Here is a 56,443-nt window from a genome sequence, read left to right on the forward strand (position 1 = left end):
CTTTCTCCCCACAGCACCAGCGCCACCGCGCAGGCGGTCAGTACCAGTGGCGCGATCGCCAGCGCCGCTTTTACCGAACGCTTGAGAAGCACCGAGGAGAGCGAGGTGCCGATAAAGCTGGCGATACCAAAGCTCAGCAGCACCAGCGTCAGGCCGTCGACATCAAACCCGGCGAGGGTCATGTACACCGGACGTATATAGGTAAAGAAGGCGAACTGCCCGGCAAAGGCCATGAAAATGGCGCACATCCCGGCCATCACCCCCGGACGCTTCAGCAGACCAAACATATTTTGCTGCTGAGAAGCCGATTCACCGGGCAGCGACGGCAGCGCTTTCAGCACCCAGAGCGTACACAGCACGCCCATCACCGCCGCGCCGTTAAAGACGTTGCGCCAGCCGATAAGCCCGCCAAGGAAACTGCCCAATGGGGCGGCGATCACCAGCGCGATTGATACCGCGCCGAAGATAATCGATAGCGCTTTCGGCACCACGCGCATCGGCACCAGCCGCATGGTCAGCGAGGCCGACATCGCCCAGAAACCGCCGAGCGCCAGGCCCAGACAGGCGCGTCCCAGCAGCAGCAGGGTGAAGCTATCGGCAAACGATACCAGCAGGCAGGAAAGGGTCAGCAGCAGCGAAAACAGGATCACCACGTAGCGGCGATCGGTTTTGCCAATGATGGAGGTGATAAACAGGCTGGAGAACATCGCTACGAATGCCGTCGTCGTCACCGACTGCCCGGCCATCCCTTCGGAGATGCCTAAATCCAGCGCCATCGGCGTCAGCAGGCTGACCGGTAGAAATTCGACGGTAATCAGGCAGGCAACGCAGAAAGCAACCGCGAAAACCGCCGACCAGTTTGGTCGCGCCAGCTCGCGTGCATGGGGTTTGGCTTCATTTGAATGACTCATGAGTGACCTGCGAAGAAAGTGGCTGAAAGCCGCGCAGTGTAACATTTTGTTTGTGACGAATTTAACGTTTTCGCAACTCTTCTCGCTTTTCATAAGAGGATGCGTAGCTGTTCGCATGTTTAAAAAAACGATGCTTGCTATCGCTTTTACAAATCTCAGGAGAATTTAATATAGCACCATGTGCTATACTTTTAACGACAGGATGTCAGCAATGCGTATCTTTAAAACCAAATGGTTTGCCAGAGAGGCTAGTTCTCATGGCATTTCCGACAACGAGCTCTATCAGGCAATTCAATCTGCGCTTCAGGGCAAGGTGGTTGATTTAGGAGGGGGGGTTTATAAAAAGCGACTCAACAAGAATCGCGATCGCGCAATCATCCTTACCAAAAGCGCAGGGTATTGGTTTTATACCTTTCTATATGCCAAACAGGATATGGCCAATATCAACCATCGCGAATTAATGGGGTTTCGTGAGTTAGCAAAACACTATGCCAATCTCTCTGAAGAGAAAACGACGGCCTTAGTTAAAAGTAAAGAACTGGTGGAGATTTGCGATGACAGCAAAAAATAAATACAAAAGCCCGGCTTTCGAAGCGATCCATAGCGCTGCGTCGGGGCTATTCAGCGTTGGCGCAATCCCACAGGAAACAATGCGCCATTTTGATGAATCATGTCTCGGTAGCGTAGCCGCACTTCAACCCATTGAAATTAAAGCGCTACGTGAACAACTCAATGTTAGCCAACCCGTGTTCGCTCGTTATCTGAATACCAGTGTGTCTACCGTGCAAAAATGGGAGACTGGCGCTAAACGACCGAGCGGAATGTCATTAAAATTGCTTAGCGTCGTACAAAAACACGGCCTGAAAATCCTACTGTAGTTATTCTGCCGGATGGCGCTTACGCTTATCCGGCCTACAAGGAACGTAAGGGAGATATGGTTTTGAACCACAGGCCGGATAACAATGAGATCAGTGCAGCCAGTGCACGCCGTCTTCCGGCAGAAACAGCGCGTTATAACGCTGCTGTAGGTTATGCAAATCGCTTGCATCCGGATCCAGCTCGCGCAGAAACCCTTGCGCAAGACGAATTTGCGCGTCGGTAATCGGCGCCGCTAAACGCGCTTTTTGCATCAGGCGATACCAGTAATGCAGGTTTTTTTCGCTGGCATCGACAATCGCGACCTGCCAGATGAGCAGCACCTGCGCGGCGTTCTGCAGATGCGCTTCATTCGGCCGCTCCAGGTAGCGCAAATACTCATTACCGGCGGTTTTTCCCAGCTGATCGATCATTGATTCCAGCGGAACAGGCGTAATGCCCAGGCGTTCGCTCAGGCGGCGGATCGCGCGGCGTGAATCAGAGGTAAGCACCCGAAATCCCACAACAAATACCACTACCAGGGTGGCCAGTCCTATCCAGATCATGCATCCTCTCATCCAATCGCGGCCTGACTATCATAATGGGAATTTGCCTGCTGTCGACTGTCGGACCTGGCATATTACGCAAGAAATAAAAAAGCCCGGCGCAATGGCCGGGCAAGGTTACCAAATACCTGGTGAATCAGGCAGTCTGCAAAATACGGTTCTTTTTCTCGCGGCGAATTTTACGCTCTTCAAAGATAGCCACGATGGCCATCAGGCAGATACAGCCGATGGCGGCGGCGTCCAGCGCTGCAAAGGTGCCGGCCCAGCCGGTCAGGCCGAAGACCGGCGTGCCGTCGGCGATCATCCCAAGACCCAGCTTGGCGAAGCTATCGCCAATCAGATAGGCGAAAGTGCCCTTGATCCCATCGGCGGCGCCGATCGCTTTTTTCGGCACAAAGCCGACGGCGGCGACGCCGATCAACAACTGCGGACCAAACACCAGGAAGCCCAGCGCAAATAACGAGGCCAGATAGACGTACTGGTTGCTGGCGTGTTGGTAAACCCCGAGGGTGGCGATAATCAGCGCCAGCGCGATGCAGGCCACCAGCGCGCGGCGGCCGTTGGCCAGATCCGACAACCAGCCCCACAGCAGCGTGCCGACCAGCGCGCCGACCTCAAACAGGGTAAAGCCCTGAATCGCCACCTCTTTCGTCAGCTTCAGCTCCTGGAAGGCGTACACGGTGGACCACTGATCGATACCGATACGCACCACGTAGAGGAAGATGTTGGAGAAGCACAGCAGCCAGATCACTTTGTTTTTCAGCACGTACTCAACAAAGATCTGCCACTTGGTCATCGCATTTTCTTCGGTCTCTTTGTCCTCTTCGCTGATCGCTTCGCCAAACAGCTCTTCCGCCGTGCCGAGGCCATAGGATTCCGGCGAGTCGCTACCGTAGCGCAGGCCAATAAAGCCGACGATCAGCGCAATAATCGACGGGAAGATAAACATGCCGATCACATGGCCGTCGAACAGATAGTTGGCGCCAAACAACGCCACGCCCGCCGCGCCCGCGCCGCCGAGGTTGTGGGAGATATTCCAGAAGCCGAGGAAGGTGCCGCGTTTGCGTCTGGGCGTCCACTTGGTGATGGTGGAATAGCTGCACGAGCCGCCGGTGCTCTGGAAGAAGCCGCTCAGCGCATAGAAGGCGATCATCAGGAACAAGCTGGTGGAGCCCGCGCCCATGCTGGCGCTAAAGCCCAGCATACAGATGGCGGAGAGGATCAGCATAAACGGCAGGAACTGCTTGGTGTTTTTACCGTCGGCATAATAAGACACGAGCGTCTTGCCCACGCCGTAGGTGATGGAGAAGCCCAGGCCAATCATCCCCAGCTGCGTCATGCTCAACCCGTAGGTGGAGATCATGTCGTTCTGCGCGATGTTAAAGTTCTTGCGGATCAGGTACATGGTCAGGTAGCCGATGAAGACCACCAGATAGGACTGCATGAAAGGTTTGAACCACATTTTGCGCCGCACATCGAGCGGCAGATCCAGGGTCGGCTTGCGCACCTGATTCAGAAAGGCCAGCATGGGTATCTCCTGAGCTGATTTTTTATGCCTGCGTCATAACCAGGCATTGTAAAAACCAGCGCGCCGTCTGGCCTGAGACGGCGTCCAGGTGAAACCGGGAAAATTTCTTAGTTTTGCTCCGTTCGCGGCCAAAGGGTGAGCTACATCACGCTTCGCTGGCGGTACGCGGCGCCTGCGCGTTTAAAAACGGCAGCAGCAGCAGCGCGGAAATGCCGGCGGCAATCGCAATCACCACGAAGAATCCGGTCCAGTGCCAGATATCCATCACCTGCGCCAGCGGCCAGCCGGAAAGCGAGGCGCCAAGATAAGCGAACAGGCCGACAAACCCGGTTGCCGCCCCGGCGGCTTCTTTATGCGAACATTCCGCCGCCGCCATGCCGATCAGCATCTGCGGGCCGAAGACGAAGAACCCGGTGGTGAAGAAGCAAGCCGCCTGCATGACGTAGCTGGCAAACGGCATCAGCCACAGCCCGCCAACCGACAACAAAATTCCGGCGGCGAAAATCAGATTCATCGGCCCACGGTTGCCGTTAAACAGCTTATCCGAGCCCCAGCCCGCCACCAGCGCGCCGATAAAACCGCCCAGCTCAAACATGGTCACCGCCGAGTTAGCGGTCACCAGATCGACGCCGAGCGTCTCCGACATATACAGATTACCCCAGTCGTTAATCGCCGCCCGCACCACGTACACCAGCACATAGCACAGCGACAGCAGCCAGATATAGGGATTGGCCAGCACGTAGCGGGTCAGGATCGCTTTGCGCGTCAGCCCGGCCCCCTCCTGCTGCTGGGCGATTTCCAGCGCATCGTGACGCCAGTCGCCCACGGCGGGTAACCCCACCGCCTGCGGGCGATCGCGCAGCCGCCAGCACAGATACAGCCCGGCGAGGATCGCCAGACAGCCGGCAATCGTCATCCCTGCACGCCAGCCGTAGTGCAGCGCCGCCGCCCCCACCACCATCGGGATCAGCGCGCCGCCGACGTTATGCGCGGTATTCCATAGCGCCCACCAGCCGCCGCGTTCGGTCCGCGAATACCAGGCCGTCAGCAGCCGGGCGCAGACCGGCGAGCCCCAGCCCTGGAAGAAGGCATTCAGCGCCCACAGCAGCGCGAAAGCCCACAGCGAGGTGGAAAAACCGAACAGAATATTCACCACCCCGGTAGCGATAAGCCCCAGCCCCATAAAATAGCGGGCGTCGGAGCGGTCGCTGACGATACCGGAGAAAAATTTCGACAGCCCGTAAGTGATGTAAAACAGCGTGGCCAGCAGGCCGATATCGCTGCGGGTCAGGACGTTGCTGGCGAGAATTTCAGGCACCGCGGCATTAAAGCTTTTGCGGGTGAAATAAAACAGCGCGTAGCCAAGCCAGATAGTGAGCAGAATATGTCGACGCCAGTAACGATAACGCTCGTCCAGCTCGCGTTTATCGCTAACTGGCGCGGCGTCCGGCGGCGCTTTTAAAAAGGCAAACATCGGCGCTCCTCTCAGGCGTAACGCAGCGGTAGATTGACGCACACGCGGGTACCGTGTGTGCAGGAGATAGTTAACGTACCGCCCAGCGCGGTCACACGTTCGCGCATGCCGGTCAGGCCGAACCCCTGCAGATTCGACCCCGGCGGCAGGCCGCAACCGTCATCTTCCAGCACCAGCATTAGTCGCTCATCCTGCTGCCAGCCCTGCAGGGTAACAGCGCTGGCGCTGGCGTGCTTGACGATATTATTCAGCCCCTCCTGGCAAACGCGAAACAGCGTCACACGCTGGTTCTCGCTCAGTCCCGCCTCGTTAATCCGCCAGTCGAGATGGCTGACAATGCCGCGGTCCTCCAGCTCCATCTCGCGCATCAACGAACGTACTGCCTGCTCCAGCGGCAGGTCGTCGAGCTGACGCGGACGCAGACGGCCTAGCAGTCTACGCACCGAGTCGTAAACTCCCAGCGACAGCTGTTCTATCAGCTGGCCGCTCTGGCGCACGCTGGCGTTATTCGGCGCCAGCCGTTGCACGATCCCCGCCTGGGTGCGAATTGCCGTGATAGTCTGGCCAATATCATCATGGAGCTCGCGCGCCACGTCGCGCCGCACGCTCTCTTCGGTCTCCAGCAGACGTTCCGCCAGCCGCCGATTTCGCGCCAGCTCGTTCTGTAGCGACAGGTTAAGCTCGCGCAATCGCTGGATCCCCGCCCCCAGCAGCAGCCCGGTGAGGCTCTGCGCCAGCAGCGAAAGCAATAGATCGACCGGGTGATCGTGCCAGGTCTGGCTGGCAATCAGCGCAATCGCGTTCATCAGGGTGGCGATCAGCGCCCCCTGCCAGCCGTAGTGCCAGGCGAGGGCAATAATCGGCAGCGCGAGGCAAAATGGGGTAAAGCGGGAGAGCTCGGCGGGCAGCCCAAGCTGCAGCCACAGGCTAATGGTGAATAACAGCAGGTACCAGATCAGATGCCGACCGCGCCAGTTAATCGGCTGGGAGACCAGCGCGGGCCCCAGTGGCCTCCAGACGGTACTGGTAAGATAGTGCCAGATAACCAGGCAGGTCGGCGCCAGCGTCAGACCGCCGGTCAACGTCAACAACAGCGCGGTCAGTCCCTCACTGCCTTCTTGCGCCAGCCACGGCAGCGATTGCAGCAGCGAGGCGGCGATCAGCGCCCCGCCCTGGCGCAGCAGCGTCAGCCAGTCGCGCTGATGGCGATAGCGAGAGATCAACGCCACCGGCAGCAGGGTCAGTAGACTTCCGGTCATCAATATTATCGGATGCGCCAGCGCCACCTCCTGCGCCAGCCAGAAGATAAGCAGCCACTCGGCGCCCAGCAGCACCGGCCAGTAGCCACGCGGGCATTGCAGCATCAGCCCTAAACGCAGGCCAAAGGGAAACAGCAACACCGCTAAATCCGCGCGTTCCACCAGATGCAGACTGATGCTCCACAGGCAGAACCAGGCGGCCGCGAAGATAAAGGCGCAGCCGATGACCGACAGCAATCGTGAGACGACAGCCTTCATTGCCAGCTATCGAACATGCGGCGCGCCAGCTCAACGTCGTTGCTGACGCCCAGTTTTTCCAGCAGGTTGGCGCGGTGAACGTGAACGGTTTTCGGCGACAGGCCGAGCTCGGCGGCAATCTCTTTCACCGCCATGCCCTGCGCCAGCTTTTCCGCCACCTGGCGTTCGCGTTTGGTGAGCGGATCCTGGCGCCCGGCGGCCAGCTTCATGGCGATATCCGGCGTGAGATAGCAACCACCCGCCGCCACCGTGCGGACCGCGGCGATAAGTTCATCCGGACTGCAGCGTTTCGACAGGAAGCCGCGCGCGCCGGCGTTCAGCGCCTGCTCGATCAGCGCCGGGCTGTCGTGTACCGACAGCATGATGGTCGCCATCCCCTTCGGCAACTGGCTGAGCAGCTCCAGCCCGGAAATATCCGGCATGGAGATATCGCAGATACAGACCTGCACGCCGCGCCCCGGTAGCCCCGCCAGCGCTTCGCGGCCGCTACCAAATTCGGCGACAACCTGAAAATCAGCTTCCAGCCCCAGCAGCTGAGCAAAGCCGGAGCGGACAATCAAATGATCGTCAATAAGGGCGATGGTAGTCATGGTGTTTCCTGGTGCCTGAAAGCGCCGGATGGCGGCGTAAACGCCTTATCCGGCAAAGGCGCTTACCTTAACCATAAGCACCTTACCGTTCAAGCCTTGCGCGATTTACTCGAAGAACACCGCAATTTTGTTAAACATGGTGGGATCGGACTGGTTGCGCGCCACTTTGGTGACATCTTCCAGCTTTTCAATCTGGCTAATCATCTGCCCCAATCGCTGGTCATCATTCACCAGAAGCCAGATACGGCTGTGTTCGCTGCCCTGAATTGGCAGACAGAGAATGCCTTCGACGTTAAACGCCCGACGGGCAAATAGCCCGCAAACGTGGGTCATGACGCCGGGATGGTTGCGGACGGTGAGTTCCAGAATGACGTTATCACATTGTTTTTGCATGGCTTATTCCCCCACCATTTCAGTATTGGCCGCACCCGGCGGTACCATCGGATACACTTTCTGCTGCGCGTCGATACGCACGTGGATCAACGCCGGCCCCGGACGGTCGATAATCGCCTGCAGCGCCGCCTGCGGATCGGCTTCGTTATTTAAATCACAGGTTTGCAGGCCAAAACCGGCGGCAATCTGCATAAAGTTAATCATCCCCGGATAGGTGGCGGCGAACACGCCCTGCTGATAGAACAGGCTCTGCTGCTGGTGCACCAGCCCCAGCGCTTCGTTGTTCAGCAGGATAATTTTGACATCCAGCTGATTTTCGGCGGCGGTGGCCATCTCCTGAATATTCATCATCAGGCTGCCGTCGCCGGAGAAGCAGATAACCTTGCGCTGCGGATTCGCCAGCGCCGCGCCGATGGCCGCCGGCAGGCCGAAGCCCATGGTGCCGAGGCCGCCGGAAGTCAGCCACTGGCGCGGACGGTTGAGCGGGTAGGCCTGCGCTGTCCACATCTGATGCTGACCCACATCGGTGGTGATGATCGCCTCATCGTCAACGCAGGCGGCCACGGCGTTAATCAGGCCGTAATGGGAGAGCGGGTCGCTTTCCTGCGGGATGGCGCAAGGGAATTCACGCTGCAAATCGGCCACCAGCTGGCGCCACTCATCGCGCGGCTGCGCCTCAATCTGCGGGATCAGCTGGGCTAAGACTTCCGCCACATCGCCCTGAATCGCGACGTGCGGTTGCTTAATTTTGCCAAGCTCAGAGCGGTCGATATCGACGTGAATAATCTTCGCGTTCGGGCAGAACTGCTCGGTCTTGCCAATCGCCCGGTCATCAAAACGGGCGCCTAAAACAATCAGTAAATCCGCTTCCTGCAAAATGAAGTTGGTGCTGCGCGCACCATGCATGCCCAGCATCCCCAGCGACAACGGATGCGCCTTCGGCAGCATCCCCAGCGCCATCAAGGTCATGGTGGTCGGCAGGTTGGCTTTTTCCGCCAGGTCCCGAATCGGCTGCGGCGCGTTAATCACCCCGCCGCCCAGATAGAGCACCGGCCGTTTCGCCGCGTTAATCATTGCCGCCGCCTCACGCACGCTTTCAGGCGTGAAGGCCGGTGCCGGGGCGCGCTCGCCCGGCTCTGGCAACGTTTCCAGCTCAATGGTCGCCGCCTGTACGTCCTTAGGAATGTCTATCCACACCGGCCCGGGACGCCCGGACTGGGCAATACGGAAGGCGTCGCTGATCACCTGCGGCAGCTCGGCGATGTCGCGCACCAGGTAGTTATGCTTGGTGATGGGGATAGAGATGCCGTAGGTGTCCACTTCCTGGAAAGCGTCGGTGCCGATCATGGAGGCCGGCACCTGGCCGGTGATGCAGACCAGCGGGATTGAATCGAGGCGGGCATCGGCGATCGCCGTAATCAGGTTGGTGGCGCCAGGGCCGCTACAGGCCATACAGACTGCGGGTTTGCCTTCGGTTCGCGCCATCCCCTGAGCGATAAAACCCGCGCCCTGCTCGTGGCGCGCCAGGATGTGGCGGATCTGCGTGCTTTGGCTTAAGGCATCGTAGATGGGCAGGATAGAACCGCCCGGGATGCCGCTGACCATAGTGATGCCCTGGCGTTCCAGTAAATGAACAACCAGCTGCGCGCCGGTAAAGCGCATTGTGTTTGATGTGGTGCCCGAACTTGCCATGCTCCAGTCCTTTTATTCTGGGCCGACTTTACCGGGGGGCTCGCCAACAAAAAACCCCGCTCGGTTTGCGCCGGCGGGGTTTGGAATTCGTGTTGTTCCGGACCCTACGGCGCGTTGCCGACGACGACCACCACAGACACGACGACCACCGCGGCTGGCGCGGTTTTTAGTAGGGTCGAAGCGATCAGGGTTGCGTTCATTAGGGACCTGTTGTGTCGAAAAATAAGCTGAATTTATACAAACACAGGTTTTGCGATTTCACAATGGATTTATTTTCATCCACGATAATTTGCGCGAAAGATCACAATTCGGCGCAAAAGGGCAGAAAACAAAAAACCCCGCCGGAGCGAGGTTTTTATCAGCATGGTTACAGGTGGTAGCCGCAAGCACACTGTATTACGTCAACGCCAAAAGTATACGCGATCGCTGCAGTTCGCGCAATTTAAGGTCGGTTTTTCTCTGTCATAGAGTATGGATGAGAGGGGCGTATTTGTCCAAAAAATACTGTTCATCCATACAGTATTTATCTATACTGGGTGTGTTCACTTTGTGCCATTCGGGGGCCGCAAGTTTGACCGGCGCAACGAAGTCCTGGCTGAAACGGGTGGTGCCGTCAGTGCCTTAACCCCGAGAGAGCACACTGTGTTACGTCAACAACGTGCAGTCACTGGCCCGCGCGGCAACGCGTGGCTCAGCGCTGCGCACCCCTGTCGTTGCAGGCGGCGGGCCGGGAAGCCGTTCATGGAAATGACGAACTATCGGCCAGGGCAGACGCCGCCGGCGACAGGCAGGGATAAGCTGGCAACGGGCAGCGGAAAGGTACGTCAGCTTATTGTGCTCCTTAACCACAGGAGACGCGCGTATGGGCGGAATGGATATTATTATTTTAATCCTGAAACTCATGGTTGCTGTGTTGCAACTACTTGATGCAGTCCTGAAACAGTTCCGCTGATTCAGGTTCAAGTCGCACCTGAGGGGGGCGGGAAACCGCCCCCCTGCAGGCGCCCGCCGGGCGTCCCGGGATGACTTGATGGAGGAAACTATGCCACCCCTGTTAATTGCCGCCACAACGCCGGACGATCCGGGGTTCGTTGCGCTGCGCACCGAAAGCCTTGAACAGCATTTCAACATGCTGCGCCGCCTGGCGGAAAACTGGCAGAGCGGCAAAAACCGCTTTAACGCGCCGGGCGAAACGCTGCTGGGCGCCTTCGTCAACCACCAGCTGGTAGGGGTATGCGGCATCAATAGCGATCCTTTCAGTCCGCAGCCGCGGGTCGGGCGCATTCGCCATCTCTACATTAGCGAACGTTACCGTCGCCGGGGCATCGGCCAGCAGCTGCTGGTCTCGGTCATTACCCACTCCAGCGCCTGGTTCGATTTTCTTAACACCCATGCCCCGGCGCAGGCCTGGCCCTTTTATGAAAGGCTTGGTTTTCGCCCGGTGTACGATGAACCGCGGGTGACACATCGCCTGTTTTGTTCGCTTTAACCCCCCCGCTGGCAGGCAGCGCGGGCGCGTGTTACATTCCGGTGACCTTCACTGTTGAACCTGTCTGCGATGACCCTCACCGTATTCTGCATTTTGCTGTTCGCCGCCCTGCTGCACGCCAGCTGGAACGCTATCGTCAAAGCCAGCGGCGATAAAATGTACGCGGCGATCGGCGTCAGCGGCTCGGCCGCGCTGATCGCCCTGGTGATGCTGCCCTTTGCCCCGCAGCCCGCGCTTGCCAGCGCCCCCTATCTGCTGGCGTCGTGCGCGTTACAGGTGGTGTATACGGTGCTGGTGGCGAAGACCTATCAGGTGTCGGATATGAGCCAGACCTACCCGCTGATGCGCGGCACCGCGCCGCTGCTGGTCGCGGCGATAAGCGTGCTGTTCCTAGGCGATCGTCTGTCGCCGCTGGCCTGGCTGGGCATCGGCGTTATCTGCCTGGCGATTCTGGCGATGGCCTTTCACGGCAGCGTTAGCTCCCGCAAAGGCATCGTGCTGGCGCTCATCAACGCCTGCTTTATCGCGGGATATACACTGGTGGACGGCACCGGCGTCCGGCTGGCGGGCTCGGCGCTAGGCTACACCCTGTGGACCTTTTTTATGAACGGTTTCTGCCTGCTGTGCTGGGCCATGGTGGCGCGACGGCGAGAGGCCAGTCGTTATTTACGTCAGCACTGGAAAAAGGGCATCCTCGGCGGTGTCGGCACCATGGGCTCCTACGGCCTGGCACTATGGGCGATGACCCAGGCCCCGCTGGCGGTGGTCGCCGCGCTACGTGAAACCTCCATTCTGTTCGGCGCGCTGATCGCCTTTATCGTTCTGAAAGAACAACTGATGCCGCTGCGCATCGTGGCCGCCTGCGGGATTGCCGCCGGGGCGATCCTCCTGCGCCTGGCGTAGCCTGAAATGGCAACATTAGTTGCCGTTCCTGTTTACATAATCTGCCTGGAATTCCCTCAAAAATGGGCACTTTGTAGTTGTTCTGTCATTTTATTATGGTAGATTCCTCCATCGTTTACGGTATGTGCCAGTCACATATTCTTCATTTCTCTTTACTCGCAAAGTATTCATCGACATGAAACGGCATAAGAACTTCAATTTGTTGTTGATGCTGGTACTGCTGGTGGCCGTCGGCCAGATGGCGCAGACCATTTATATTCCGGCTATTGCCGACATGGCGGTCGCGCTGAACGTCCGCGAAGGGGCGGTACAAAGCGTGATGGCGGCCTATCTGCTGACCTATGGTATTTCACAGCTGTTCTACGGCCCGCTCTCGGACCGCGTCGGTCGCCGTCCGGTGATCCTCGTCGGGATGTCGATTTTTATGCTGGCGACGCTGGTAGCTATTACCACCCATAGCCTGCCGGTGCTGATCGCCGCCAGCGCCATGCAGGGGATGGGCACCGGGGTCGGCGGCGTAATGGCGCGCACCCTGCCCCGCGACCTGTACGAAGGCGCGCAGCTGCGTCATGCCAATAGCCTGTTAAATATGGGTATTCTGGTCAGCCCGCTGATTGCGCCGCTGCTCGGCGGCATCCTCGACACCCTGTGGAGCTGGCGCGCCTGCTACGCCTTCTTGCTGGTGCTGTGCGCGGGCGTGACCTTCAGCATGGCGAAGTGGATGCCGGAAACGCGCCCGGAAGGGGCGCCACGCACCAAACTCCTGACCAGCTACAAAACGCTGTTCGGTACCGGGGCGTTTAACTGCTATCTGCTGATGCTGATCGGCGGCCTGGCCGGGATTGCGGTGTTCGAAGCCTGTTCCGGGGTGCTGATGGGCGCGGTGCTCGGCCTGAGCAGCATGGCGGTGAGTATTCTGTTTATTCTGCCGATCCCGGCGGCGTTCTTCGGCGCGTGGTTTGCCGGCCGGCCGAACAAGCGTTTCCCGACGCTGATGTGGCAGTCGGTGATCTGCTGCCTGCTGGCAGGTTTGATGATGTGGATCCCTGGACTGCTGGGCATCATGACCGTCTGGACCCTGCTGGTGCCGGCGGCGCTGTTCTTCTTCGGCGCCGGGATGTTATTCCCGCTGGCCACCAGCGGCGCGATGGAGCCGTTCCCGTTTCTCGCCGGAACCGCCGGGGCCCTGGTGGGCGGCTTGCAGAATATCGGCTCCGGCGTGCTGGCCTGGTTGTCGGCGATGATGCCGCAAACTGGTCAGGGCAGCCTCGGCCTGCTGATGATGCTGATGGGCCTGTTGATTCTGCTGTGCTGGCTGCCGCTGGCCTCGCGCTTCACCCACCATCAGCAGCCGGTATAAGCGCGGCGGTCGTTCCCCGGATGGCGGCTCACGCCTTACCCGCCCTGGACAACAACACAGAGGGATAGCCCTGCTTTTTTTCAGGTCAGGCTGTGCAGCCATTCGATAAAAGCGTCGATTTTCGGCCACTGACGGCCCGGCAGGGTCGTCACGTAATAATGCTGATGGCATTTCAGCGTCATGTCGCCAAAAGGCGCAATCAGCTCGCCGCTCTCCAGCCGCTTCTGCACCAGCCGTTTACGTCCCATCGCCACCCCTACATGGTTCATCGCCGCAATAACCGCTAAATCGGATCGATCGAAGCCGATGCCCGACGATGGCGGCAGTTCCACCGCAAATTTCTGCGCCCAGCTATACCACTCATCGGTCCCCGAGTCGTTGCTCCATGCCTGGCGATCGTGGAGCAGCGTACAGTGGCGCAGACTGGCAGGATTTGACGTTAACTGCAGCTGGCGGGCGTAATTCGGCGTACATACCGGCACGATCGCCTCATCCATCAGAAAATGATGGCTCAGCTGCGACGACGGCGCATCATCAAAATAGATTGCCAGATCGATACCCGCCCGCTGCAGGTTGACGTTATCGTTGCCGGTCAGCACAGTCAGCGAGATGGCCGGGTAGCGGTGAGTGAAATCCCCCAGCGCCGGCACCAGCCAGCATTGGGCTATCGACGGGCGCGAATAGACCGTCAGGCTGCCAGAGAGCTCCTGGTTTTTGATGTCCAGAATCTCCTGATTGAGGCCATCCAGCGACGACTTCAGCGCCCAGTAAACGCGCTTCCCTTCTCGCGTCAGCTCCACTTTGCGGTGCGAGCGGACAAAGAGCTGGATCCCCAGCTCCTCTTCCAGCTGATTAATCCGGTGACTGACGGCGCTTGGGGTGAGCGCCAGCTCGTCTGCGGCCAGGGCGAACGACTCGTGCCGCGCCGCCACCTCAAACGTCGACAGCCTGGAGAGTTGCCAGCCGTTGAGCAACCGGGTACCTAAGGTTTTGAGTACATCCATTATGCGCTCCTGGCAAAAAAGGGGATCTGGATGATAAAAAAATAATGCAAGAACTTCCGCTCAAGGATGAATTAATTTGACCCATAGCATATTCATAGGTCGCTTTTAGAGCTAAATCACCTTTTTGATTCAATTTGGCTCACCTGAAAGGCCATTTATATCGTTTGTCAGCCCATGCCGAGTTTCTGTTCAATAACCACACGTTACTTACGGCGAGGTGGGGTATGGAATCGCAAATCTGGGTTGTGAGCACGCTGCTGATTAGCATCGTGTTAATCGTCTTAACGATCGTCAAACTGAAGTTTCATCCGTTTCTGGCGCTGCTGCTGGCGAGCTTTTTCGTCGGGGCGATGATGGGGATGGGTCCGCTGGAGATGGTCAACGCCATTGAGAGCGGCATCGGCGGCACGCTGGGCTTCCTGGCGGCGGTGATCGGTCTCGGTACTATCCTCGGCAAGATGATGGAAGTCTCCGGCGCGGCGGAGCGCATCGGCCTGACGCTGCAGCGCTGCCGCTGGCTGTCGGCGGACGTGATTATGGTGCTGGTCGGCCTGATCTGCGGTATTACCCTGTTTGTCGAAGTCGGCGTGGTGCTGCTGATCCCGCTGGCGTTCTCCATCGCTAAAAAAACCAATACCTCGCTGCTGAAGCTGGCTATTCCGCTGTGTACGGCCCTGATGGCGGTGCATTGCGTGGTGCCGCCGCATCCGGCTGCGCTGTTCGTGGCGAATAAACTGGGCGCCGATATCGGGACGGTTATCGTCTATGGCCTGCTGGTCGGTCTGATCGCCTCGCTGGTCGGCGGCCCGCTGTTCCTCAGGCTGCTCGGCAACCGCCTGCCGTTTAAATCGGTGCCAGCCGAGTTTTCCAACCTCGACGTTCGCGAAGAATCGACGCTGCCCTCGCTCGGCGCTACGCTATTTACCGTGTTGTTACCGATTGGGCTGATGCTGGTGAAAACCGTCGCTGAACTGAATATGGCGCAAGGCGGCACGCTGTATACAGTGCTGGAATTTATCGGCAACCCCATCACCGCGATGTTTATTGCCGTTTTTGTCGCCTATTACATTCTCGGCATTCGTCGGCAGATGGGGATGGGCGTCCTGCTGACTCATACTGAAAACGGCTTCGGATCGATCGCCAACATCCTGCTGATTATTGGCGCTGGCGGCGCGTTCAACGCGATTTTGAAATCCAGCGGCCTGGCCGATAGCCTGGCGGTGATCCTCTCGAATCTGCATATGCATCCGATTCTGCTGGCCTGGCTGGTGGCGCTTATCCTGCACGCCGCCGTCGGCTCCGCTACCGTGGCGATGATGGGCGCTACCGCCATCGTTGCGCCGATGCTGCCGCTTTATCCTGGCGTAAGCCCGGAGATCATCGCCATTGCCATCGGTTCCGGCGCCATTGGCTGCACGATCGTCACCGATTCCCTGTTCTGGCTGGTAAAACAGTACTGCGGCGCCAGCCTCAGCGAAACGTTCAAGTACTACACGACAGCGACATTTATCGCGTCACTACTTGCACTGGCCGCCACCTTCCTGCTTTCTTTCATTATCTGAGCGCAAAGAGACGTATGATGAAACACGCTGACCTGACCACCTTAACCGCGACCTTCCCGCTTGTGCAGGATCTGATCGCCCTGAAAGAAACCACCTGGTTTAACCCGGCCACCACCACCCTGGCGCAAGGGTTACCTTACGTCGGTCTGACCGCCGACGATGTGCAAGACGCCCATGCCCGCCTTCAGCGCTTCGCGCCCTATCTGGCGGAAGCTTTCCCGGAAACGGCCGCCAGCGGCGGGATTATCGAATCGGAAGTGGTTGCCATTCCGGCAATGAAACGCAGCCTTGAGCAAAAGTTCGGCCAGCCGATTAGCGGCGATCTGCTGCTGAAAAAAGACAGCCACCTGCCGATTTCGGGTTCCATTAAGGCGCGTGGCGGGATTTATGAAGTGCTGACCCATGCGGAAAAGCTGGCGCTGGAGGCCGGACTGCTCACCACCGCAGATGATTATCGCAAATTGCTGACACCGGAATTTAAACAGTTCTTCAGCCAGTACAGCATCGCTGTCGGCTCCACCGGCAACCTCGGGATGTCGATCGGCATCATGAGCGCGCGCATCGGCTTTAAGGTTACGGTACATATGTCGGCGGATGCCCGGGCGTGGAAAAAAGCCAAACTGCGCAGCCACGGCGTGACGGTCATTGAGTACCAAGAGGACTACGGCGTCGCCGTCGAACAGGGGCGCAAGGCAGCGGAATCCGACCCGAACTGCTTTTTCATTGATGATGAAAACTCGCGCACGCTGTTCCTCGGCTATGCCGTAGCCGGCGAGCGCCTGAAGGCGCAGTTTGCCAAAGCAGGGCGCGTGGTCGATGCCGATCACCCGCTGTTCGTCTACCTGCCGTGCGGCGTTGGCGGCGGCCCCGGCGGCGTGGCATTCGGCCTGAAGCTGGCCTTCGGCGACCACGTTCACTGCCTGTTCGCCGAACCGACCCACTCGCCCTGCATGCTGCTCGGCGTCTATACCGGGCTCCACGACCAGATAGCGGTGCAGGATTTAGGCATTGATAACCTGACCGCCGCCGACGGTCTGGCGGTCGGCCGGGCGTCCGGGTTCGTTGGCCGGGCAATGGAGCGCCTGCTCGACGGGTTCTATACCCTTGATGATCAGACGATGTACGACATGCTGGGCTGGCTGGCGACAGCGGAAAACATTCGCCTTGAACCGTCCGCGCTGGCCGGAATGGCCGGGCCGCAGCGGGTCTGCGCCAGCCAGGCGTACCATCAGCTACAAGGTCTGAGTGAACAACAGCTGCAGCAGGCCACCCACCTGGTGTGGGCCACCGGCGGCGGCATGGTGCCGGAAGAGGAGATGGCGCAATATCTGGCGAAGGGGCGCTAATCTTCAGCGCAGCAGCGGCATCAGCGCCTCTGGCGGCCGCTGCTGTCGGCGCAGGTCCCGCATCACTCGCATATAGGGCCCGCTAAGATCGTAGAACTGCCGGTAACCCGCGCACAGCGGGTCTTCCTGTTCGCCGCAGCGGCACAGGCGCAACCACGGGCAGCCGTAGCAGGTACTGTTGGCCGCTGGCGCGCCTGGCTGGGTCAGCGTCTCGCCGCACCAGGCGCTCAGCGTCTCACTAAACAGCAAAATATGGATGCGCCCAATATCTTCCCGCACCCAGCGGTGAAAGACAGCACAGAGAAACTCCCCCCAGAGCGCGGCGTCGCCGGCCGCCAGCTGCGGAATAAAATGGATAGCGGTGAGCCCCTGTTGACGCAGTTGTGCATAGAACGCCTGCGGCTGATGGCAATGATGCGCCTCCACCACGACAGCCTGAAAGGGTGTGTCATGTTGCTGGCCGGGGGCATGAGTGAGAGGCAAATTCGCCGGACATCCTGTCATGACATATCCCTAATGAATAAAACGATCGGTTGAAGGTGAGTAACAGCAAACAGGAATGCCAGAGAAAGTACTGCGAGTGCGATCAAAAATTTGTCACGAACCGCCCGCGGCTGTAAAAAATCGCTATCGTCGACGTCCATCAGATGACGACGGCGGGTATAGCCCCAGAGGATCACCGCCACTATCGCCAACACGCCGATCGACAGCCAGAACGGCAGGCCGGCGCGGTGCCAGCTGTGTTTAATCGCCAGCGCCATCAGCGCGCCATAGCCCAACAGAGTGCGAAACCAGGCCAGCGAGGTGCGCTCTGGCTGTAGTCCCGGATCGCCTTCCCGCCGCGCCCGGCGTTTATCCGCCATACACCACCAGCAGCATCACCGCGGCCACCACCGCCAACAGCAGGATGCTAATCACCAGCAGCGTGCGGGTATAGGGAAGGTCCTGTTTCAGACGCATCGCTTTCTCGTTATTCAGCCAGCGCAGATAGCCATAGATGGCCATGCCGCCGGCAAAGAGACACAGCAGCAGGGCAAGAATTTCACGGATCAGCGGCGTGGCAAAGTCCGGCGCTAACTGGTCAAGGCCGACGCCGGCGGCGAGAAAACCGAGCGCCGTGCGGATCCACGCCAGAAAGGTGCGTTCGTTAGCCAGCGAAAAGCGGTAATCCGGCGCTTCGCCGAGGCGGGAGATTTTCATTACAGTTCCTTGTTCATCGCGCTGCAGGCTTCAGCATAGCGTAAATCAGGAACCGGGGAGAAGAACCGGCGCCCCGCGGGCGCCGGTCAAACAGCGGGGATTAATGCAGCTCAGGCCAGTAATCTTTGTTGGCCGCAATCAGGTCGTCGAGGATCGCTTTCGCCACCGAGGCGCTCGGTACGGTTTTCGACAGGGTAATCGCCTGCCACAGCTTGTGGTAAGAGCGCTGTTCCCAGGCATCGACCACCAGTTTTTCCACTGCTACCTGCTGGCTCATCATCCCTTTCTGGAAGTGCGGGATGTCGCCAACCGTCAGCGGTTCCGGTCCGTTGTGACCCACCAGACAAGGGATCTCCACCATCGCGTCAGCGTCAAAGTTATGGATCGCGCCGTTGTTTGGCACAATCAGCAGCATCCTTTCCTGCGTGTTAAAGGCGATGGCCGTCGCCAGATCGACGATATACGACGCATGCTCGTCAATCTCCAGATCGCCAGCGGTGGATTTCCCGGCGGCAATAATCGCCCGGCAGGCGCTGAAGACGTTTTTCTCCCGATGATCCATCACCTCATTGGCGCGAGTACGCTCCGGGTTGGAGTGAGCCACCACGTAGTCCGGGAACAGGTAATATTTCAGGTAGGTGTTCGGCATGGTCTGCGGATCCAGCGCCTGCACGTCTTTCGCTTTAGCAAAGGTATCGTTCCAGCTGGCCTCGGTGTGCGGATCGTTAGAGGGCGGCACATAGCCATATTTCGCCACATATTCACGCAGTTTCGGCATCAAATCGTTGCCGTCGAGGTCCTCAATCGATGTCCACCAGCCGAAGTGATTGAGGCCGTAGTAGCGCACGCGCATCTGTTTGCGATCTTTGAGGCCGACAATCTGTGCCATCCGCCCTTCAATGCCGATCGGCATATCGCAGATATTGAGGATTTTGGCGTTCGGCCGCAGACGTCGGGTGGCTTCCGCCACAATCGCCGCCGGGTTGGAGTAGTTAAGCATCCAGGCGTTCGGCGAATATTTTTCCATATAATCCACCAGCTCCAGCACGCCGCCGATAGAGCGCATACCGTAGGCGATCCCCCCCGGACCGCAGGTCTCCTGGCCCAGCACGCCGTGGCGCAGCGGGATTTTCTCATCCTGTTCACGCATCGGATATTTACCGACGCGGATATGTGCCATGACGAAATCAACATCGGTAAACGCCGCCTGCGGATCGGTGGTATAGCTGAATTCAATCTCCGGCGCCTGCTCTTTGAGGATCACTTTGCACGCCTCGGCGATGGTCTCCTGACGCGCGCCGTCGTTGTCGTAAAATTTCAGCGACCGCAACGGAAAACGATCCTGGTTTGCCAGCAGCATCAGAACAATGCCCGGGGTGAAGGTGCTGCCGCCGCCTGCGATAACAACTGAGAATTTTTTCATGATACTGCCTCCGTCATGGTGGTATGTTCGGTCGAAAGAGAATCTTTCATCAGGTTTTCCAGCTGGTCGCGCACCTGGGGAACGTGCAGGCCGACGATGACCTGAATCCCGTTGCCGCGGCGTACTACCCCGTGGGCGCCCAGCGCTTTAAAGACGTCGTCACTTTGCGTTTTCGCCATATCGACCAGCGCGATGCGCAGTCGGGTGGCGCAGTTGTTGATGCTTTCAATGTTGTCGGCGCCGCCGAGGGCCTGCAGGAAGCCAGCGGCCTGACCCAGCCGGGTCTCTGGCGCGGCGGCAGCCGTGGTTTTACCTCGTGCCGCCTGGTAATCGGCCTTGCTGTAGAGCTTGATTTCGCTCTCTTCCCGGCCAGGCGTCTTCAGGTTCAGACGCAGGATCAGGGTGCGGAAGACCACGAAGTAGAGGGCGGTGAAACAGAGGCCGATGCCTATCTGAATGAACATCATCGAGGCGTGGTGATGGAACATCGGGATCCAGTTTTGCGGCAAGAATTGATCGAGCAGGCCGCCGCCGAAATTGCCCACCACGCCGCAGATGTACATCACCGTCGCCATGGTCGCCGCCAGCACCGCGTGAACGGCGAACAGCAGCGGCGAGATGAACAGGAAGGTGAACTCCAGCGGTTCGGTGATCCCGACCAGCATCGCGGTCAGGGTGGCGGGGATCAGCAGGCCGGCGACCTTGACGCGATTTTCCGGCGCGGCAGTGAAGTAGAGCGCCAGCGCAATCCCCACCGAACCAAACACTTTCGAGTTACCGTGCAGAGCAAAGCCGCCCTCCGGGAACAACGTCTTCAGCGGTTCCGTACTCTGACTGAACGCCTGCAGATGCTCCGCCCAGTAGACCTGCAGACCGCCCTCCACCACCGCCGGGCCAAAGATGAACGGGCCATAGACGAAGTGGTGCAGGCCGGTGGGGATCAGAATGCGCTCAAGGAAGATGTAGACCCACACCCCAAGCGCCCCGGCTGAGCGCAGGAAGGCCTGCAGCGATTCAATGCCCAGCTGAACCTTTGGCCAGCCGAGCAGGGTCAACCAGGCACAGGGGATCATCGCGAGGAAAGCGACAATGACCACAAACGATGATCCCTGAAAGATGCCGAGGAACACCGGCAGGGGTTTATCGAAATAGCGATTGTGCAGGGCCGTCACCAGACCGGAGATGACGATGGCGCCGATAATGCTGGTGTCGAGGGTTTTGATCCCGGCAATCATCGTCAGGCCGCTGCCTGCAGTGGGTTCAACGGAAAAGTCGACGCCGAAGAAGTGGCCCCAGGTCATCCCCATGGCGTTGATAAAGTAGTTCCAGGTGAGAAAACTCACCAGCACCGCCAGACAGGCCCGGCCCTGGGCCTGTTTCGCCAGACCGATCGGCAGACCGACGGCGAAAATCAGCGGCATATTACGAAAGACGGTCCAGCCGCCCTCTTCAATGATGTGAACGATCTGGGCAAACAGGCTGTCGGGTGCGGTCAGCGCTTCGCCGACGAACATCGGGTTGCGCAGCATGATGGCGATACCGACCACGATCCCGGCAAAAGGAAACAACAAAACCGGGGTAAACATGGCGCCGCCAAAGCGTTGTATTTGACTGAGCATTTGAAAATCCTCATGTAACAACTCGTAGGGTGAGTGGCCTTCTTTTTCTTGATTACCGGCCTGACTCGAGAATAGAAATTTGCCCGTCCGACAACATGTCGCGCCGTTGCGATTCGTGATCCCATTCATGGTTTTAATTTGGCCAAAGTTGTCTACTTCTATAACCAAAGTTAGACATCGATAAGTCAGACAGTGGAATTAACGAAATGAATGAGTACTAATTACTTGTAATAAATCTATTTTTTTAACGAAAAGAGAAGACAGCGACATTCCACTTTCCTGCACAAGAGGACTACTGGTGATCTACAAATCCATTGCTGACCGCCTGCGGCTGCGGCTGAATTCCGCCGACTTCGCCATCGGTAGCCCGCTACCGGGAGAGAAAAAACTGGCCGAGGAGTTCGGGGTGGCGCGCATGACTATCCGCAAAGCCATCGACCTGCTGGTGGACTGGGGATTGGTTGTGCGTCGCCACGGCTCGGGGACGTTCGTGGCGCGTAAGGACGTCCATCATGAAACCAGCAATCTCACTGGCCTGGCGGAAGTGCTGCGCAAGCAGGGTAAAGAGGTGGTGAGTCAGGTGCTGGCCTTTGAGGTGATGCCTGCTCCGCCGGCCATCGCCAGCCTGCTGCGGATTAAAATTGATGAACGGATCTACTTCTCACGGCGGGTGCGCTACGTCGATGGCAAGCCGCTGATGCTGGAGGATAGCTATATGCCAGTGAAGCTGTTCCGCAACCTGTCGCTGAGCCATCTGGAGGGTTCGAAATTTGATTATATTGAGAAGGAGTGCGGGATCATCATCAGCGGGAATTATGAAACGCTGACGCCAGTGCTGGCGGACAAGCAGCTGGCGCGCTCAATGAATGTCCCTGAGCAGACGCCGCTGCTGCGTATTACCTCCCTTTCCTACAGCGACAGCGGCGAGTTTCTTAACTATTCCGTCATGTTCCGCAACGCCAGCGAGTATCAGGTGGATTACCACCTGCGCCGCGTCCAGGCGCAAAGCCCGCTAGCTCAGCCCCCAGAACAGCACGGCGAGTAGCTGCGGGGTGATAATCCGCAGGAACATCACCAGCGGATAGACGGTGGCGTAAGAGAGCGCCGCCGCGCCGCTGGTGGCGTGCAGATTGTTGGCGAAGGCCAGCGCCGGTGGGTCAGTCATGGAGCCGGCCAGCATGCCGCACAGCGTCAGATAGTTCATTTTCGCCAGCATGCGCGCGAGAATGCCTACCGTTAGCAGCGGAATGGCGGTGATGAAAATGCCGTAGGCGATCCAGCTCAGGCCCTCGCCCTGGGTCAGAGTGGCGACAAAGTCGCCCCCCGATTTTAGCCCGACCACCGCCAGAAACAGCACGATCCCCAGCTCGCGCAGCGCCAGGTTGGCGCTCGGCGGCATAAACCAGTACAGCTTGCCGATGCTGCCGATACGCCCGAGGATCAGCGCCATAATCAGCGGCCCACCGGCCAGCCCCAGCTTCAGTGCGGCAGGAAAGCCGGGAATAAACAACGGGATAGACCCCAGCAGTACCCCGAGTCCGATGCCGATAAACACCGGCAGCATCTGGACCTGCTGCAGCTTCTGCTGAGCGTTACCCAGTTCGGCGGCCACGGCGTCAATCGCCTCCTGACGACCGACCAGGTTGAGGATGTCACCAAACTGCAGGCTGGCGCTGCTGCTGGCCACCAGCTCGACGCCAGCGCGATTCAGCCGGGAGATCACCACGTCATAGCGCTGTTTGACGTGCAGATCGCGTATTTTCTTCCCCAGCACTTTTTCGTTAGTGACCACCACCCGCTCGACTTTCAGATCGGTGCCGCGCGTCGACAGCGAGGTGGCCACCTCCTGGCCAATCACCAGCTGCGCATTGTGCAGATCCTCCGGTCGCCCCACCAGGTGCAACAGGTCGCCCGCCTGAATAAGGGTGCCCGGCGCAGGTACCATCAACAGCTCACCGCGCTTCAGCCGCGAACAGACGATGTTGTCGCTATTGAGCATCGGCACATCCTGAATCGCCATCTGGTTGAGGTTGGGGTTCTCCACCCGCACGTTAATGGTGTGCAAATGAGCGTGGCCGTTGCCGCTGCTCTCCTCAAACCGCTGGGCCTCTTTCTCCACATTGATTCGGAAGAACAGGCGCACCAGCCACATGGTCAGCAGAATGCCGCAGATGCCGAACGGATACGCCATCGCGTAACTCATCCCCATCTGATCGACCACCTCGAACGGTACGCCGAGATCGCGGAGAATTTGCTGCCCGGCCCCCAGCGCTGGCGTGTTGGTCACCGCACCGGAGAAGATACCGAGCACCACCGGGAGAGGAATATCGAACAGTTTATGCAGCACCGCGGTCACCAGGCCGCCGAGGATAACAATAAGGATAGCGAACAGATTGAGCCGCAGGCCTGAGACCCGCAGCGAGGCGAAAAAGCCCGGCCCCACCTGAATACCGATGGTGTAGACGAACAGGATCAAGCCGAATTCCTGAATAAAATGCAGCATCGGGCTGCTGAGGGCGACACCCGCCTGATCGACAAAGTGGCCGACAATAATCCCGCCAAACAGGACACCGCCAATGCCAAAGCCGACGCCGCGGATTTTGACATTGCCGATCCACAACCCCACTACCGCCACCAGCGCCAGCACGCTGACCGTCAATGCTATCTCACTCATGGTATCGTCCCTGTGAATAACACCATTAACTACAGGGATTATGACCGCTGCCAGACGGGTTGTATGCCGCCTGGCGCACAATACCAGCAAACAGACCGGCACAAAAAAGCCCCGAAAAACGGGGCCTTATCAGTAGGTTACTTTATTAGCTATTTAGCGCCGGTCGTTCGCTGATGGCGATACGCTGCGGGGCAATCTGCTCAGGCTCATTGCGGGTCAGATCGATATGCAGCAGGCCATTGGTGAAGGTCGCGCCAGAGACCTCCATGTTGTCGGCGAGGGTGAAGCTCAGGCTGAAGGCCTGGCTCACCAGCCCCTGGTGCAGCCATGTGGTCTCTTTTTCCGGCTGCTGCGGCGTGCCTTTCACCACCAGACGGGTGCCTTCCAGTTGAATATCCAGATCTTCCTGACGGAAACCGGCCAGCGCAAGGGTAATGCGATAGTGGTTATCGTCGCTTTTTTCGATGTTATAGGGCGGGAAGCTCTGGCTTTCACCGGCGGTTTGCAGGGCGTTGGCCAGTTTGTCAAAACCGATCCATTGACGCAGCAGGGGGGATAAATCGTAGTTACGCATAGTGTTTTCTCCTTCTAAGAAGCGAGTGAATACCTGCGAATTCTGTAAATTCGCATCTGCTCCCTGACGGCGAGCAGGTAGTTACATCAGGCCGCCACGCGGCCTGAAACGGACAATTAGTTGATTTCGATGCGGCGCGGCTTGTTCGCTTCCGGGATCACGCGTTCCAGATCGATATACAGCAGGCCGTTCACCAGGTTGGCGCCGCGGACGTGAATATTTTCCGCCAGCTGGAATTTGCGCTCGAAGTTACGCTCGGCGATCCCCTGATACAGGTAGGTCCGCTCTTTCTGCTCGGCGGCGTGGGCGCCTTTGACGATCAGCAGATTGTCCTGGGCCGTGATCTCCAGCTCGCTTTCAGCAAAGCCAGCCACCGCGATAGCGATGCGATAGTGGTTTTCGTCTACCAGCTCGACATTATACGGAGGGTAGCCGCCGTTGCTCTGGCTTTGATTGTTTTCCAGCAGGTTGAACAGGCGGTCGAAACCAATGGCTGAACGATATAGCGGGGAGAGATCGAAGTTACGCATAGTAAATAGCTCCTGAAAATCAGCGAGAATCAAATGACCTTCCATCGTGGACAGGCCGCGGTAATCCGGAATACCCCTCAGGCGTATTCTCAGTGGGTTACACCTATAAAATGGGTTTCTCCCCGTGCTTTTCAAGGGATTGAGGGCGAATTTTTTTGCAGTTTGCCGATGATTGCTTAGACTGGGGGGAGGAGCACAAAAAGCAAAGTGCGATGCCCGCCACAGTGCGGCGCAATAACGCTATGCATTCACGGGTTGGCCCGATATAACCGCTGAAAGGTTATCTCAACGCCCGAAACGACGATGGAAGAACAATGAAAAGCAGACGACTGTTAAAGCTGGTCCTGTTCAGCGGGATAATAAGCCTGAGCGGTTGCTCCAGCGTAATGTCACATACCGGTGGCAAAGAGGGAACCTATCCGGGCACGCGATCCAGTGCGCAAACGCTGGGAGACAGCGATACCAACTGGGGTGTGAAATCACTGGTGGCGCTGGACATGCCGTTCACCGCCGTCATGGATACCCTGCTGCTGCCGTGGGATATGTTCCGCACCGACAGCTCAATCAAATCACGGGTCGAAAAAAGCGAGAAGGCCACGCTGGCGACCAACTCGGTGATACCGCCAGCGCCGATGCCTGCCCAGTAAGTTATCGTCCGGTCTGTGTGACCCACAGCTGGCGATAACCGTCCACCTCCTCCATCCAGGCAATCTGTTTACCGTCTGGCGAAAAGACGATCGCATCAGCAGAGGGCGCATGCGCATGCACCTTGGTTAAAAAGGTGATATCGCCTGTGCCGGCATGGCAGCAGGCAATCCGATCCTCCAGCACAAAGCCCAGCCACTCTCCTGATGGATGCCAGTTAAACGCCGACTGGATACCCGACGCATGATACGTCAACTGACGCGGCTCGCCCCCCTGCGGTGAAATAAGCCACAGCTGCACCACGCCGGCGTCATCGCACATCAGAAAGGCTATCGCCGTCGCCTGGGGATTGGCGCGCACCCAGTGGCGCGGGACGTTCACCAGTCCCGGGTAGCGGCGATGGTGGGTGAAGGTCAAACGACGCTGACTGACGCCCGCCGGCGGCGCCGGCATTGTGGTTGCGGTACCGGCCAGCGGCGCCCCGCCAGGCTGCTTCCAGCCGGCTTCATCCTGCGGCAGATCGACAATAAACAGCTCAGGCACTTTATCGCCATTTTCCGCCAGGGTATCGCCAATAAACGCCAGCGCATGGTTCCCGACCCAGCCCTCTTCATAGGCGCGATTAATCTCATCGCTGCCCGGCACGGGAGTCGGTGTCGTGCGGCTTACCAGCACGCACCAGTGGCTGCCGCTATATTCGCGCGGATGCTTTCCCTGCGGCGTCACCGGCCCATATGGCGCCGCCACGCCGACGTTGCGCAAGTCCAGCGCCGGGTCGCGCTCGTGCAGCACGTGGTCGTTATAGGTAAAGCTGACGAACTGACCATTGGGGCTATAGACATGGACGTGGCTGCCGCCGCGCAGCGCGCCGGGCGTGTAAGGGGCGGTAATGTCCATGGCGTCCAGATTCTCGACGGCCCCCTGAAAGGCCACCACCCCGCGGCGATGATGAAAATCATACTGCCACTGCGCATCCGGCTGCTCGGGGCCATGAATAAACACATAGCGCTCCTGGGTTGGATGCACGGTCACCACGCCAACGCGCGCGCCTTGCGTGGCATGATAGACGGTCTCCACAGTACCGCTGTTTACGTTCACTCGCTCAATGGTTTCACCGGTGAACGACGCGCCGGACGGGCGGACGTCGAACACCAGCCACTGGCTGTCGGGGGTCCAGGTGCGGGTGTTAGTGAGCTGGTGGTTGCGAGGGGCAAAGGTAACTTGTTTCATGGCGTGCTGACCTGGCCGATATAAGAGTGGCGTTAGCATACCGCAATCCGCGCGGGGTTGAATGCCCGACAATGTGCTTAAAACGCTTCTCCAACCTGGAAATAGAACCCGCTGCTGCCTTTGCCGATGCCGTAATCAAGACGGATATTGACCCGCGGCTTGAACTCGAAACGATAGCCAACGCCGCCGGTAGGCAGCCAGCGGCCATTGTTCAGCGATGACAGCGACGGCCCCATTGTTCCCGCCCCGACCCAGGCCACAATCCCATGCCGCCAGGTGAGCTGCCGACGGTATTCCAGTTGGCTGCTAACGACGTTTTTATCCCGGTAGCGCCCCTGATAGTAGCCGCGCATCCGCTCGTCGCTGCCCAGCAGGGGCATCATGCTCCACGGTACATCCCCTTGGGTGAAGGCGCCATCGGCCTCCCAGGCGAGCACGCTTTTCTCGCTCAGGGTATGATAATGGCTATAGTGCAGCTGAAATTCATCAAAACGGGTATCGCTGCCTAACCCGGGGGCGTAATGGGTGTAGCGGAAGTTGGCATACTGGCCCCGGCGCGGGTTGGGGACAAAGTCGCGATCGTCCCAGTTGATATCGATGCTGGCGCCAGAGCTGAATACCGACGGTCCCTGTGGGGTACTTTCTATTTTCGGTAAATCGTCGTGGTCCATTTCATCGGCATTCTGCGTCGCCAGCGACCACCCCGCGCCGAGATAAACATTGTCGATCAGTTGCCGGTAGATTGTCGGGCGCAGGGTCAGCACCTGGGCGGTATATTTTTCCTTCTCGTTGTCTTTATCTCCGGCGTGAAAACCCTGCCCCCAGTAGTAAGTCGGGGTATTGGCCATCGACCCTTCAACAAATACGCGCCACAGATCGTTGTCGAAAAAGGCGTAGTTTTTCACGCTGAGGCCAAACGCGCCGGTGGAGCTGGCGTAGCCGCTGAGCGTCAGGGTGGAATTCTGGCTGGTGGTATCCTGCGGATCGGGGCGATACATGCCGACGACCGCGGTGCCGATGCCCAGCCCCAGCTCCGGCGTATAGAACGGACCGGGCATCACACCCCAGTCGATGACTTTGCTGGCGTCGAACTTATCGCTGGCGCCGAGATGCTGCAGCCAGCCGTCGATTTTCTCGCGGCTGAGCGTCTCGGCCTGGCTGCCTGTCGGGTAGGCCATCAGCAGCAGAAAAAGGATAAACGGTCGGCTCAAAAGCGATACTCACCGGCGATAAAAAAACTGTTACGTTCGGCAAAGCCAAACTCGGTAGTAATATTGAAATGCTGCGTCAGCTCGTACTGCGCGCCCACCAGTACGTTCCACGGCGACTGTAAATGCTGTTTCACATCGAAGCGGCCGTTATTGTCCTGATTGGCCAGATTGACCATATTTTGCAGCATCGGCGACGGCATTGAGAGATCGTTAAGGCTGCCCTTAAACTCCTGCTGCACATCCTGATACATGCTGCCGACCCACAGGTTCAGCTTTCCGGCGGGGAGATGCAGCGCATCGACCGATGGCGTAGTGAAACGATAGCCTACGCGCGGCGAAAAGGTAAACGCGTCGATGCTACCGTCGAGGATATCAAAGCGCGTTTGCGTGTAGTTGGCGTCCAGCACGGTAAACCAGTTGCCGACGCCGCCCACCAGGGTGGTGCCCATCCCGTAGGTGGTGCCTTTAAAATCGAGACGAAAGTCGAGATCCTGCATCCCCGGCAGGGGCACCACTTTACCGTTCGGTCCCTTCAGGCCGACAGCTATCTGCGAAATTGAATGCCCTTCGGTGTGTCCGACGAGGCCATAAACGTTCATAAATGGCAGCAGCCAGGCATCCAGCTTAAGCGTCTCGGTTTTGCTGCTTTCCCGCGTATTACCGACGCCAATCTGGAAGGCGTTATCCAGCGAGACCGGCCCATTAGCGAAAATGTTCTTCACGGCGTGTTTGCAGACAGGATCCTTACCGCAATCGATGTTACGGCCATCCAGCGACAGCCCGGTGAAGTTAATGCTGTCGACATTAATATTCTGCCGCATATCCATATAGTTCATGCTGACGCCGAACGGCAGCGGCAGGACGTAGCCGCGTTTTCTGGCCTCATCGCCTAAAAAAGGCAATATCGCGGTTGGTTCCGCTACTGCGGTCTCGGTTTTGACCGGCGCAGGCAGATCCGCCGGTTCTGCGCCGTGATAGGCGTATACCGGCTCAAGCGGCGCCGTTGGTTCCGCGGCCACGCAAATCTGTACAGAGGCGAATGGCAGCGCAACCAACATCAAACGGTGGTATATATTCATGAAAATTATGATGTTAGTGAAGCATTGCGAAAAAGAGGGCGGGTAGCTTATAGAATCCCCTGTACGGAATAAGGGATTTAAATGCGGATTAACATCTGTTCATGAAAAAAGAGAAGATCGGCCCGGACAACGCCGGGCCTGAAGAACGCTTACGCTAAAACGTATTTTTCAATGGCGAAGGCGACGCCATCTTCGAGGTTAGATTTGGTGATGAAGTTCGCCGCTTCTTTGACCGCGGGAATGGCGTTATCCATCGCCACGCCGACGCCGGCAAACTCAATCATCGCGATATCATTTTCCTGATCGCCAATCGCCATAATCTCTTCCGGTTTGATACCCAGCGCATCGGCCAGGGACTTCACGCCAGTGCCTTTATTGACGCGTTTATCCAGAATTTCGAGGAAGTACGGCGCACTTTTCAGCACGGTGTACTTCTCTTTCACTTCCGCCGGGATACGGGCGATGGCCTTATCCAGGATCGCCGGCTCATCGATCATCATCACCTTCAGCAGCTGGATCTCAGGGTCCATTTTTTCCGCTTCACAGAACACCAGCGGGATGGTCGCCACGTAGGATTCGTGGACGGTGTAGTAGCTGATATCGCGGTTCGCGGTGTAGAGCGTGTTGCGATCGAGCGCGTGGAAGTGAGAGCCAACCTCGCGGGAGAGCTGCTCGAGGAAACGATAGTCGTCATAGCTTAGCGCGGTTTGCGCAACGGTACTGCCGTCACCGGCCTTCTGCACCAGCGCGCCATTGTAGGTAATGCAGTAATCACCCGGCTGCTCCATATGCAGCTCTTTCAGATAGCTGTGGACGCCAGCGTAAGGGCGACCGGTGGTCAGCACCACGTTGACACCCCGCTCGCGCGCCGCGGCAATGGCGGCTTTCACCGCAGGAGAGATGGTATGGTCTGGCAGCAGCAGCGTGCCGTCCATATCGATTGCAATCAGTTTAATAGCCATAGGATCCCCGGGTAAGATGAGTCTTCCCTCATGCTAACGCGATTCCGCTCAAAAAACAGTAAAAGTGTCGGGCAGAAAGGGGGATGGAAGCGGGAGCGAAGAATCCCCTTTTAGCAGCAAAAAAAAGCCCGGTCACGCGATGCGACCGGGCTTACACATCCTGTTGCCCCGGTAAAACGCGTTACCGGGAAATACGCGGCTTAAATATCGATATTCGCCGCTTTCAGGGCGTTCTCTTCGATAAAGGCGCGACGCGGCTCAACGGCATCGCCCATCAGGGTGGTGAACAGCTGGTCGGCAGCGATCGCATCCTTAACGGTTACGCGCAGCATGCGGCGGCTGTCCGGATCCATGGTGGTTTCCCACAGCTGATCCGGGTTCATCTCGCCCAGACCTTTATAGCGCTGGATGGAGAGACCGCGACGGGACTCCTTCACCAGCCAGTCTAGGGCCTGCTCGAAGCTGGCTACCGGCTGACGGCGTTCGCCGCGCTCGATGTAGGCATCTTCTTCCATCAGGCCGCGCAGTTTCTCGCCCAGGGTGCAGATACGGCGATATTCCGGCCCCATGATGAACTCGTTATCCAGCGGATAGTCGGTATCCACCCCGTGGGTACGGACGCGGATAATCGGCTCAAACTGCTGCAATTCACTGTTCTCGCGGACATCAAATTTCCACTGGCTGCCGTGCTGCTCTTTCTCATTCAGCTCGGAAACCAGGGTGTTCACCCAGCGGGTTACCTTCTGCTCGTCAGCCAGATCGGCCTCGGTCAGGGTCGGCTGATAGATAAGCTCTTTCAGCATCGCTTTCGGGAAGCGGCGCTCCATGCGGCCAATCATTTTCTGGGTGGCGTTGAACTCGGCAACCAGTTTTTCCAGCGGTTCGCCCGCCAGCGCCGGCGCATTGGCGTTGGTATGCAGGGTCGCACCGTCAAGAGCGATAGCGATCTGATACTGATCCATCGCTTCGTCGTCTTTAATGTACTGTTCCTGCTTGCCTTTCTTCACTTTGTACAGCGGCGGCTGGGCAATGTAGACATGGCCGCGTTCGACGATTTCCGGCATCTGACGGTAGAAGAAGGTCAACAGCAGGGTACGAATGTGCGAGCCGTCGACGTCCGCATCGGTCATGATGATGATGCTGTGATAGCGCAGTTTATCCGGGTTGTACTCATCGCGGCCGATGCCGCAGCCAAGGGCGGTGATCAGCGTCGCCACTTCCTGGGAAGAGAGCATTTTATCGAAGCGGGCTTTCTCAACGTTGAGGATTTTACCCTTCAGCGGCAGGATCGCCTGGTTCTTACGGTTACGACCCTGTTTAGCAGAGCCGCCCGCGGAGTCCCCTTCCACGAGGTACAGTTCAGACAGCGCCGGGTCGCGTTCCTGGCAATCCGCCAGTTTGCCCGGCAGGCCTGCCAGATCCAGCGCGCCTTTACGGCGGGTCATTTCACGGGCGCGACGTGCGGCCTCACGGGCGCGCGCGGCGTCAATAATTTTGCCGACCACGATTTTGGCATCGGATGGGTTTTCCAGCAGGTATTCGCTCAGCAGTTCGTTCATCTGCTGTTCTACCGCCGACTTCACCTCAGAGGAGACCAGTTTGTCTTTGGTCTGTGAGGAGAATTTCGGATCCGGCACTTTCACCGATACCACGGCGATCAGACCTTCACGCGCGTCGTCGCCGGTGGCGCTGACTTTCGCTTTTTTGCTGTAGCCTTCTTTATCCATGTAGGCGTTGAGGGTACGGGTCATCGCCGCGCGGAAGCCCGCCAGGTGAGTACCGCCGTCACGCTGTGGAATGTTGTTGGTAAAGCAGTAGATGTTTTCCTGGAAACCGTCGTTCCACTGCAGCGCCACTTCCACGCCGATACCGTCTTTTTCGGTGGAGAAATAGAAGATATTCGGATGGATCGGCGTTTTGTTCTTGTTGAGATACTCAACGAACGCCTTGATGCCGCCTTCGTAGTGGAAATGATCTTCTTTGCCGTCGCGCTTATCGCGCAGGCGGATAGAGACCCCTGAGTTCAGGAACGACAGCTCGCGCAGACGTTTCGCCAGGATGTCATATTCGAATTCAGTAACGTTGGTGAAGGTTTCATGGCTCGGCCAGAAACGCACCATGGTGCCGGTTTTATCGGTCTCGCCGGTCACCGCCAGCGGCGCCTGCGGTACACCGTGCACATAAATCTGTTTGTGGACTTTGTTATCGCGCTGGATAACCAGCTCCAGCTTCTGCGACAGGGCGTTAACCACCGAGACGCCTACGCCGTGCAGACCGCCGGACACTTTATAGGAGTTATCATCAAATTTACCGCCGGCGTGCAGGACGGTCATGATAACTTCCGCTGCGGAGACGCCCTCTTCCGGGTGAATGCCGGTTGGGATGCCGCGACCGTCATCCTGTACGGAGACGGAGTTATCGCTGTGGATAGTGACAACGATATCTTTGCAGTAACCCGCGAGCGCTTCGTCGATAGCGTTATCCACAACCTCGAATACCATGTGGTGCAGACCGGTGCCGTCATCCGTGTCGCCGATATACATACCCGGGCGCTTACGCACCGCATCCAGCCCTTTCAGGACTTTGATACTGGAGGAGTCATAAGAATTCGACATCAACGTTTCTCGCTCATTTAATCTTGGGTTAATCCGTTATTTTACCTTTTTCCACGCGGAACATCTTCGAATTTTTGTCCGACATGTCCATAACGTGTTCAGCGCTGATCGCGCTGACGAAAACCTGCGACTGCGTCGCTTTCAGGCGGCTGGATAACAGACCGCGGCGGGCATCATCAAGTTCCGAGGCAAAATCATCTATCAGGTACAGGCAGCGCCGCCCGCTGACGCGGGTTAGGAACTCACCTTGCGCCAGACGCAGGGCGCACATCAGCAGTTTAAGCTGCCCGCGCGACAAGGTATCTTCCACCGGCGCCCCGTCGGCGCGAATACGGAAATCCGCTTTATGCGGGCCGTGGGCGGTGTAGGTTAACATTCTGTCGCGCTCGAAATTCCGCTCCAGCACCTCCGCGTAGTCGGTCTCTTTTTCCCAACCGCGCTGGAAAGAGAAGGTGAGCGTGAATTCCGGTAAAAATTGCTGACAAGTATCCGCCATGTCTTCGACGATAGCGGCGCTGTATTCGGCACGCCAGCGGCTGATTTGTTCCGCCAGCGGAATGAGTTCCAGATCCCACGGTCGCAGCTGGGCATAGCGGCTGACCTGACGCAGCGCGGCGTTGCGCTGCTTGACCAGGCGCTTCAGGTTGCTCCAGGCGGTGAAGAATCCGGCTTCGTTATGAAAACATCCCCAATCGAGGAATGCTCTTCTGTATTTGGGGCCGCCGTTGAGTAAAGTAAACCCCTCCGGCGTAATCAGCTGCATCGGCATCAGGTGCGCCAGCTCCGCCACTTTGTGGCCGTCGGTGCCGTCGATGCGCACCTTGCTGTCACCCTGTTTGTCTTTGGTCAGGCCGATGGCGGTTTCCCGCTCTTCGCCCTGCAGGCGGCCGTGCAGGACAAAAGCCTCCTGCTCGTGGCGGATCACCCGGCCAATTTGCAAACTACGAAACGCCCGGCCATGACCGAGCGTATAGATAGCTTCCAGCACGCTGGTTTTGCCGCTGCCGTTCGCGCCAACCAGGAAGTTAAAGCCGGGAGATAAAGCGAGATCCGCATTTTCAATATTGCGGAAGTCTTTGATGAGCAAGCGCGTCAGTGACATATCAGCGTTCTTTGGGCCAGGGCGTTATCGGCGCAGCCAGTTTCAACGCGGACTGCGCGCAGACCCTGGAGCGTACACGAAGTACGTGACAGGGGCGAGCACAGCCCAGGTTGAAAATGGCAAGTAAGATAGCCTGATATTTTCCACTACAATCTCATAGGCATGACGACATAGGCGGCGGATTGTGAAGCCGCATCCTCAATCTGCACGCTCGACACCGAATCCGTCAGCAGAATGCGCACATTCTCGCATTTCAGCGCATTGAGCACATCCAGCACGTAGCTAACGTTGAAGCCAATCTCCATCTCCGTTCCGGCGTAGGTCACGTCAAGGATCTCTTCCGCCTCTTCCTGCTCCGGGTTGTTAGCGGTGATTTTCAGCTGATTTTCGCTGACGTACAGCCGCACGCCGCGGAATTTCTCGTTCGAGAGGATTGCCGCGCGGGCGAAGGCCTGCTTGAGAATGTCACAGCCAGCATCGAGATGTTTATCCGGATTTTTCGGCAATACGCGGCGATAATCCGGGAAACGGCCATCAACCAGCTTCGACGTAAAGATAAAATCGCCCACATGAGCGCGGATATTGTTGCTGCCAATCTGCACGCGCAGCGGGGTATCGCCGCCGTCGAGCATCCGCATCAACTCAATCACCCCTTTACGCGGCACGATCACCGAATGGTTCGGCAGCGACGCTTCCAGCGGCATCGAACAGACCGCCAGGCGGTGACCATCGGTGGCCACCGTGCGCAGTTCGCTGCCTTCGGTTTCAAACAGCATGCCGTTTAAGTAGTAACGAACATCCTGGTGCGCCATCGAGAACTGAGTGGCTTCGATCAGACGCTTCATGGTCGCCTGCGGCAGGGTAAATTCCACTTCGCTCTGCCAGTCATCCAGATTCGGGAAATCGGCAGCAGGCAGCGTCGACAGCGAGAAGCGGCTGCGGCCGGAACGCACCAGCATCCGATCGCCTTCCAGCTGAACCGCGATCTCCGCGCCTTCCGGCAGGCCGCGGCAGATATCAAAGAATTTACGCGCCGGAACGGTCGTTGCGCCCGCTTCGTGCGGCTGAACCAGCGCCACGCGCGCCACCATCTCCATTTCAAGATCGGTACCGGTCAGCGACAGTGCGCCGTCCGCGACCTGAAGCAGCAGGTTACCGAGAATGGGCAGCGTCGGACGACCACCTAACGGACCGCTCACCTGTTGCAGCGGTTTTAATAAATGTTCACGTTCTACGGTAAATTTCATAGCGTCACGAGGATAATGTTCTGATTAAATTGGAAAAATCTTCTTTAATGTCGTGGCTTTCTTCACGCAACTGCTCAATCTTACGGCAGGCGTGCAGCACGGTGGTATGGTCGCGGCCGCCAAACGCATCGCCGATTTCCGGCAGGCTGTGGTTGGTCAGCTCTTTGGCCAGCGCCATCGCCATCTGGCGAGGACGCGCCACCGAACGGGAGCGGCGCTTGGACAGCAGATCCGCTACCTTAATCTTGTAGTACTCCGCCACCGTCTTTTGAATATTGTCGATGGTGACCAGTTTTTCCTGCAGCGCCAACAGATCGCGCAGCGCTTCGCGCACGAAATCGATGGTGATCGCCCGGCCGGTGAAGTTGGCGTTGGCGATAACGCGGTTCAGCGCCCCCTCCAGCTCACGCACGTTTGAGCGCAGTCGCTTGGCAATAAAGAACGCCACTTCGCCCGGCAGGCGAATGTCGTTTTCATCGGCTTTTTTCATCAGGATCGCGACGCGGGTTTCCAGCTCCGGCGGCTCGATCGCCACCGTCAGACCCCAGCCGAAGCGGGATTTCAGACGATCTTCTACGCCGTTGATCTCTTTTGGATAACGATCCGACGTCAGGATGATCTGCTGATTACCTTCCAGCAGGGCATTGAAGGTGTGGAAAAACTCTTCCTGGGATCGCTCTTTATTAGCAAAGAACTGAATGTCATCGATCAGCAGGGCGTCAACGGATCGGTAGTAGCGTTTAAACTCTTCGATGGCGTTGTTTTGCAGCGCTTTGACCATGTCCTGGACGAAACGCTCGGAGTGCATATAGACCACTTTGGCGTTCGGCTTACGCGCCACAATGCCGTTACCCACCGCGTGCAACAGGTGGGTTTTCCCCAGACCGGTGCCGCCATAAAGGAACAGTGGGTTGTAGGCCCCGCCCGGGTTATCCGCCACCTGACGCGCCGCCGCGCGGGCCAGCTGGTTAGATTTACCTTCGACGAAGTTATCAAACGTGTGTTTCACGTTAACGTTAGAGCGGTAGGTCGGCTCCGCTGGCGCCGGGACATTATCCCAGCCTGGGCGCACGATCGTCGGCGCCACGCGCGCGGTCTGCACCTGCGCCGCCGGAATGGCCGCCGCAGCCGGGCTTACCGCTCCTTTCTGCAGCGAGCTGGCTGGCTTAGCACCCACCTCAAAACGCAGCTGCGGGGCATCAGCACCGCAAAAGTCATTGAGGAGTCCATTGATATTATTGAGGTATTTGTCCCTTACCCAGTCGAGCACAAAACGGTTTGGCGCATACAGTGCCAGCGTGTTATCGCTCAGTTCCGCCTGCAATGGGCGGATCCACATGCTGAATTCTGTGGCTGGTAACTCATCCTGCAATCGGGCAAGACACTGCTGCCAAAGCGAAAGTGACACGGCGGACTCCACTCGAACATAAAATCGATATCAAAGAAAAACAGAAACAATCATGATTGTTGGCACACGTCGACAAGACCCTGCATTAGCCGAAAAGCCCCTGCACAAAAGGGGTGACGTGCGAACCGCTATCTGCGGTTATTACCCGTTGCGGATCCGTGGATCGCGATCGGGACCGGGGATCATAGCCTAAACTGAGAAAGAGATCTTGTGTTTCTCAACAGATTCTTCCCGATTTATCCACAGGAAGGATCGAAACCGGGTAAGTGTAATCGATCCTGGGGAGAGTGAAGCACGATTTCCGCCGCATATTGGAAAAATTAATGAGCTATGCTGGTTTTGGGCGGAAACGATCTAACAAAGATCCTTCAGGATCCTTGCGCTTTACTGGCCAGGCCGTATAATCCCCCACCCGGCGCGTAATGCCCGTTTTCGTCACGCGTCTCAGCTTATTTTTTGTGCGACGAGGTGCGAGAAATAAGGAAAGAGAATTGACTCCGGAGTGTACAATTATTACAATCCGGCCTCTTTAATCACCCACGCTGAGGCGTAAGTCGTTCGAAGTTCGTTCGGGTCTACGCAAAAGTCAGTGAATTTATTCAAGTTTAGGTAGAAATCGCCATGAAACGCACTTTTCAACCGTCTGTACTGAAGCGCAACCGTTCTCACGGCTTCCGTGCTCGTATGGCTACTAAAAATGGTCGTCAGGTTCTGGCACGTCGTCGTGCTAAAGGCCGCGCTCGTCTGACCGTTTCCAAGTAATAAAGCTAACCCTGCGTGGTTAAGCTCGCATTTCCCAGGGAGTTACGCTTGTTAACTCCCAGTCATTTCACTTTCGTCTTCCAGCAGCCACAACGGGCTGGCACGCCGCAAATCACCATCCTCGGCCGCCTGAATTCGCTGGGGCATCCCCGCATCGGTCTCACCGTCGCCAAGAAAAACGTGAAACGCGCACATGAACGCAATCGGATTAAACGTCTGACGCGTGAAAGTTTTCGTTTGCGTCAACATGAACTCCCGCCAATGGATTTCGTGGTGGTGGCGAAAAGAGGGGTTGCCGACCTCGATAACCGTGCTCTCTCGGAAGCGTTGGAAAAATTATGGCGCCGCCATTGTCGCCTGGCTCGCGGGTCCTGATCGGCCTGATTAGAGTTTATCAGCGCCTGATTAGTCCGCTACTCGGGCCGCATTGTCGTTTCACCCCAACCTGTTCTCAATACGGAATTGAGGCCTTACGCAGGTTTGGTGTGATAAAAGGCAGTTGGTTGACAATGAAACGCGTATTAAAATGCCACCCTTTACACCCTGGTGGTGACGATCCCGTCCCGCCTGGACCATTTGATACCAGAGAACACTAACGATGGATTCGCAACGCAATCTTCTTATCATCGCTTTGTTGTTCGTGTCTTTCATGATCTGGCAAGCCTGGGAGCAGGACAAAAATCCGCAGCCCCAGCAGCAGACCACGCAGACTACGACCACAGCAGCGGGTAGCGCCGCCGACCAGGGCGTACCGGCCAGTGGCCAGGGGAAACTGATTACGGTTAAAACCGACGTGCTTGAACTGACTATCAACACCAACGGTGGCGATATTGAGCAGGCGCTGCTTCTGGCGTATCCAAAAACGCTGAAGTCGACCGAACCGTTCCAGTTACTGGAAACCACGCCGCAGTTTGTCTACCAGGCGCAGAGCGGCTTAACCGGCCGTGACGGTCCGGATAACCCGGCGAATGGCCCGCGTCCGCTGTACAGCGTCGATAAAGAGGCGTTTGTGCTGGCAGATGGCCAGGATGAAATCGTCATTCCGCTGACCTACACCGACAAAGCCGGCAACGTCTTCACCAAAACCTTCACCCTGAAACGTGGCGGCTATGCGGTGAACGTCGGTTATAGCGTGCAGAACGCCAGCGAGAAGCCTCTGGAAGTCTCGACCTTCGGTCAGTTGAAGCAGACCGCGGCGCTGCCGACCAGTCGCGATACGCAGACCGGCGGCCTGTCCACGATGCATACTTTCCGTGGCGCAGCGTTCTCGACTTCAGATACGAAATACGAAAAATATAAATTCGATACCATTCTGGACAACGAAAACCTGAACGTCAGCACCAAGAACGGTTGGGTTGCCATGCTGCAGCAGTACTTCACCACCGCGTGGGTGCCGCAGAATAATGGAACGAATAACTTCTACACCGCTAACCTCGGCAACGGCATTGTGGCTATTGGCTACAAATCGCAGCCGGTACTGGTGCAGCCTGGTCAAACCGACAAACTGCAGAGCGTGCTGTGGGTCGGCCCGGCTATTCAGGACAAAATGGCTGCCGTTGCGCCGCACCTGGATCTGACCGTCGACTACGGCTGGCTGTGGTTCATCTCCCAACCGCTGTTTAAGCTGCTGAAATTCATCCACAGCTTCCTCGGCAACTGGGGCTTCTCGATCATCGTTATCACCTTTATCGTTCGTGGCATCATGTACCCGCTGACCAAAGCGCAGTACACCTCCATGGCGAAGATGCGTATGCTGCAGCCGAAGATTCAGGCCATGCGTGAGCGTCTGGGCGACGATAAACAACGTCAAAGCCAGGAAATGATGGCGCTGTATAAAGCGGAAAAAGTGAACCCACTGGGTGGCTGCTTCCCGCTGATTATTCAGATGCCGATCTTCCTTGCGCTGTACTACATGCTGAGCGCCTCGGTTGAACTGCGTCATGCGCCGTTTATCCTGTGGATCCACGACCTGTCTGCACAAGACCCGTACTACATCCTGCCGATCATCATGGGCGCGACCATGTTCTTCATCCAGAAGATGTCGCCAACCACCGTGACCGACCCGATGCAGCAGAAGATCATGACCTTTATGCCGGTCATCTTCACGGTGTTCTTCCTGTGGTTCCCGTCTGGCCTGGTGGTGTACTACATCGTCAGCAACCTGGTCACCATTATTCAGCAGCAGCTGATTTACCGTGGTCTGGAGAAACGTGGCCTTCATAGCCGCGAGAAGAAGAAATCCTGATACTCTTCATTCTTCAAGCCAACGCATCTGCGACTTGGATAATTTAGAGTAGTTACGGTAACGTTAATGCCAGAGAAGGCGGTCAATGGACCGCCTTTTTTACATCTACATAGAGAGTCACCATGAGCCATAACGACACTATCGTCGCCCAGGCAACCCCTCCGGGACGCGGTGGGGTGGGCATCCTGCGTATCTCCGGCCTTAAGGCGCGCGATGTCGCGCAGGCGGTACTCGGCAAGCTGCCGAAGCCGCGCTATGCCGACTACCTGCCGTTCAACGACGTTGACGGTACGCCGCTGGATCAGGGGATTGCGCTGTGGTTCCCCGGGCCGAACTCCTTTACCGGCGAAGATGTGCTTGAGCTGCAGGGCCACGGCGGCCCGGTCATTCTCGATCTGCTGCTCAAACGTATTCTGACGTTGCCCGGCGTACGCATCGCCAGGCCGGGCGAGTTTTCCGAGCGCGCGTTCCTCAACGACAAGCTCGACCTGGCGCAGGCAGAAGCCATCGCCGACCTCATCGACGCCAGTTCAGAACAGGCGGCGCGCTCGGCGTTGAACTCCTTGCAAGGGGCCTTCTCCGCGCGGGTTAACCACCTCGTGGAAGCGCTCACTCACCTGCGCATCTACGTGGAAGCGGCGATCGATTTCCCGGATGAAGAAATTGATTTCCTCTCCGACGGCAAAATTGAAGCCCAGCTGAACGGCGTGATGGCCGACCTCGACGCCGTCCGCGCGGAAGCTCGCCAGGGCAGTCTGCTGCGCGAAGGGATGAAAGTGGTGATCGCCGGGCGACCTAATGCCGGTAAATCGAGCCTGCTCAACGCCCTGGCGGGCCGCGAAGCGGCGATCGTCACCGACATTGCGGGCACCACCCGCGACGTGCTGCGCGAGCATATCCATATCGACGGCATGCCGCTGCATATCATCGATACCGCGGGCCTGCGCGACGCCAGTGACGAAGTGGAGCGTATCGGCATCGAGCGCGCCTGGCAGGAGATTGAGCAGGCGGATCGGGTGCTGTTTATGGTCGACGGCACCACCACCAGCGCCGTTGATCCGGCGGAGATCTGGCCGGACTTTATCGAGCGCCTGCCCGCTAAACTGCCGATTACCGTGGTGCGCAATAAAGCCGACGTCACTGGCGAAGCGCTGGGTCTCAGCGAAGTCAATGGCCACTCACTGATCCGCCTGTCGGCGCGAACCGGCGAAGGCGTGGAGGTGCTGCGGAACCACCTTAAGCAGAGCATGGGCTTCGATACCAGCATGGAAGGCGGCTTCCTCGCCCGCCGCCGTCACCTGCAGGCGCTGGAAGAGGCGGCGAACCATCTGCAGCAGGGCAAAGCCCAGCTGCTGGGCGCCTGGGCCGGGGAGCTGCTGGCGGAAGAGCTGCGCCTCGCGCAGCAGGCGCTGAGCGAGATCACCGGGGAGTTCACCTCCGACGACCTGCTGGGCCGCATCTTCTCCAGCTTCTGTATCGGCAAATAACGTTTAGTCCGTAAACGTTCACTCACCCGCATTAACGCCGCGTTAATGCGGGTTTTTTCTTGCCCTTTGCGGCGCAACGTTCTCTACTTTTATCTCCCCTTTTACCACGAGACTAAAGCATGACCGTTGAATATACCGTGATCGAGAAGGTGCCCTCCGCCGAAGCGTTTTGCCACCTGCGGGTGGCGGCAGGCATGTCGCCGCGCCCCCTGGAAGGCGCCAGAGCCGGACTGCCGCGTAGCTGTTACGGCGTACATATCCTCTGGCAGGAGACGCCGATCGCGATGGGACGTATCGTCGGCGACGGCGCGATTAATTTCGATATTGTCGACGTCGCCGTCGATCCGGCTCATCAGGGAAAAGGCCTTGGCCGGCTGGTGATGGAGAAGCTGATCGCCTGGCTGGACGCTAACGCCTTTGACGGGGCCTACGTTACGCTGGTGGCGGATGTGCCGGAGCTGTATGCGAAGTTCGGCTTTGAAAGCGTTCGGCCGGAAAGCGAAGGGATGGCCCGCGTCTGGCGTACCCGGAGTCGTTAACTCGCGTTTCCTGCCAGGAAAAGAGCGTTGTCCAAATGGCAACTCGTCTTGTGCCGCGTTCCTCACTATGCTGAACGCCATTCACATCGCGAGGATCCCATGACACGCTTTCTTCTCTGCAGTTTCGCCCTGGTTCTGCTCTATCCCTCCGGCATCGATATGTATCTGGTCGGCCTGCCGCGTATTGCTCAGGACCTGGGGGCCAGCGAGGCGCAATTACATATCGCCTTTTCAGTCTATCTGGCCGGTATGGCCTCCGCGATGCTGTTTGCTGGTCGCATCGCCGACCGGTCAGGACGTAAGCCTGTCGCCATTGTGGGCGCGGTGATCTTTGTTGTCGCCTCCCTGTTCTGCGCCCAGGCGCACGCCAGCAGCCACTTCCTCGCCGGACGCTTTATCCAGGGGATCGGCGCCGGCAGCTGCTACGTGGTGGCTTTCGCTATCCTGCGCGATACGCTGGACGCTCGCCGCCGCGCCAAGGTGCTGTCGTTGCTCAACGGCATTACCTGCATTATCCCCGTCCTGGCGCCGGTGCTTGGCCACCTGATTATGCTGAAATATCCGTGGCAGAGCCTGTTCTACACCATGACCGGCATGGGCGTCATGGTCGGTTTGCTGTCGGTCTTTATCCTGCACGAGACGCGCCCGGCGGCACACCCGCAGACGGCGACACCGCAGCATGGCGGCAGTGAGTCGCTGCTGAACCGCTTTTTTCTCAGCCGCATTCTCATTACCACCCTCAGCGTGACGGCGATCCTGACCTACGTGAACGTCTCTCCGGTTCTGATGATGGAAGAGATGGGGTTCGATCGGGGAACTTACTCAATGGCGATGGCCCTGATGGCGATGATCAGCATGGCGGTCTCCTTCTCGACGCCGTTCGCCCTGTCGCTGTTTACCCCCCGCACCTTAATGCTGACTTCGCAGGTACTGTTCCTGGCGGCAGGCCTGGCGCTGAGCCTCGCCACCCGCCAGACCCTCACCCTGATTGGGTTGGGCATGATTTGCGCCGGCTTCTCCGTTGGATTCGGCGTCGCAATGAGCCAGGCGCTGGGGCCGTTCACGCTGCGCGCGGGCGTCGCCAGTTCGGTCCTCGGCATCGCGCAGGTGTGCGGTTCATCGCTGTGGATTTGGCTCGCCGCCATCATCGGACTCAGCGCAATGAATATGCTGATCGGGATACTCATTGCCTGTAGCATAGTGAGCCTTGTTTTATTACTGGTCGTCACCCCGCCGCGGGTTGCGCAATACGATGAAGAAGCCGCTGTCGAGTCTTGATCTTAATTTACTCCTCTGCCTGCAGCTCCTGACCCAGGAGCTCAGCGTTACCCGTACGGCGAAGCGGATGAACGTTTCGCCGTCAGCGGTGAGCAAGTCGCTGGCCAAACTGCGCGCCTGGTTTGACGACCCGCTGTTTGTGAAAACCCCGCTGGGTCTGGCGCCTACGCCGCTGGTCAGCAGCATGGAGCAGGATCTGGCGGACTGGATGCAGATGGGCAACCAGATCCTCGATAAACCACACCACACCATGCCCAGCGGCCTCAAATTCGAGCTGGCGGCGGAAACGCCGCTGCTGATGATCCTGTTTAATACCCTCTCCCAGCGCATCTATCAGCGCTATCCGCAGGCATTGATTCGTTTGCGCAACTGGGACTACGACTCGCTGGACGCCATCATTCGCGGCGAGGTGGATATCGGCTTCTGCGGGCGTGAAAGCCATCCACAGTCGCGGGAGCTGCTGAGCCTGCTGCCGTGGTATATCGATTTTGAGGTACTGTTCACCGACCTGCCGCAGGTCTGGCTGCGCGCCGATCATCCAGCGCTCAGGGAAGAGTGGGATCTGGCGGCATTCTTACGCTATCCGCATATCACTATCTGCTGGGAACAACGCGATACCTGGGCGCTGGACGATGTGCTGCAGGAGCTGGGGTATAAGCGTAACGTGGCGCTGACCGTGCCAGGGTTTGAACAATCGCTTTTTATGGCCGCTCAACCGCAACACACCATGCTGGCTACCGCGCCGCGCTACTGCCAGCACTATAATCAGCAGCACCAGCTGCCGCTAGTCTCCCGGCCGCTACCGCTGGAGGCGCAGCATCTGGAAAAGCTGCGCGTTCCCTTCACCCTGCTATGGCATAAGCGCAACAGCTACAACCCGAAGCTCGTCTGGCTTAGAGATACGCTGAAAGCACTCTATTCCGGTACGCTGTAAGCCTTGTTTCGTGTCTATCGCCCCTTATTTGCGCAAGAATTTGTAAAATTCAAACAAATTCCCTTTTCAAGGGGGGATTTCGGCATTAAAACCTGTTAATACCAGGCGATAATAGCGCCCGCAATTTTATCCAGACCATTACTCACGGAGCGACGTATGGCAACGCATTTTGCAAGAGGGATACTTAGTACCGGGGAGCCGCTATCGACACGTTTGTCAGCGGCCTGTCATCAATCCGCACGCCTACTCCCTGAATACCGCCAGGCTCGCTTTCGCGCTTCGCGTTCGCTACTCGCCGAACTGCTGTTTATGCTTTACGGTATCAGCGAGCTGCCTGAAATCATCAATGAAGCCAATGGCCGACCGGTTTTTAGCGATCGTCATCTTCCTCGCTTCTCTATCTCTTATACTGGCAATATTGTTGGCGTCGCGCTGACCACCGAGGGGGATTGTGGCCTCGACATGGAACTGCAGCGCACGGTGCGTGGTCACGACGCCGACCGGCACAATTTCAGTAACAATGAAAATCTGTGGATTAACATTCAGCATGACCCGGATGAAGCGCGTAGCCAGCTGGTGGCCCTGCGGCGAAGCGTGTTGAAACTGACCGGCGAAGCATCAACGCAGCTGCTGCCGGGTTCTGGCCGCCTGCGCACCGCCGGTAGCCAGCCGATCGAAGCCGTCTGTGATGCCGAATCGCTGCTGGTGTGGTCGATTGCCGCCAGCCCAAATATCGGCTCGCTGAAGGTCTGGGAATATGATGCTAAGGGGGGCGAATGGCGCAGCCTGCCGGATGCTCAGCAGCGCGCACGCGAACCGTCGGCCCGTCTGATGCGTTTTACCAGCTTACCGATGGAAAAAACCTTATCCCTCAATTGACCGGTTTTGCCGGCATCATGATACAAAGGAGCAATCATGTCAGATACCTTAAAAGTGGTTACGTTACTCGGCAGCCTGCGCAAAGGGTCGTTTAATGGAATGGTCGCGCGCGCCCTGCCCGGCATCGCGCCAGCGGGCATGGATATCTCCGCGCTGCCGTCGATCGGTGATATCCCGCTGTACGATGCTGATATGCAGGAGGAAGAGGGGTTCCCACAGCGCGTGCAGGATATTGCGCAACAGATCCGCGAAGCGGATGGCGTGGTGATCGTCACTCCCGAGTATAACTATTCCGTGCCTGGCGGCCTGAAAAACGCCATCGACTGGCTGTCACGCCTGCCCGAGCAGCCGCTGTCCGGCAAACCGGTACTGATTCAGACCAGCTCAATGGGCGCCATCGGCGGTGCGCGCTGCCAGTATCATTTGCGCCAGATTCTGGTCTTCCTTGATGCGATGGTAATGAATAAACCGGAATTTATGGGCGGCGTCATCCAGAACAAAGTGGATCTGCAGTCGGGTGAAGTAGTCGATCAGAGCACCCTCGACCATCTGCGTGGCCAGCTGACCGCCTTTGGCGACTATATTCGGCGGGTTAAAGCATAAAAAAAGCCCGGCAGCGATGCCGGGCTTTTTCATCATGCGTGCGGATTAATGTGCATCGATAAAGACAATTTTCAGCACGAACAGCAGCGAGACGATAATCACGCACGGGCTGAGCTCGCGCAGACGGCCGGTACCGATCTTCATCACGCAGTAAGAGATAAAGCCTAAGGCGATACCTTCGGTGATTGAGAAGCTAAACGGCATCATCACCGCGGTGATAAACGCCGGTACCGCTTCCGTCAGGTCATCCCACTTCACGCGCGCCAGGCTTGAGGTCATCAGTACGCCAACGTAAATCAGCGCGCCGGCGGCGGCATAGGCCGGAACCATCCCTGCCAACGGTGACAGGAAGATAACCAGCAGGAACAGGATCCCAACGACAACGGCGGTCAGGCCGGTGCGTCCGCCCACGGAAACGCCGGAGGAGGATTCGATATAGGCGGTCACCGAAGAGGTACCAATAAAGGAACCGGCAACGGACGAGACGCTGTCGACAAACAGCGCTTGCTTCATGCGCGGGAATTTACCCTGTGCATCAGCCAGACCCGCTTTATCGGTGACGCCAATCAGCGTCCCGGAGGAGTCAAACAGGTTGACCAGCATAAACGAGAAGATCACGCCGGCCAGGCCCAGGTTCAGGGAGCCAGCCAGATCGACATGACCAATCACCGACGTCACGCTCGGCGGCGCGGAGACGATGCCGGTGTAGTGCACATCGCCCAGCATCCAGCCCAGCAGGGTGGTGACCACAATAGACACCAGGACCGCGGCATGAATGTTACGTGATGCCAGAATCGCGATGATAAAGAAGCCCAGTATGCCCAGCAGCACACTGTGGGAAGTCAGATGACCAATGCTGACCAGCGTTTCCGGATTAGCGACGATAACCCCGGCATTTTTCAGACCCATCATGCCGATAAACAGGCCGATACCGCTGGTGATACCGACGCGCAGGCTCACCGGAATATTGGCGATCATCCAGTAGCGTACACGGAAAATCGTCAGCAGCAGCAGACCGACGGCGCCCCAGAAAATCGCGCCCATGCCTACCTGCCACGGCAGGCCCATCGCCTGCACCACCACAAAGGCGAAGAAGGCGTTCAGACCCATCGCCGGCGCAAGAGCCACCGGCAGGTTCGCGAACAGGCCCATCAGGATACTGCCGAACGCAGCAATCAGACAGGTAGTCACAAACACGGCGCTGGTATCCATGCCCGCTACGCCAAGAATTTGTGGGTTAACAAAAACGATATACACCATCGTCAGGAACGTGGTGAAACCGGCGATCGCTTCCGTACGCACTGTGGTGCCGTGCTCGCGCAGCTTAAATACGCGCTCCAGCAGACCCTGGCCAGAAGACTGGCTGGTTTGTTGTTGACTCATTATCGGTTTCCGAACGTAAAGGAGGGAAAATTCGAGGCTATCCTATACCAAAACAGGGCACCCGGCGCAGTTGTATGGTAATTTTTTTCATTTATTTTGCTTATACGGCAACGATTGCGTCGCGGCATTGGGCATGACGAAAACGTTAAACTTGTTAATACGGAAAGACTATGACTCAACCAGAAGCAGTATTTTTTGACTGTGACGGCACACTGGTCGACAGTGAGGTGATTTGCTCCCGCGCCTACGTTCACATGTTCCAGGAATTCGGCATTACGCTGGACCTTGCCGAGATTTTTAAGCGCTTCAAAGGGGTGAAGCTGTACGAAATTATCGACACCATCAACGCTGAGCATGGCGTTAACCTGCAAAAAGCGACGCTGGAGCCAATTTACCGTGCGGAGGTCGCTCGCCTGTTTGATAGCGAACTGGAGGTGATTGCCGGAGCCCAGGCGCTGCTGGATGCGGTAAGCGTCCCGATGTGCGTGGTCTCCAATGGTCCGGTCAGTAAAATGCAGCACTCTCTTGGCCGCACCGGCCTGCTGCACCATTTCGCTGACCGCTTGTACAGCGGCTATGATATTCAGCGCTGGAAGCCTGACCCGGCGCTGATGTTTCATGCGGCAGAGGCCATGCAGGTAAAAGCCGAAAACTGTATCCTGGTGGATGACTCCAGCGCCGGTGCTCAGTCGGGGATTGCCGCCGGCATGGAGGTGTTTTATTTCTGCGCCGATCCGCATAACCAGCCGATCGATCATCCCAAAGTGACGACCTTTACCGATCTGGCAGAGCTGCCGGCATTGTGGCAAGCGCGCGGCTGGGATATCACGCGTTAAGGGCCTGGTGAGCGGCACGTTGGCATCGATGTAGCCCCGCTAAGCGTCTGTGCAAGCGGGGAATAGAATCAGCGACTGGTTATGGCTGCAATTCAGTGACTGCCGCTTTATCGGCAATAATCACCAGTGAAGGGTGTAATTTGAGCACCGACGCCGGCACCTGCTCGCTGACCGGGCCTTCAACCACCTGCTTAAGGGCTTGCGCCTTCGCCGCGCCGCTCACGATCAACAGCAGATTTTTTGCCGCCATCACGCTTCTCGGCCCCATGGTGACATAGCTATCGGGCACGACGGAAAAATCCCCGCCCATCTCGCCGTTAGCGACAATACCAATCATTTCCCCATGAATCGGCACTTCGACCGTCTGATCATGAAAGCGGGTGGTATTCGGCAGGTTGCCGCAAAAATGGCCGTCAGCCCCCAGCCCCAGCACCATCAGATCAAGGCCGCCAGCCTCTTCCAGCTGGCGATCGTGCTGAGCGGCGTTGTCCAGCGTCAGCTTGTGAATGTTCTCTTCTTTGATCTGCGCCGGGGTAAAAAACAGCTGGCGCAGATTAGATATCGTGACGCCTTCTCGCGACTGGCCGCGAAAGGGGATCTCATCGAAGTTGTAATAGTGCACCCGATCATAGAATGCTTTGCCTTTCACGGCGGCGGTTAGATGCTCATACATCCGCTTTGGCGTGCTGCCGGCCGTCACGGCGAGATTCACCCGCCGCGGCGCCGTGATATAGCCCAGAACATGATGGCTGGCGACCAGGCTCATCTCTTCATAATCTTCGGTCACAATCATTTTCATCTTGTCGTCCTTCACAAGCACAAAACGGGGGCTGAAGGCCCCCTAACGGTTATTTAAACAGTTTCTGCACAAACTCGGCGTAGGCCGGGCGCCAGACGTCCATTTCATGGTTCAGGCCAGGATACGAGTGATAGTCGAAGTTGATCTTCTGTTTTTCCAGCTCGCGTTTCAGACCCGCGATATCGTTGCCGGTAACGGAATCTTTTTCCCCGACGACCACGGTAAAGTTGCGCAGCTGCTTATTGATCGCGTCAGGCTGCTTCAGCTGCGCTTCCACGCCGGCATTCGGCACTGTCGTGGTCGTAACGCCGCTAAAGGTGGCGAGCCAGCCAAAGCTATCCAGATGGTTCATTCCGGAAACCAGAGCCTGATAACCGCCCTGTGACAGGCCAGCCAGCGCCCGGCCGTCGGCATCTTTACGCACGTTAAACCGGGTATCGATCAGCGGAATGATATCCTGCATCAACTCGTTATCCGCCGCCTGCGCATTGAGCGGATAGAAGTTTTTGCGCCGCTCCTGCGGCGGAAAGTTTTCCGCTATCGCTTCCGGGGTATCGGTTTCGGTATCCGGGACCACCACCAGCATCGGCTTGATTTTGCCCTCCGCCAGCAGGTTATCCATGATCTGCGGGATACGCCCCTGATCGATGGCCGACAGACCGCTGTCGCCAAAGCCATGATAGAAATAGAGCACCGGCAGCGGATCGCCGGTTCCGCTATAGCCCGGCGGCGTCCAGACATAGAGACGACGTTCGGCGTTCAGTGCCTTCGAGTGATAGGTGAGGGTGCGCAGATCGCCATGCGCGACCGCCCGATCGTCGAGAATACTACCAGGTACCAGAATCAAACTGGTATTCACCTGGCGCTGCGGCTTCTGATAGCGGCTGCCGGTATCCACCGAGCGGAAGCCATCCACATCGAAATAGTATTCATAGAGATTGGGTTTCATCGGCTCACTTTTCCATGTCCACACCCCCTGAGCCTCTTTGGTCATGTCGTGTGAGACAAAGGAGTCCGGCGTGGCGCCGGTCACTACCGACACCCGCCGGGCATCAGGAGCAAACAGGCGATAAGTGATACTCTTATCCGCGTTAACCTGGGTAATAAAGTGGCTCACCGGCAGGGTGGGATCCGGCATCGCGGGTAATGGCGCCGCCTGGAGGGTAAATGCCGCACCCGCCAGCGCCAGTGCGAAATACATTGCATGTCGTTTCATCGTTAGTCCTCTTCCGTTGTGTCCGTTCTGTTATCGTCTTACCACCAGATTTCCGCCTGCGCCCCCACGGCAAACTGATCGTTTTTACCGTCTTCAAAAATGCTGGTGGTATTATTCGCTGCCTTATCCAGGTCGATATCCTTCGCTTTAATATAGGTGGCATAGAAGCGAATTTCCGGGCGCGAGGTCAGCATACTGGTATTGACTTTGAAGGTATGGAACAGCGTGGTCTTGTAGCCGGACTCGTTATATTTCTTGCCGGTAACATCTTTGTTTTGCTGTTTGAAGTATCCCAGCTCAACGCCGGTCTGGTTATATTTATCCCAGATATAAGCCGGTCGCAGGACCGTGCGAATGGATTCAAAATCGGAGTGGGCCCCGGTTTCGTAGCTATAGACATCGTTACCAAAGGAGTAGACGATGGCATTCGCCATAATAACGTCATCGCGTAAATAGGTTTCCCCCTGCGAGGTTAAGCGCACGGCGGTGCCATTGGTATGATCGCCATAATAGCGGCCGTTAAAGGTGGTATAGGGGCTGGATCCGGCATAGCGCGAGAAGCTGCTGGCAATAGAATTATTCGCCAGTAAGAAAGAGAATTCATTAAAGCCGCCGTTTGCCCATTTCTGTGTTAACGAAGTGCCTGCCATCCAGGTATCTTTCCACGGATAATAACCTTCATTGCCCTCTTTATATTTCTCTGAGGAACTTTGATTCGCGGCGACATAGCGTCCGCTGACCATCAGGCTGGCTTTATCCCACAGCTGAATCTCTTTGTAGCGAACGTCCAGAGTATTGGTGTTAATTTGCTGCTTATTGCTCAAAGAACGATCGTAATCATCGACATCTTCGCGGACCAATGCGATATCGAATTTCCCGGCGCCCACCTGCCAGTTTTCCAGCCCCACGCCGGCCGCCGCATCGGTTCTCTGCGTTTTCCAGTCCAGCATCTGGATTTCGATTTTTGGCGCCCCGTGTTTGCCGACCCAGAAATCGGCTTCCGGGGCAAACGGCAGGAACCCTTTGGTGTTAACGTACATATCCGAGAACTGGATGTAGTTTTCGCCGCCGGCATTGTCACCAAACCAGCCTGAGGAGTACTGCTGGCCGACGTTCCCGTCGAGCATCACGATGGCATCAACGCGTTTATCACCTTCCTGAAACACCCGCTGCTTCAGCTGCAGATCGAACCAGCCGGAATATTCATTGCCCAGGCGGCCAAGCGAACCGATCGCCCACGATTTTGGCGAGCCGTGCGAGGCGGTGCCCCAGCCGGAACGGAAGTAGCCGTTATAGCTGAAGCCAATTTCATCTTTCACGAACGTGCTAAAATCTTTCAGCGTCATCGCGCTGTAGGCTGGCGCGCCATCCGTGGCAGGTTGTTGATTTTTAACCAGCACCGCATCCGGTTTAACCGCCGTTTTCGGACCGGCGGCCGCCACCCCGGTCTTGCGCTTCTGACCTTCCGCAGGCGGAGACCATGAGGCCCAAATCTGGTCTCTTTTTCTCTCCTGGTCCTGATATTTTTTGAGCTCTTTTTGCGTGTCTTTGAGCGCTTTCTCCAGCAGCTCAAGTCGTTGCTCCACCGTCAACGGGCTTGCTATCAGAGTGGTGGAATAACAAAGAGGCGCCAGCAAGACTATCGCCGAAGCGATCCTGTTTTTTCTCATCATAATATTCCTTTATATAAGCATTGGCGTAAATAAAACACGACAGCAACAACCATCCCGCGCAGGTTCTAATAGCCCTATCCATACCGTTTGAGGTCGCGGCGGCTGTTATTTTTGCAGTTAGACAAAAGCAAAAAAAAACCTGAAGAAGACCATCTGCCTTAACAGATAATCCTCTTCAGGTTTTGCCCGCACATCGCGGTAGCAACCCTCATTCAGCCATTATTGGCCCACATAAAACAAAAAAACCTGATACCGCCGCCGTAGGGGCAATATCAGGTTTTGCCTGCTGTCGCAGTCACAATCCGTTTAAACCACCCTGAGCGTTTAAGCTCAGGAGTGGGCGTTGATTGTTACGCGATAAAATGAATAACTCAAACGGGCAGATTGTTAATTGTGACGATAATCTCAGCAATCTCGCTGCCACGAGATAAATCATATCTAATTCTGATAAAGCCATTTACCAGAATTAGACAGAATGATTATTACTCTTTCGGATCTTTGCCGGCGAGCAGTTTATCCAGCTCATCGCCGCCAACGTGACGGAAATCCTGACCTTTGACGAAGTAGAAAATATATTCGCAGATATTCTGGCAGCGGTCGCCAATACGCTCGATGGAGCGCGCGCAGAACAGCGCGGTCAGGACGCTGGGGATAGTGCGCGAGTCTTCCATCATGTAGGTCATCAGCTGGCGTACGATGCCTTCATACTCCTGGTCGACTTTTTTATCTTCGCGATAGATACGTACCGCTTCGTCGAGATCCATACGCGCAAACGCATCCAGTACGTCATGCAGCATCTGCACCGTGTGACGGCCCAGCGATTCGAGGCTCACCAGCAGCGGCTGGTGCTGCTGGGAAAACTTCTCCAGCGCGGTGCGGCAGATTTTATCCGCCACGTCGCCGATGCGTTCCAGCTCAGCGATAGTCTTGATGATCGCCATCACCAGGCGCAGGTCGCTGGCGGTCGGCTGGCGCTTGGCGATGATGCGCACGCAGGCCTCGTCGATCGCCACTTCCATCATGTTGACCTGCTTGTCGCCATCGATGACGCGTTTCGCCAGATCGCTGTCCTGGTTATGCATGGCGGTGATCGCATCAGAAAGCTGTTGCTCCACCAGCCCACCCATGGTCATCACCTGGGTGCGGATATACTCCAGTTCAGCGTTGAACTGGCCGGAAATATGTTTGTTAAGATTTAGGTTGTCCATGGTGTCTCCTGATTGCCCAACTGGTGAGAGCCTGAAAGCACAAGGGCAAATCAACCGTAGCGGCCAGTAATATAATCTTCAGTTTGTTTCTTCGCGGGCTTGGTAAACAAGTCGTCCGTGTTGCTGAATTCAATCAGCTCGCCAAGATACATAAATGCCGTATGGTCGGAGCAACGCGCAGCCTGCTGCATGTTGTGAGTCACGATAACGACGGTGTAGTCCTGTTTCAGCTCGGTGATCAGCTCTTCGATACGCCCGGTGGAGATCGGGTCCAGCGCGGAGCACGGCTCATCAAGCAGCAGGACTTCCGGACGGATCGCGATACCGCGGGCAATACACAGACGCTGCTGCTGACCCCCGGAGAGAGAATACCCGCTCTGGTGCAGTTTATCTTTGGTTTCGTTCCATAATGCGGCTTTGGTCAGCGCCCACTGCACGCGCTCGTCCATATCGGCACGGGACAGCTTTTCAAACAGGCGCACGCCGAAGGCGATATTGTCATAAATGGACATCGGGAACGGCGTTGGTTTCTGGAACACCATGCCAACCTTAGCGCGCAGCAGGGCGATATCCTGGGTGTTGGTCAGAATGTTGTCGCCATCCAGCAGGATCTCGCCTTCCGCACGCTGCTCCGGATACAGTTCGAACATTTTGTTGAACGTGCGCAGCAGGGTGGATTTACCACAGCCTGACGGACCGATAAACGCCGTCACCTGGTTTTTGGTGATATCCAGGTTGATGTTCTTCAGGGCATGGAATTTGCCGTAGTAGAAGTTCAGGTTACGAACTGAAATCTTACCCGGAGCTGTATTCACCATACTCATCTCTATCTCTTCCTCATTCAGCGCAGCAGTCGCTGCGCCGCAAAAAATTAACCGTGTTTCTTCTTGGCGAAGATAACGCGCGCCAGGATGTTCAGCAGCAAGACGCACAGGGTGATAATCAATACCCCGGCCCATGCCAGTTGCTGCCACTCCGCAAACGGACTCATGGCAAATTTGAAAATGGTCACCGGCAGGTTAGCAATCGGCTGCATCATGTCGGTGCTCCAGAACTGGTTGGACAGCGCAGTGAACAGCAGCGGCGCCGTTTCCCCGGCGATACGGGCGATAGCCAGCAGGATCCCGGTCATAATCCCTGAGACGGACGCTTTCAGGGTGATCGCCGAGATCATCTTCCACTTCGGCGTCCCCAGCGCATAGGCCGCTTCACGCAGGCTATCCGGCACCAGCTTCAGCATGTTTTCGGTGGTACGAATAACGATAGGCACCTGCAGCAGCGCCAGTGCGATAACGCCCGCCCAGCCCGAGAAGTGCTGCATCTGCGCCACCACGATGGTGTAGACAAACAGGCCGACCACGATAGACGGCGCGGAAAGCAGAATATCGTTGATAAAACGGATGATTTCCGCCAGCACCGATTTGCGGCCATACTCCGCCAGATAAATTCCGGCAAGGATACCCAGCGGCGTACCAAAGACGGTTGCCCACAGGATCAGCAGGCCGCTGCCGGCGAGGGCGTTAGCCAGGCCACCGCCCGCCGTATTCGGCGGCGGCGTCATTTCGGTGAAGAGCGCCAGACTCATGCCATCGAAACCGCGGGTTATCGTCGCCATCAGGATCCAGATAAGCCAGAACAAACCAAACGCCATGGTCGCCATCGACAGCGCCAGAGCGATACGGTTCTTCATACGACGTTTGGCCTGCATCTTGCGACGGGACTCCGCCAGCTCGGTAGAGGTTTGCAATTCAATGGTCGCCATTAGCGTGCCCCCTCATTCTTCGCGAGGCGCATAATCATGAACTTAGACGCGGCCAGAACGATAAAGGTGATAACGAACAGGATCAGGCCCAGCTCCATCAGCGCCGCCACGTGCAGGCCGGTTTCCGCTTCGGCGAACTCATTAGCCAGCGCGGAGGTAATACTATTCCCTGGCATATACAACGAGATGCTGTCGAGCTGGTAGGTGTTGCCGATAATAAAAGTGACCGCCATGGTTTCACCCAGCGCGCGGCCCAGACCGAGCATCACCCCGCCGATCACCCCATTCTTGGTGAACGGTAAGACAATGCGCCAGATCACCTCCCAGGTGGTGCAGCCGATGCCATAGGCCGACTCTTTCATCATCACCGGCGTCTGTTCGAAAACATCACGCATGACCGCGGCGATATAAGGGATGATCATGATGGCCAGAATGACGCCAGCGGCGAGAATACCGATACCAAACGCCGGGCCGGCAAACAGCGCGCCGACGAACGGGATGGTCGACAGGACGTTACCGACCGGCTCCTGGAAGTAAGTCGCAAACAGCGGGGCGAAAATAAACAGGCCCCACATGCCGTACACGATACTCGGGATTGCCGCCAGCAGCTCAATCGCAATGCCCAGCGGACGCTTGAGCCAGGCGGGGGACAGTTCGGTCAGAAACAGCGCGATGCCAAAGCTCACTGGGACGGCGATCAGCAGCGCGATAAAGGAGGTCACCAGGGTTCCGTAAATCGGTACCAGCGCGCCGAAGATTTCGTTGGGCGCATCCCACTCTTTGGTCCACAAAAAAGCAAAGCCAAACTTTTGAATGCTCGGCCAGGAAGAGATGATCAGGGAAACGATGATGCCGCCCAGCATCAATAGCACAATCAGCGCAGCCAGTTTTACCAGCGCACTGAAAATCATGTCACCCTTTTTCCCCGGAGGGGTAAATGCAGGCTTGGTTGCAGCCATAGATTACTCTTTACGTATTAAAACTTGTTCGAATAAATGCCCGGTGGCGTTCGCTTCCGGGCCTACAGTCTGAACCGTAGGGCGGGCAGCGCCTGAACGCCCCCGCCATCTTCGTCAAAAATCTACTGTTAGTACAGCGCTTTACCGCTGCTGTCTTTGACGTTGGTTTTCCATGCCGCGCGGACCTGCTCTACCACGCTTTCCGGCAGCGTCGCGTAATCCAGCGCATTCGCTTCTTTCCCGCCGTTTTTATACGCCCAGTCGAAGAACTTCAGCACTTCAGCGGTCTGTTCCGGCTTGTTGGTCGCCTTATGCACCAGGATGAAGGTGGTTGAGGTGATCGGCCATGCATTTTCGCCTTTCTGGTTGGTCAGGTCCTGAGCGAAAGACTTGCTCCAGTCAACGCCTTTTGCGGCGTTAGCGAAGTTGTCTTCAGTCGGGCTAACCGGCTTGCCGTCGGCAGAGACCAGCTTGGTATACGCGAGGTTGTTTTGCTTGGCGTAAGCGTATTCAACGTAACCAATCGAGCCCGGCAGACGCTGAACAAAGGCGGCGATACCGTCGTTGCCTTTACCGCCCAGGCCGGTTGGCCAGTTAACGGTAGAGCCGGCGCCGATTTTCGATTTCCACTCTTCATTCACTTTGGACAGGTAGCTGGTGAAGACGAAGGAGGTACCGGAACCATCGGCGCGGCGGACCACGGCGATGTTCTGCGACGGCAGCTTCAGGCCCGGGTTGAGTTTAGCGATCGCTGCGTCATCCCATTTTTTAATTTTACCCAGGTAGATATCACCGAGGGTTTTGCCATCCAGCACCAGTTCGCCGGATTTCACGCCAGGCAGGTTAACCGCCAGTACCACGCCGCCAATCACGGTCGGGAACTGGAACAGACCTTCCTGGGTCAGTTTGTCATCAGCCAGCGGAGCATCAGAAGCACCGAAATCAACGGTGTTGGCAATAATCTGCTTAACGCCACCAGAGGAACCAATACCCTGGTAGTTCACTTTATTGCCGGTTTCTTTCTGATAGGTGTCAGCCCATTTGGCATACACCGGCGCAGGGAAAGTTGCGCCTGCGCCAGTCAGGCTTGCTGCTGCGAAGGCAGAGAAAGCGCTCATCGATAAGGTCGCGGCGACAACTGTTGCGACGGTGGTACGCATAACGTTCATAA

The 56,443-nt window shown here is 57.4% G+C and carries 57 protein-coding genes, 1 pseudogene and 1 other annotated feature (1 of these 59 only partly in view); of the genes and pseudogenes, 22 read left to right on the forward strand and 36 right to left on the reverse strand.

Going from position 1 to position 56,443, the window contains the following annotated elements:
• A protein-coding gene (nepI, locus tag FHW76_RS15600; RefSeq protein WP_049138705.1) for a purine ribonucleoside efflux pump NepI crosses the window boundary here: on the reverse strand, positions 1 to 911 show its 5' portion. It extends 283 nt beyond the left edge of the window; only the first 911 of its 1,194 coding nucleotides appear in the window; the start codon lies at positions 909 to 911; its stop codon lies off the left edge, out of view.
• 211 nt (positions 912 to 1,122) lie between these two features.
• Here nepI and FHW76_RS15605 point away from each other — a divergent pair, with 211 nt between their 5' ends.
• Both FHW76_RS15605 and FHW76_RS15610 read left to right on the forward strand, forming a co-directional pair.
• The gene (locus FHW76_RS15605) at positions 1,123 to 1,482 is read left to right on the forward strand and encodes a type II toxin-antitoxin system RelE/ParE family toxin (RefSeq protein ID WP_022065005.1); all 360 of its coding nucleotides are present in this window, start codon (positions 1,123 to 1,125) and stop codon (positions 1,480 to 1,482) included.
• The gene (locus tag FHW76_RS15610) at positions 1,466 to 1,789 is read left to right on the forward strand and encodes a DNA-binding transcriptional regulator (protein ID WP_004173862.1); all 324 of its coding nucleotides are present in this window, start codon (positions 1,466 to 1,468) and stop codon (positions 1,787 to 1,789) included. The genes FHW76_RS15605 and FHW76_RS15610 overlap by 17 nt, the downstream gene beginning before the upstream one ends.
• A gap of 90 nt (positions 1,790 to 1,879) precedes the next feature.
• Here FHW76_RS15610 and FHW76_RS15615 read toward each other — a convergent pair whose 3' ends face one another.
• The 8 genes from FHW76_RS15615 to ivbL all read right to left on the reverse strand — a co-directional run bounded on the left by FHW76_RS15615 (position 1,880) and on the right by ivbL (position 9,726).
• Positions 1,880 to 2,332 (reverse strand): DUF1198 family protein, encoded by a 453-nt coding sequence (locus FHW76_RS15615; protein ID WP_012967018.1) that lies wholly within the window; start codon positions 2,330 to 2,332, stop codon positions 1,880 to 1,882.
• 136 nt (positions 2,333 to 2,468) lie between these two features.
• Positions 2,469 to 3,860, reverse strand: a complete 1,392-nt coding sequence (gene uhpT / locus FHW76_RS15620) for a hexose-6-phosphate:phosphate antiporter (protein WP_050887787.1) — start codon at positions 3,858 to 3,860, stop codon at positions 2,469 to 2,471.
• A 145-nt stretch (positions 3,861 to 4,005) separates the two neighbouring features.
• Positions 4,006 to 5,334 carry an MFS transporter gene (locus tag FHW76_RS15625; protein WP_012967017.1) on the reverse strand — a complete coding sequence of 443 codons (1,329 nt, stop codon included), beginning with the start codon at positions 5,332 to 5,334 and terminating at the stop codon, positions 4,006 to 4,008.
• An 11-nt stretch (positions 5,335 to 5,345) separates the two neighbouring features.
• On the reverse strand, positions 5,346 to 6,830 hold the full coding sequence (uhpB, locus tag FHW76_RS15630) for a signal transduction histidine-protein kinase/phosphatase UhpB (RefSeq protein WP_168226220.1): 1,485 nt from the start codon (positions 6,828 to 6,830) through the stop codon (positions 5,346 to 5,348).
• Positions 6,831 to 6,847: 17 nt separating this feature from the next.
• Entirely contained in the window at positions 6,848 to 7,441 is a 594-nt protein-coding gene (uhpA, locus tag FHW76_RS15635) for a transcriptional regulator UhpA (RefSeq protein ID WP_008806764.1), read from the reverse strand.
• Positions 7,442 to 7,546: 105 nt separating this feature from the next.
• Positions 7,547 to 7,834, reverse strand: a complete 288-nt coding sequence (gene ilvN, locus FHW76_RS15640; protein ID WP_002923283.1) for an acetolactate synthase small subunit — start codon at positions 7,832 to 7,834, stop codon at positions 7,547 to 7,549.
• A 3-nt stretch (positions 7,835 to 7,837) separates the two neighbouring features.
• Entirely contained in the window at positions 7,838 to 9,526 is a 1,689-nt protein-coding gene (ilvB, locus tag FHW76_RS15645; RefSeq protein WP_012540267.1) for an acetolactate synthase large subunit, read from the reverse strand.
• A gap of 104 nt (positions 9,527 to 9,630) precedes the next feature.
• Positions 9,631 to 9,726, reverse strand: a complete 96-nt coding sequence (gene ivbL / locus FHW76_RS15650) for an ilvB operon leader peptide IvbL (RefSeq protein ID WP_002923286.1) — start codon at positions 9,724 to 9,726, stop codon at positions 9,631 to 9,633.
• Positions 9,727 to 9,738: 12 nt separating this feature from the next.
• Between ivbL and FHW76_RS15655 the strand changes: the two genes are divergently transcribed.
• From FHW76_RS15655 to emrD, 5 genes are all read left to right on the forward strand, one after another.
• Positions 9,739 to 9,906: a hypothetical protein gene (locus FHW76_RS15655; protein ID WP_162493225.1), complete on the forward strand. Its 168-nt coding sequence runs from the start codon at positions 9,739 to 9,741 to the stop codon at positions 9,904 to 9,906.
• A 452-nt stretch (positions 9,907 to 10,358) separates the two neighbouring features.
• Positions 10,359 to 10,478: a type I toxin-antitoxin system toxin TisB gene (tisB, locus tag FHW76_RS15660; protein WP_004145059.1), complete on the forward strand. Its 120-nt coding sequence runs from the start codon at positions 10,359 to 10,361 to the stop codon at positions 10,476 to 10,478.
• A gap of 90 nt (positions 10,479 to 10,568) precedes the next feature.
• Positions 10,569 to 11,015 carry a GNAT family N-acetyltransferase gene (locus tag FHW76_RS15665; RefSeq protein WP_012540266.1) on the forward strand — a complete coding sequence of 149 codons (447 nt, stop codon included), beginning with the start codon at positions 10,569 to 10,571 and terminating at the stop codon, positions 11,013 to 11,015.
• A 69-nt stretch (positions 11,016 to 11,084) separates the two neighbouring features.
• Positions 11,085 to 11,918, forward strand: coding sequence for a DMT family transporter (locus FHW76_RS15670; protein ID WP_012967016.1), 834 nt, complete (start codon positions 11,085 to 11,087; stop codon positions 11,916 to 11,918).
• A 175-nt stretch (positions 11,919 to 12,093) separates the two neighbouring features.
• Positions 12,094 to 13,278, forward strand: a complete 1,185-nt coding sequence (emrD, locus tag FHW76_RS15675; RefSeq protein ID WP_012540264.1) for a multidrug efflux MFS transporter EmrD — start codon at positions 12,094 to 12,096, stop codon at positions 13,276 to 13,278.
• A gap of 80 nt (positions 13,279 to 13,358) precedes the next feature.
• Here emrD and dsdC read toward each other — a convergent pair whose 3' ends face one another.
• Complete coding sequence (gene dsdC / locus FHW76_RS15680; protein WP_012967015.1) at positions 13,359 to 14,282, reverse strand: DNA-binding transcriptional regulator DsdC; 924 nt, start codon at positions 14,280 to 14,282, stop codon at positions 13,359 to 13,361.
• Between the two features lie 13 nt (positions 14,283 to 14,295).
• Positions 14,296 to 14,415: pseudogene (locus tag FHW76_RS15685) on the reverse strand (hypothetical protein); the annotation flags it as partial.
• A gap of 91 nt (positions 14,416 to 14,506) precedes the next feature.
• On the opposite strand from FHW76_RS15685, the gene dsdX reads away from it, so the two are divergent.
• A complete protein-coding gene (gene dsdX / locus FHW76_RS15690; protein WP_012967014.1) occupies positions 14,507 to 15,844 on the forward strand; it encodes a D-serine transporter DsdX in 1,338 nt (445 codons plus the stop codon).
• A 17-nt stretch (positions 15,845 to 15,861) separates the two neighbouring features.
• Positions 15,862 to 17,190: a D-serine ammonia-lyase gene (dsdA, locus tag FHW76_RS15695; RefSeq protein WP_183476824.1), complete on the forward strand. Its 1,329-nt coding sequence runs from the start codon at positions 15,862 to 15,864 to the stop codon at positions 17,188 to 17,190.
• Positions 17,191 to 17,193: 3 nt separating this feature from the next.
• Here dsdA and FHW76_RS15700 read toward each other — a convergent pair whose 3' ends face one another.
• The 5 genes from FHW76_RS15700 to FHW76_RS15720 form a co-directional block, all read right to left on the reverse strand.
• Positions 17,194 to 17,616: a hypothetical protein gene (locus FHW76_RS15700; protein WP_032741475.1), complete on the reverse strand. Its 423-nt coding sequence runs from the start codon at positions 17,614 to 17,616 to the stop codon at positions 17,194 to 17,196.
• Between the two features lie 74 nt (positions 17,617 to 17,690).
• Positions 17,691 to 18,053, reverse strand: coding sequence for a DUF202 domain-containing protein (locus tag FHW76_RS15705; protein WP_008806755.1), 363 nt, complete (start codon positions 18,051 to 18,053; stop codon positions 17,691 to 17,693).
• Entirely contained in the window at positions 18,043 to 18,390 is a 348-nt protein-coding gene (locus FHW76_RS15710) for a YidH family protein (RefSeq protein WP_002923305.1), read from the reverse strand. The genes FHW76_RS15705 and FHW76_RS15710 overlap by 11 nt, the downstream gene beginning before the upstream one ends.
• Before the next feature lie 100 nt (positions 18,391 to 18,490).
• Positions 18,491 to 19,813 carry a 6-phospho-alpha-glucosidase gene (locus FHW76_RS15715; protein ID WP_008806754.1) on the reverse strand — a complete coding sequence of 441 codons (1,323 nt, stop codon included), beginning with the start codon at positions 19,811 to 19,813 and terminating at the stop codon, positions 18,491 to 18,493.
• The gene (locus FHW76_RS15720; RefSeq protein WP_008806753.1) at positions 19,810 to 21,432 is read right to left on the reverse strand and encodes an alpha-glucoside-specific PTS transporter subunit IIBC; all 1,623 of its coding nucleotides are present in this window, start codon (positions 21,430 to 21,432) and stop codon (positions 19,810 to 19,812) included. The genes FHW76_RS15715 and FHW76_RS15720 overlap by 4 nt, the downstream gene beginning before the upstream one ends.
• A 298-nt stretch (positions 21,433 to 21,730) precedes the next feature.
• On the opposite strand from FHW76_RS15720, the gene FHW76_RS15725 reads away from it, so the two are divergent.
• The gene (locus FHW76_RS15725; RefSeq protein WP_008806752.1) at positions 21,731 to 22,477 is read left to right on the forward strand and encodes a GntR family transcriptional regulator; all 747 of its coding nucleotides are present in this window, start codon (positions 21,731 to 21,733) and stop codon (positions 22,475 to 22,477) included.
• On the opposite strand, the gene FHW76_RS15730 is transcribed toward FHW76_RS15725, so the two are convergent.
• From FHW76_RS15730 to ibpA, 3 genes are all read right to left on the reverse strand, one after another.
• Positions 22,445 to 24,106 carry a putative transporter gene (locus tag FHW76_RS15730; RefSeq protein ID WP_012540259.1) on the reverse strand — a complete coding sequence of 554 codons (1,662 nt, stop codon included), beginning with the start codon at positions 24,104 to 24,106 and terminating at the stop codon, positions 22,445 to 22,447. The genes FHW76_RS15725 and FHW76_RS15730 overlap by 33 nt on opposite strands.
• A 145-nt stretch (positions 24,107 to 24,251) precedes the next feature.
• Entirely contained in the window at positions 24,252 to 24,680 is a 429-nt protein-coding gene (ibpB, locus tag FHW76_RS15735) for a small heat shock chaperone IbpB (RefSeq protein WP_008806750.1), read from the reverse strand.
• Between the two features lie 116 nt (positions 24,681 to 24,796).
• Positions 24,797 to 25,210: a small heat shock chaperone IbpA gene (gene ibpA, locus FHW76_RS15740; protein ID WP_004151523.1), complete on the reverse strand. Its 414-nt coding sequence runs from the start codon at positions 25,208 to 25,210 to the stop codon at positions 24,797 to 24,799.
• Positions 25,204 to 25,279 (reverse strand) — a sequence feature (ROSE (Repression Of Heat Shock gene Expression) occurs in the 5'-region of heat shock genes and acts as an RNA thermometer to modulate expression.). Its footprint overlaps the gene before it by 7 nt.
• 245 nt (positions 25,280 to 25,524) lie before the next feature.
• Here ibpA and FHW76_RS15745 point away from each other — a divergent pair.
• Positions 25,525 to 25,857, forward strand: coding sequence for a YceK/YidQ family lipoprotein (locus tag FHW76_RS15745; protein ID WP_004151524.1), 333 nt, complete (start codon positions 25,525 to 25,527; stop codon positions 25,855 to 25,857).
• 1 nt (position 25,858) lies between these two features.
• On the opposite strand, the gene FHW76_RS15750 is transcribed toward FHW76_RS15745, so the two are convergent.
• From FHW76_RS15750 to dnaA, 8 genes are all read right to left on the reverse strand, one after another.
• Positions 25,859 to 27,085: a DUF3748 domain-containing protein gene (locus FHW76_RS15750; RefSeq protein ID WP_016162020.1), complete on the reverse strand. Its 1,227-nt coding sequence runs from the start codon at positions 27,083 to 27,085 to the stop codon at positions 25,859 to 25,861.
• A gap of 77 nt (positions 27,086 to 27,162) precedes the next feature.
• Positions 27,163 to 28,296 (reverse strand): BamA/TamA family outer membrane protein, encoded by a 1,134-nt coding sequence (locus FHW76_RS15755; protein ID WP_179194958.1) that lies wholly within the window; start codon positions 28,294 to 28,296, stop codon positions 27,163 to 27,165.
• Entirely contained in the window at positions 28,293 to 29,375 is a 1,083-nt protein-coding gene (locus FHW76_RS15760) for a hypothetical protein (RefSeq protein ID WP_131033215.1), read from the reverse strand. Before FHW76_RS15760 ends, FHW76_RS15755 begins: the two co-directional genes overlap by 4 nt.
• 149 nt (positions 29,376 to 29,524) lie before the next feature.
• Entirely contained in the window at positions 29,525 to 30,337 is an 813-nt protein-coding gene (gene yidA, locus FHW76_RS15765; protein WP_008806746.1) for a sugar-phosphatase, read from the reverse strand.
• Between the two features lie 200 nt (positions 30,338 to 30,537).
• Positions 30,538 to 32,952 carry a DNA topoisomerase (ATP-hydrolyzing) subunit B gene (gyrB, locus tag FHW76_RS15770; protein WP_012540255.1) on the reverse strand — a complete coding sequence of 805 codons (2,415 nt, stop codon included), beginning with the start codon at positions 32,950 to 32,952 and terminating at the stop codon, positions 30,538 to 30,540.
• Between the two features lie 28 nt (positions 32,953 to 32,980).
• Positions 32,981 to 34,054 (reverse strand): DNA replication/repair protein RecF, encoded by a 1,074-nt coding sequence (recF, locus tag FHW76_RS15775; protein WP_012967007.1) that lies wholly within the window; start codon positions 34,052 to 34,054, stop codon positions 32,981 to 32,983.
• A gap of 146 nt (positions 34,055 to 34,200) precedes the next feature.
• A complete protein-coding gene (gene dnaN, locus FHW76_RS15780) occupies positions 34,201 to 35,301 on the reverse strand; it encodes a DNA polymerase III subunit beta (protein WP_008806743.1) in 1,101 nt (366 codons plus the stop codon).
• 4 nt (positions 35,302 to 35,305) lie between these two features.
• Positions 35,306 to 36,709: a chromosomal replication initiator protein DnaA gene (dnaA, locus tag FHW76_RS15785; protein WP_012540254.1), complete on the reverse strand. Its 1,404-nt coding sequence runs from the start codon at positions 36,707 to 36,709 to the stop codon at positions 35,306 to 35,308.
• Positions 36,710 to 37,330: 621 nt separating this feature from the next.
• Between dnaA and rpmH the strand changes: the two genes are divergently transcribed.
• From rpmH to FHW76_RS15835, 10 genes are all read left to right on the forward strand, one after another.
• Entirely contained in the window at positions 37,331 to 37,471 is a 141-nt protein-coding gene (rpmH, locus tag FHW76_RS15790) for a 50S ribosomal protein L34 (protein ID WP_000831330.1), read from the forward strand.
• Between the two features lie 15 nt (positions 37,472 to 37,486).
• Positions 37,487 to 37,846, forward strand: coding sequence for a ribonuclease P protein component (gene rnpA, locus FHW76_RS15795; protein ID WP_004151535.1), 360 nt, complete (start codon positions 37,487 to 37,489; stop codon positions 37,844 to 37,846).
• Positions 37,810 to 38,067: a membrane protein insertion efficiency factor YidD gene (gene yidD / locus FHW76_RS15800; protein ID WP_004151536.1), complete on the forward strand. Its 258-nt coding sequence runs from the start codon at positions 37,810 to 37,812 to the stop codon at positions 38,065 to 38,067. The genes rnpA and yidD overlap by 37 nt, the downstream gene beginning before the upstream one ends.
• A 2-nt stretch (positions 38,068 to 38,069) precedes the next feature.
• Positions 38,070 to 39,716: a membrane protein insertase YidC gene (gene yidC, locus FHW76_RS15805; protein ID WP_008806741.1), complete on the forward strand. Its 1,647-nt coding sequence runs from the start codon at positions 38,070 to 38,072 to the stop codon at positions 39,714 to 39,716.
• A gap of 122 nt (positions 39,717 to 39,838) precedes the next feature.
• Positions 39,839 to 41,203: a tRNA uridine-5-carboxymethylaminomethyl(34) synthesis GTPase MnmE gene (gene mnmE, locus FHW76_RS15810; protein WP_008806740.1), complete on the forward strand. Its 1,365-nt coding sequence runs from the start codon at positions 39,839 to 39,841 to the stop codon at positions 41,201 to 41,203.
• Positions 41,204 to 41,322: 119 nt separating this feature from the next.
• On the forward strand, positions 41,323 to 41,742 hold the full coding sequence (locus tag FHW76_RS15815; RefSeq protein ID WP_008806739.1) for a GNAT family N-acetyltransferase: 420 nt from the start codon (positions 41,323 to 41,325) through the stop codon (positions 41,740 to 41,742).
• 99 nt (positions 41,743 to 41,841) lie between these two features.
• On the forward strand, positions 41,842 to 43,020 hold the full coding sequence (locus FHW76_RS15820) for an MFS transporter (RefSeq protein ID WP_183476820.1): 1,179 nt from the start codon (positions 41,842 to 41,844) through the stop codon (positions 43,018 to 43,020).
• Positions 42,995 to 43,954: an HTH-type transcriptional regulator YidZ gene (yidZ, locus tag FHW76_RS15825; RefSeq protein WP_004151541.1), complete on the forward strand. Its 960-nt coding sequence runs from the start codon at positions 42,995 to 42,997 to the stop codon at positions 43,952 to 43,954. Before FHW76_RS15820 ends, yidZ begins: the two co-directional genes overlap by 26 nt.
• A gap of 309 nt (positions 43,955 to 44,263) precedes the next feature.
• Positions 44,264 to 44,833, forward strand: coding sequence for a 4'-phosphopantetheinyl transferase superfamily protein (locus FHW76_RS15830; protein ID WP_162493349.1), 570 nt, complete (start codon positions 44,264 to 44,266; stop codon positions 44,831 to 44,833).
• A gap of 36 nt (positions 44,834 to 44,869) precedes the next feature.
• Positions 44,870 to 45,436 carry an NADPH-dependent FMN reductase gene (locus FHW76_RS15835; protein ID WP_131010872.1) on the forward strand — a complete coding sequence of 189 codons (567 nt, stop codon included), beginning with the start codon at positions 44,870 to 44,872 and terminating at the stop codon, positions 45,434 to 45,436.
• A gap of 45 nt (positions 45,437 to 45,481) precedes the next feature.
• Here the strand turns inward: FHW76_RS15835 and FHW76_RS15840 are convergent, their stop codons facing one another.
• Positions 45,482 to 46,819 (reverse strand): NCS2 family permease, encoded by a 1,338-nt coding sequence (locus FHW76_RS15840; RefSeq protein WP_008806735.1) that lies wholly within the window; start codon positions 46,817 to 46,819, stop codon positions 45,482 to 45,484.
• A gap of 170 nt (positions 46,820 to 46,989) precedes the next feature.
• On the opposite strand from FHW76_RS15840, the gene yieH reads away from it, so the two are divergent.
• Positions 46,990 to 47,655: a 6-phosphogluconate phosphatase gene (gene yieH, locus FHW76_RS15845; protein WP_008806734.1), complete on the forward strand. Its 666-nt coding sequence runs from the start codon at positions 46,990 to 46,992 to the stop codon at positions 47,653 to 47,655.
• 79 nt (positions 47,656 to 47,734) lie between these two features.
• On the opposite strand, the gene FHW76_RS15850 is transcribed toward yieH, so the two are convergent.
• The 8 genes from FHW76_RS15850 to pstS form a co-directional block, all read right to left on the reverse strand.
• Complete coding sequence (locus tag FHW76_RS15850; RefSeq protein WP_008806733.1) at positions 47,735 to 48,454, reverse strand: glucosamine-6-phosphate deaminase; 720 nt, start codon at positions 48,452 to 48,454, stop codon at positions 47,735 to 47,737.
• Between the two features lie 49 nt (positions 48,455 to 48,503).
• Positions 48,504 to 49,670 (reverse strand): alpha/beta hydrolase-fold protein, encoded by a 1,167-nt coding sequence (locus FHW76_RS15855; RefSeq protein ID WP_012969244.1) that lies wholly within the window; start codon positions 49,668 to 49,670, stop codon positions 48,504 to 48,506.
• 38 nt (positions 49,671 to 49,708) lie between these two features.
• The gene (locus tag FHW76_RS15860) at positions 49,709 to 51,343 is read right to left on the reverse strand and encodes a carbohydrate porin (RefSeq protein WP_183476822.1); all 1,635 of its coding nucleotides are present in this window, start codon (positions 51,341 to 51,343) and stop codon (positions 49,709 to 49,711) included.
• Between the two features lie 482 nt (positions 51,344 to 51,825).
• On the reverse strand, positions 51,826 to 52,551 hold the full coding sequence (gene phoU, locus FHW76_RS15865) for a phosphate signaling complex protein PhoU (RefSeq protein WP_004145007.1): 726 nt from the start codon (positions 52,549 to 52,551) through the stop codon (positions 51,826 to 51,828).
• Positions 52,552 to 52,601: 50 nt separating this feature from the next.
• Entirely contained in the window at positions 52,602 to 53,375 is a 774-nt protein-coding gene (gene pstB, locus FHW76_RS15870) for a phosphate ABC transporter ATP-binding protein PstB (protein WP_004145006.1), read from the reverse strand.
• 47 nt (positions 53,376 to 53,422) lie between these two features.
• On the reverse strand, positions 53,423 to 54,313 hold the full coding sequence (pstA, locus tag FHW76_RS15875; protein ID WP_008806730.1) for a phosphate ABC transporter permease PstA: 891 nt from the start codon (positions 54,311 to 54,313) through the stop codon (positions 53,423 to 53,425).
• Positions 54,313 to 55,272, reverse strand: coding sequence for a phosphate ABC transporter permease PstC (pstC, locus tag FHW76_RS15880; protein ID WP_004145004.1), 960 nt, complete (start codon positions 55,270 to 55,272; stop codon positions 54,313 to 54,315). The genes pstA and pstC overlap by 1 nt, the downstream gene beginning before the upstream one ends.
• Before the next feature lie 128 nt (positions 55,273 to 55,400).
• Positions 55,401 to 56,441 carry a phosphate ABC transporter substrate-binding protein PstS gene (pstS, locus tag FHW76_RS15885; RefSeq protein WP_012543307.1) on the reverse strand — a complete coding sequence of 347 codons (1,041 nt, stop codon included), beginning with the start codon at positions 56,439 to 56,441 and terminating at the stop codon, positions 55,401 to 55,403.
• Between the last annotated feature and the right edge of the window lie 2 nt (positions 56,442 to 56,443).

The organism is Klebsiella sp. RC2 (assembly GCF_014192815.1).
Classification (GTDB): Bacteria; Pseudomonadota; Gammaproteobacteria; order Enterobacterales; family Enterobacteriaceae; genus Klebsiella; species Klebsiella variicola.

Coding starts and splice junctions, on each gene's coding strand:
- FHW76_RS15605 (WP_022065005.1), top strand. CDS start 1,123: ATGCGTATCTTTAAAACCAAATGGTTTGCCAGAGAGGCTAGTTCTCAT.
- FHW76_RS15610 (WP_004173862.1), top strand. CDS start 1,466: ATGACAGCAAAAAATAAATACAAAAGCCCGGCTTTCGAAGCGATCCAT.
- FHW76_RS15615 (WP_012967018.1), bottom strand. CDS start 2,332: ATGATCTGGATAGGACTGGCCACCCTGGTAGTGGTATTTGTTGTGGGA.
- uhpT (WP_050887787.1), bottom strand. CDS start 3,860: ATGCTGGCCTTTCTGAATCAGGTGCGCAAGCCGACCCTGGATCTGCCG.
- FHW76_RS15625 (WP_012967017.1), bottom strand. CDS start 5,334: ATGTTTGCCTTTTTAAAAGCGCCGCCGGACGCCGCGCCAGTTAGCGAT.
- uhpA (WP_008806764.1), bottom strand. CDS start 7,441: ATGACTACCATCGCCCTTATTGACGATCATTTGATTGTCCGCTCCGGC.
- ilvN (WP_002923283.1), bottom strand. CDS start 7,834: ATGCAAAAACAATGTGATAACGTCATTCTGGAACTCACCGTCCGCAAC.
- ilvB (WP_012540267.1), bottom strand. CDS start 9,526: ATGGCAAGTTCGGGCACCACATCAAACACAATGCGCTTTACCGGCGCG.
- ivbL (WP_002923286.1), bottom strand. CDS start 9,726: ATGAACGCAACCCTGATCGCTTCGACCCTACTAAAAACCGCGCCAGCC.
- FHW76_RS15665 (WP_012540266.1), top strand. CDS start 10,569: ATGCCACCCCTGTTAATTGCCGCCACAACGCCGGACGATCCGGGGTTC.
- FHW76_RS15670 (WP_012967016.1), top strand. CDS start 11,085: ATGACCCTCACCGTATTCTGCATTTTGCTGTTCGCCGCCCTGCTGCAC.
- emrD (WP_012540264.1), top strand. CDS start 12,094: ATGAAACGGCATAAGAACTTCAATTTGTTGTTGATGCTGGTACTGCTG.
- dsdC (WP_012967015.1), bottom strand. CDS start 14,282: ATGGATGTACTCAAAACCTTAGGTACCCGGTTGCTCAACGGCTGGCAA.
- dsdX (WP_012967014.1), top strand. CDS start 14,507: ATGGAATCGCAAATCTGGGTTGTGAGCACGCTGCTGATTAGCATCGTG.
- dsdA (WP_183476824.1), top strand. CDS start 15,862: ATGAAACACGCTGACCTGACCACCTTAACCGCGACCTTCCCGCTTGTG.
- FHW76_RS15705 (WP_008806755.1), bottom strand. CDS start 18,053: ATGGCGGATAAACGCCGGGCGCGGCGGGAAGGCGATCCGGGACTACAG.
- FHW76_RS15710 (WP_002923305.1), bottom strand. CDS start 18,390: ATGAAAATCTCCCGCCTCGGCGAAGCGCCGGATTACCGCTTTTCGCTG.
- FHW76_RS15715 (WP_008806754.1), bottom strand. CDS start 19,813: ATGAAAAAATTCTCAGTTGTTATCGCAGGCGGCGGCAGCACCTTCACC.
- FHW76_RS15720 (WP_008806753.1), bottom strand. CDS start 21,432: ATGCTCAGTCAAATACAACGCTTTGGCGGCGCCATGTTTACCCCGGTT.
- FHW76_RS15730 (WP_012540259.1), bottom strand. CDS start 24,106: ATGAGTGAGATAGCATTGACGGTCAGCGTGCTGGCGCTGGTGGCGGTA.
- ibpB (WP_008806750.1), bottom strand. CDS start 24,680: ATGCGTAACTACGATTTATCCCCCCTGCTGCGTCAATGGATCGGTTTT.
- ibpA (WP_004151523.1), bottom strand. CDS start 25,210: ATGCGTAACTTCGATCTCTCCCCGCTATATCGTTCAGCCATTGGTTTC.
- FHW76_RS15745 (WP_004151524.1), top strand. CDS start 25,525: ATGAAAAGCAGACGACTGTTAAAGCTGGTCCTGTTCAGCGGGATAATA.
- FHW76_RS15750 (WP_016162020.1), bottom strand. CDS start 27,085: ATGAAACAAGTTACCTTTGCCCCTCGCAACCACCAGCTCACTAACACC.
- FHW76_RS15760 (WP_131033215.1), bottom strand. CDS start 29,375: ATGAATATATACCACCGTTTGATGTTGGTTGCGCTGCCATTCGCCTCT.
- yidA (WP_008806746.1), bottom strand. CDS start 30,337: ATGGCTATTAAACTGATTGCAATCGATATGGACGGCACGCTGCTGCTG.
- gyrB (WP_012540255.1), bottom strand. CDS start 32,952: ATGTCGAATTCTTATGACTCCTCCAGTATCAAAGTCCTGAAAGGGCTG.
- recF (WP_012967007.1), bottom strand. CDS start 34,054: ATGTCACTGACGCGCTTGCTCATCAAAGACTTCCGCAATATTGAAAAT.
- dnaN (WP_008806743.1), bottom strand. CDS start 35,301: ATGAAATTTACCGTAGAACGTGAACATTTATTAAAACCGCTGCAACAG.
- rpmH (WP_000831330.1), top strand. CDS start 37,331: ATGAAACGCACTTTTCAACCGTCTGTACTGAAGCGCAACCGTTCTCAC.
- yidD (WP_004151536.1), top strand. CDS start 37,810: ATGGCGCCGCCATTGTCGCCTGGCTCGCGGGTCCTGATCGGCCTGATT.
- yidC (WP_008806741.1), top strand. CDS start 38,070: ATGGATTCGCAACGCAATCTTCTTATCATCGCTTTGTTGTTCGTGTCT.
- mnmE (WP_008806740.1), top strand. CDS start 39,839: ATGAGCCATAACGACACTATCGTCGCCCAGGCAACCCCTCCGGGACGC.
- FHW76_RS15815 (WP_008806739.1), top strand. CDS start 41,323: ATGACCGTTGAATATACCGTGATCGAGAAGGTGCCCTCCGCCGAAGCG.
- FHW76_RS15820 (WP_183476820.1), top strand. CDS start 41,842: ATGACACGCTTTCTTCTCTGCAGTTTCGCCCTGGTTCTGCTCTATCCC.
- yidZ (WP_004151541.1), top strand. CDS start 42,995: ATGAAGAAGCCGCTGTCGAGTCTTGATCTTAATTTACTCCTCTGCCTG.
- FHW76_RS15830 (WP_162493349.1), top strand. CDS start 44,264: ATGCTTTACGGTATCAGCGAGCTGCCTGAAATCATCAATGAAGCCAAT.
- FHW76_RS15835 (WP_131010872.1), top strand. CDS start 44,870: ATGTCAGATACCTTAAAAGTGGTTACGTTACTCGGCAGCCTGCGCAAA.
- FHW76_RS15840 (WP_008806735.1), bottom strand. CDS start 46,819: ATGAGTCAACAACAAACCAGCCAGTCTTCTGGCCAGGGTCTGCTGGAG.
- yieH (WP_008806734.1), top strand. CDS start 46,990: ATGACTCAACCAGAAGCAGTATTTTTTGACTGTGACGGCACACTGGTC.
- FHW76_RS15850 (WP_008806733.1), bottom strand. CDS start 48,454: ATGAAAATGATTGTGACCGAAGATTATGAAGAGATGAGCCTGGTCGCC.
- FHW76_RS15855 (WP_012969244.1), bottom strand. CDS start 49,670: ATGAAACGACATGCAATGTATTTCGCACTGGCGCTGGCGGGTGCGGCA.
- FHW76_RS15860 (WP_183476822.1), bottom strand. CDS start 51,343: ATGATGAGAAAAAACAGGATCGCTTCGGCGATAGTCTTGCTGGCGCCT.
- phoU (WP_004145007.1), bottom strand. CDS start 52,551: ATGGACAACCTAAATCTTAACAAACATATTTCCGGCCAGTTCAACGCT.
- pstB (WP_004145006.1), bottom strand. CDS start 53,375: ATGAGTATGGTGAATACAGCTCCGGGTAAGATTTCAGTTCGTAACCTG.
- pstA (WP_008806730.1), bottom strand. CDS start 54,313: ATGGCGACCATTGAATTGCAAACCTCTACCGAGCTGGCGGAGTCCCGT.
- pstC (WP_004145004.1), bottom strand. CDS start 55,272: ATGGCTGCAACCAAGCCTGCATTTACCCCTCCGGGGAAAAAGGGTGAC.
- pstS (WP_012543307.1), bottom strand. CDS start 56,441: ATGAACGTTATGCGTACCACCGTCGCAACAGTTGTCGCCGCGACCTTA.